At 45.9% G+C, this 55,045-nt stretch carries 67 protein-coding genes and 1 pseudogene (2 of these 68 only partly in view); 46 read left to right on the top strand and 22 right to left on the bottom strand.

What is annotated here, in order from left to right; all coding sequences use genetic code 11:
- From astA to AACQ21_RS08830, 3 genes are all read left to right on the top strand, one after another.
- Window positions 1–364 carry the end of an arginine N-succinyltransferase gene (astA, locus tag AACQ21_RS08840; protein ID WP_026028416.1) on the top strand. It extends 656 nt beyond the left edge of the window, so only the last 364 of its 1,020 coding nucleotides appear in the window; its start codon lies off the left edge, out of view; it ends in the stop codon at window positions 362–364.
- Window positions 365–395: 31 nt separating this feature from the next.
- Complete coding sequence (gene astD, locus AACQ21_RS08835) at window positions 396–1,853, top strand: succinylglutamate-semialdehyde dehydrogenase (protein ID WP_017046749.1); 1,458 nt, start codon at window positions 396–398, stop codon at window positions 1,851–1,853.
- Between the two features lie 68 nt (window positions 1,854–1,921).
- A complete protein-coding gene (locus AACQ21_RS08830; protein ID WP_105977618.1) occupies window positions 1,922–2,713 on the top strand; it encodes a DUF1338 domain-containing protein in 792 nt (263 codons plus the stop codon).
- A gap of 75 nt (window positions 2,714–2,788) precedes the next feature.
- Here the strand turns inward: AACQ21_RS08830 and AACQ21_RS08825 are convergent, their stop codons facing one another.
- From AACQ21_RS08825 to AACQ21_RS08785, 9 genes are all read right to left on the bottom strand, one after another.
- Window positions 2,789–3,202: a hypothetical protein gene (locus AACQ21_RS08825; RefSeq protein WP_017047285.1), complete on the bottom strand. Its 414-nt coding sequence runs from the start codon at window positions 3,200–3,202 to the stop codon at window positions 2,789–2,791.
- 10 nt (window positions 3,203–3,212) lie between these two features.
- A complete protein-coding gene (locus tag AACQ21_RS08820; protein WP_017047286.1) occupies window positions 3,213–4,394 on the bottom strand; it encodes a porin in 1,182 nt (393 codons plus the stop codon).
- 76 nt (window positions 4,395–4,470) lie between these two features.
- The gene (locus tag AACQ21_RS08815; RefSeq protein WP_105977616.1) at window positions 4,471–6,090 is read right to left on the bottom strand and encodes a methyl-accepting chemotaxis protein; all 1,620 of its coding nucleotides are present in this window, start codon (window positions 6,088–6,090) and stop codon (window positions 4,471–4,473) included.
- Window positions 6,091–6,296: 206 nt separating this feature from the next.
- A complete protein-coding gene (gene crp / locus AACQ21_RS08810) occupies window positions 6,297–6,929 on the bottom strand; it encodes a cAMP-activated global transcriptional regulator CRP (protein ID WP_010318741.1) in 633 nt (210 codons plus the stop codon).
- Between the two features lie 241 nt (window positions 6,930–7,170).
- Entirely contained in the window at window positions 7,171–8,040 is an 870-nt protein-coding gene (locus tag AACQ21_RS08805; RefSeq protein ID WP_010318742.1) for a phosphoribulokinase, read from the bottom strand.
- An 82-nt stretch (window positions 8,041–8,122) separates the two neighbouring features.
- Window positions 8,123–8,329 (bottom strand): YheU family protein, encoded by a 207-nt coding sequence (locus tag AACQ21_RS08800; protein ID WP_010318743.1) that lies wholly within the window; start codon window positions 8,327–8,329, stop codon window positions 8,123–8,125.
- 59 nt (window positions 8,330–8,388) lie between these two features.
- Complete coding sequence (locus AACQ21_RS08795) at window positions 8,389–9,396, bottom strand: hydrolase (RefSeq protein ID WP_105977615.1); 1,008 nt, start codon at window positions 9,394–9,396, stop codon at window positions 8,389–8,391.
- Window positions 9,397–9,452: 56 nt separating this feature from the next.
- On the bottom strand, window positions 9,453–9,932 hold the full coding sequence (locus AACQ21_RS08790; RefSeq protein WP_013855908.1) for a TIGR02444 family protein: 480 nt from the start codon (window positions 9,930–9,932) through the stop codon (window positions 9,453–9,455).
- Between the two features lies 1 nt (window position 9,933).
- Window positions 9,934–11,853: an ABC transporter ATP-binding protein gene (locus AACQ21_RS08785; RefSeq protein ID WP_013855909.1), complete on the bottom strand. Its 1,920-nt coding sequence runs from the start codon at window positions 11,851–11,853 to the stop codon at window positions 9,934–9,936.
- 132 nt (window positions 11,854–11,985) lie between these two features.
- On the opposite strand from AACQ21_RS08785, the gene kefG reads away from it, so the two are divergent.
- From kefG to rplQ, 37 genes and pseudogenes are all read left to right on the top strand, one after another.
- Window positions 11,986–12,573 (top strand): glutathione-regulated potassium-efflux system ancillary protein KefG, encoded by a 588-nt coding sequence (gene kefG, locus AACQ21_RS08780; protein WP_029190037.1) that lies wholly within the window; start codon window positions 11,986–11,988, stop codon window positions 12,571–12,573.
- On the top strand, window positions 12,557–14,356 hold the full coding sequence (gene kefB, locus AACQ21_RS08775) for a glutathione-regulated potassium-efflux system protein KefB (RefSeq protein ID WP_094124311.1): 1,800 nt from the start codon (window positions 12,557–12,559) through the stop codon (window positions 14,354–14,356). Before kefG ends, kefB begins: the two co-directional genes overlap by 17 nt.
- Before the next feature lie 31 nt (window positions 14,357–14,387).
- Window positions 14,388–14,588, top strand: coding sequence for a YheV family putative zinc ribbon protein (locus AACQ21_RS08770; protein WP_010318749.1), 201 nt, complete (start codon window positions 14,388–14,390; stop codon window positions 14,586–14,588).
- A 97-nt stretch (window positions 14,589–14,685) separates the two neighbouring features.
- Window positions 14,686–15,282 carry a peptidylprolyl isomerase gene (slyD, locus tag AACQ21_RS08765; protein ID WP_013855912.1) on the top strand — a complete coding sequence of 199 codons (597 nt, stop codon included), beginning with the start codon at window positions 14,686–14,688 and terminating at the stop codon, window positions 15,280–15,282.
- A gap of 216 nt (window positions 15,283–15,498) precedes the next feature.
- The gene (locus AACQ21_RS08760; RefSeq protein ID WP_013855914.1) at window positions 15,499–16,440 is read left to right on the top strand and encodes an isoaspartyl peptidase/L-asparaginase family protein; all 942 of its coding nucleotides are present in this window, start codon (window positions 15,499–15,501) and stop codon (window positions 16,438–16,440) included.
- Between the two features lie 129 nt (window positions 16,441–16,569).
- Window positions 16,570–17,868 carry an adenylosuccinate synthase gene (locus AACQ21_RS08755; RefSeq protein WP_013855915.1) on the top strand — a complete coding sequence of 433 codons (1,299 nt, stop codon included), beginning with the start codon at window positions 16,570–16,572 and terminating at the stop codon, window positions 17,866–17,868.
- 218 nt (window positions 17,869–18,086) lie between these two features.
- Window positions 18,087–18,722 carry a flagellar protein MotX gene (motX, locus tag AACQ21_RS08750; protein WP_013855917.1) on the top strand — a complete coding sequence of 212 codons (636 nt, stop codon included), beginning with the start codon at window positions 18,087–18,089 and terminating at the stop codon, window positions 18,720–18,722.
- Between the two features lie 161 nt (window positions 18,723–18,883).
- The gene (rnr, locus tag AACQ21_RS08745) at window positions 18,884–21,331 is read left to right on the top strand and encodes a ribonuclease R (RefSeq protein ID WP_105977614.1); all 2,448 of its coding nucleotides are present in this window, start codon (window positions 18,884–18,886) and stop codon (window positions 21,329–21,331) included.
- A gap of 17 nt (window positions 21,332–21,348) precedes the next feature.
- Window positions 21,349–22,088 (top strand): annotated as a pseudogene (rlmB, locus tag AACQ21_RS08740) (23S rRNA (guanosine(2251)-2'-O)-methyltransferase RlmB).
- Between the two features lie 423 nt (window positions 22,089–22,511).
- Window positions 22,512–22,823, top strand: coding sequence for a 30S ribosomal protein S10 (rpsJ, locus tag AACQ21_RS08735; protein WP_001181007.1), 312 nt, complete (start codon window positions 22,512–22,514; stop codon window positions 22,821–22,823).
- Window positions 22,824–22,837: 14 nt separating this feature from the next.
- Window positions 22,838–23,467 carry a 50S ribosomal protein L3 gene (gene rplC, locus AACQ21_RS08730; RefSeq protein ID WP_013855921.1) on the top strand — a complete coding sequence of 210 codons (630 nt, stop codon included), beginning with the start codon at window positions 22,838–22,840 and terminating at the stop codon, window positions 23,465–23,467.
- A 16-nt stretch (window positions 23,468–23,483) separates the two neighbouring features.
- On the top strand, window positions 23,484–24,086 hold the full coding sequence (gene rplD, locus AACQ21_RS08725) for a 50S ribosomal protein L4 (protein ID WP_010318759.1): 603 nt from the start codon (window positions 23,484–23,486) through the stop codon (window positions 24,084–24,086).
- The gene (gene rplW / locus AACQ21_RS08720) at window positions 24,083–24,385 is read left to right on the top strand and encodes a 50S ribosomal protein L23 (RefSeq protein ID WP_010318760.1); all 303 of its coding nucleotides are present in this window, start codon (window positions 24,083–24,085) and stop codon (window positions 24,383–24,385) included. Before rplD ends, rplW begins: the two co-directional genes overlap by 4 nt.
- Before the next feature lie 16 nt (window positions 24,386–24,401).
- Window positions 24,402–25,226 (top strand): 50S ribosomal protein L2, encoded by an 825-nt coding sequence (gene rplB / locus AACQ21_RS08715; RefSeq protein WP_013855922.1) that lies wholly within the window; start codon window positions 24,402–24,404, stop codon window positions 25,224–25,226.
- 20 nt (window positions 25,227–25,246) lie between these two features.
- A complete protein-coding gene (gene rpsS, locus AACQ21_RS08710) occupies window positions 25,247–25,525 on the top strand; it encodes a 30S ribosomal protein S19 (protein WP_010318762.1) in 279 nt (92 codons plus the stop codon).
- Between the two features lie 10 nt (window positions 25,526–25,535).
- Window positions 25,536–25,868, top strand: a complete 333-nt coding sequence (gene rplV / locus AACQ21_RS08705) for a 50S ribosomal protein L22 (RefSeq protein ID WP_026027327.1) — start codon at window positions 25,536–25,538, stop codon at window positions 25,866–25,868.
- Window positions 25,869–25,887: 19 nt separating this feature from the next.
- Window positions 25,888–26,586, top strand: a complete 699-nt coding sequence (gene rpsC, locus AACQ21_RS08700; protein ID WP_010318764.1) for a 30S ribosomal protein S3 — start codon at window positions 25,888–25,890, stop codon at window positions 26,584–26,586.
- A gap of 11 nt (window positions 26,587–26,597) precedes the next feature.
- Window positions 26,598–27,008 carry a 50S ribosomal protein L16 gene (gene rplP, locus AACQ21_RS08695; RefSeq protein ID WP_010318765.1) on the top strand — a complete coding sequence of 137 codons (411 nt, stop codon included), beginning with the start codon at window positions 26,598–26,600 and terminating at the stop codon, window positions 27,006–27,008.
- Window positions 27,008–27,199 carry a 50S ribosomal protein L29 gene (gene rpmC / locus AACQ21_RS08690; RefSeq protein WP_010318766.1) on the top strand — a complete coding sequence of 64 codons (192 nt, stop codon included), beginning with the start codon at window positions 27,008–27,010 and terminating at the stop codon, window positions 27,197–27,199. The genes rplP and rpmC overlap by 1 nt, the downstream gene beginning before the upstream one ends.
- Window positions 27,199–27,453, top strand: a complete 255-nt coding sequence (rpsQ, locus tag AACQ21_RS08685) for a 30S ribosomal protein S17 (RefSeq protein ID WP_013855925.1) — start codon at window positions 27,199–27,201, stop codon at window positions 27,451–27,453. The genes rpmC and rpsQ overlap by 1 nt, the downstream gene beginning before the upstream one ends.
- A gap of 160 nt (window positions 27,454–27,613) precedes the next feature.
- The gene (gene rplN, locus AACQ21_RS08680; RefSeq protein ID WP_010318768.1) at window positions 27,614–27,985 is read left to right on the top strand and encodes a 50S ribosomal protein L14; all 372 of its coding nucleotides are present in this window, start codon (window positions 27,614–27,616) and stop codon (window positions 27,983–27,985) included.
- A 12-nt stretch (window positions 27,986–27,997) separates the two neighbouring features.
- Entirely contained in the window at window positions 27,998–28,315 is a 318-nt protein-coding gene (rplX, locus tag AACQ21_RS08675; RefSeq protein WP_010318769.1) for a 50S ribosomal protein L24, read from the top strand.
- Window positions 28,316–28,339: 24 nt separating this feature from the next.
- Window positions 28,340–28,879, top strand: coding sequence for a 50S ribosomal protein L5 (gene rplE, locus AACQ21_RS08670; protein WP_010318770.1), 540 nt, complete (start codon window positions 28,340–28,342; stop codon window positions 28,877–28,879).
- Window positions 28,880–28,896: 17 nt separating this feature from the next.
- A complete protein-coding gene (rpsN, locus tag AACQ21_RS08665; RefSeq protein ID WP_010318771.1) occupies window positions 28,897–29,202 on the top strand; it encodes a 30S ribosomal protein S14 in 306 nt (101 codons plus the stop codon).
- Between the two features lie 29 nt (window positions 29,203–29,231).
- Window positions 29,232–29,624 (top strand): 30S ribosomal protein S8, encoded by a 393-nt coding sequence (gene rpsH, locus AACQ21_RS08660; RefSeq protein WP_010318772.1) that lies wholly within the window; start codon window positions 29,232–29,234, stop codon window positions 29,622–29,624.
- Window positions 29,625–29,634: 10 nt separating this feature from the next.
- Window positions 29,635–30,168, top strand: coding sequence for a 50S ribosomal protein L6 (rplF, locus tag AACQ21_RS08655; protein ID WP_010318773.1), 534 nt, complete (start codon window positions 29,635–29,637; stop codon window positions 30,166–30,168).
- Window positions 30,169–30,177: 9 nt separating this feature from the next.
- A complete protein-coding gene (gene rplR / locus AACQ21_RS08650; protein ID WP_013855926.1) occupies window positions 30,178–30,531 on the top strand; it encodes a 50S ribosomal protein L18 in 354 nt (117 codons plus the stop codon).
- 14 nt (window positions 30,532–30,545) lie between these two features.
- Window positions 30,546–31,046 (top strand): 30S ribosomal protein S5, encoded by a 501-nt coding sequence (rpsE, locus tag AACQ21_RS08645; RefSeq protein ID WP_010318775.1) that lies wholly within the window; start codon window positions 30,546–30,548, stop codon window positions 31,044–31,046.
- Window positions 31,047–31,051: 5 nt separating this feature from the next.
- Entirely contained in the window at window positions 31,052–31,228 is a 177-nt protein-coding gene (gene rpmD / locus AACQ21_RS08640; RefSeq protein ID WP_004398455.1) for a 50S ribosomal protein L30, read from the top strand.
- 5 nt (window positions 31,229–31,233) lie between these two features.
- Window positions 31,234–31,668: a 50S ribosomal protein L15 gene (gene rplO, locus AACQ21_RS08635; RefSeq protein ID WP_010318777.1), complete on the top strand. Its 435-nt coding sequence runs from the start codon at window positions 31,234–31,236 to the stop codon at window positions 31,666–31,668.
- A gap of 20 nt (window positions 31,669–31,688) precedes the next feature.
- Complete coding sequence (gene secY / locus AACQ21_RS08630) at window positions 31,689–33,023, top strand: preprotein translocase subunit SecY (RefSeq protein WP_017046739.1); 1,335 nt, start codon at window positions 31,689–31,691, stop codon at window positions 33,021–33,023.
- Between the two features lie 27 nt (window positions 33,024–33,050).
- Window positions 33,051–33,164, top strand: a complete 114-nt coding sequence (gene rpmJ, locus AACQ21_RS08625; RefSeq protein WP_000868186.1) for a 50S ribosomal protein L36 — start codon at window positions 33,051–33,053, stop codon at window positions 33,162–33,164.
- A 147-nt stretch (window positions 33,165–33,311) separates the two neighbouring features.
- Entirely contained in the window at window positions 33,312–33,668 is a 357-nt protein-coding gene (gene rpsM, locus AACQ21_RS08620; RefSeq protein WP_010318779.1) for a 30S ribosomal protein S13, read from the top strand.
- A gap of 20 nt (window positions 33,669–33,688) precedes the next feature.
- Entirely contained in the window at window positions 33,689–34,078 is a 390-nt protein-coding gene (gene rpsK, locus AACQ21_RS08615; protein ID WP_001118870.1) for a 30S ribosomal protein S11, read from the top strand.
- A 27-nt stretch (window positions 34,079–34,105) separates the two neighbouring features.
- Window positions 34,106–34,726, top strand: coding sequence for a 30S ribosomal protein S4 (gene rpsD / locus AACQ21_RS08610; RefSeq protein ID WP_013855928.1), 621 nt, complete (start codon window positions 34,106–34,108; stop codon window positions 34,724–34,726).
- Window positions 34,727–34,749: 23 nt separating this feature from the next.
- Window positions 34,750–35,742 (top strand): DNA-directed RNA polymerase subunit alpha, encoded by a 993-nt coding sequence (locus AACQ21_RS08605; RefSeq protein WP_010318781.1) that lies wholly within the window; start codon window positions 34,750–34,752, stop codon window positions 35,740–35,742.
- A 26-nt stretch (window positions 35,743–35,768) separates the two neighbouring features.
- Complete coding sequence (gene rplQ, locus AACQ21_RS08600) at window positions 35,769–36,155, top strand: 50S ribosomal protein L17 (protein ID WP_017042856.1); 387 nt, start codon at window positions 35,769–35,771, stop codon at window positions 36,153–36,155.
- A gap of 179 nt (window positions 36,156–36,334) precedes the next feature.
- Here the strand turns inward: rplQ and AACQ21_RS08595 are convergent, their stop codons facing one another.
- A complete protein-coding gene (locus AACQ21_RS08595) occupies window positions 36,335–36,955 on the bottom strand; it encodes an FKBP-type peptidyl-prolyl cis-trans isomerase (RefSeq protein WP_010318783.1) in 621 nt (206 codons plus the stop codon).
- A gap of 235 nt (window positions 36,956–37,190) precedes the next feature.
- Here AACQ21_RS08595 and AACQ21_RS08590 point away from each other — a divergent pair, with 235 nt between their 5' ends.
- Window positions 37,191–37,754: a LysM-like peptidoglycan-binding domain-containing protein gene (locus AACQ21_RS08590; RefSeq protein ID WP_026027801.1), complete on the top strand. Its 564-nt coding sequence runs from the start codon at window positions 37,191–37,193 to the stop codon at window positions 37,752–37,754.
- Window positions 37,755–37,777: 23 nt separating this feature from the next.
- Here the strand turns inward: AACQ21_RS08590 and AACQ21_RS08585 are convergent, their stop codons facing one another.
- Window positions 37,778–38,230: a GNAT family N-acetyltransferase gene (locus AACQ21_RS08585; protein WP_013855931.1), complete on the bottom strand. Its 453-nt coding sequence runs from the start codon at window positions 38,228–38,230 to the stop codon at window positions 37,778–37,780.
- Window positions 38,231–38,407: 177 nt separating this feature from the next.
- Between AACQ21_RS08585 and dbpA the strand changes: the two genes are divergently transcribed.
- Window positions 38,408–39,793 (top strand): ATP-dependent RNA helicase DbpA, encoded by a 1,386-nt coding sequence (gene dbpA / locus AACQ21_RS08580; protein ID WP_017042859.1) that lies wholly within the window; start codon window positions 38,408–38,410, stop codon window positions 39,791–39,793.
- A 50-nt stretch (window positions 39,794–39,843) separates the two neighbouring features.
- Here the strand turns inward: dbpA and AACQ21_RS08575 are convergent, their stop codons facing one another.
- The 8 genes from AACQ21_RS08575 to cpdB all read right to left on the bottom strand — a co-directional run bounded on the left by AACQ21_RS08575 (window position 39,844) and on the right by cpdB (window position 47,879).
- A complete protein-coding gene (locus AACQ21_RS08575) occupies window positions 39,844–41,613 on the bottom strand; it encodes a lysophospholipid acyltransferase family protein (protein WP_105977613.1) in 1,770 nt (589 codons plus the stop codon).
- Between the two features lie 4 nt (window positions 41,614–41,617).
- Window positions 41,618–42,070 (bottom strand): hypothetical protein, encoded by a 453-nt coding sequence (locus AACQ21_RS08570; protein WP_013855934.1) that lies wholly within the window; start codon window positions 42,068–42,070, stop codon window positions 41,618–41,620.
- 10 nt (window positions 42,071–42,080) lie between these two features.
- The gene (locus AACQ21_RS08565) at window positions 42,081–42,518 is read right to left on the bottom strand and encodes a YHS domain-containing (seleno)protein (protein WP_105977612.1); all 438 of its coding nucleotides are present in this window, start codon (window positions 42,516–42,518) and stop codon (window positions 42,081–42,083) included.
- 10 nt (window positions 42,519–42,528) lie between these two features.
- A complete protein-coding gene (locus tag AACQ21_RS08560; protein WP_105977611.1) occupies window positions 42,529–43,296 on the bottom strand; it encodes an NRDE family protein in 768 nt (255 codons plus the stop codon).
- A 1-nt stretch (window position 43,297) separates the two neighbouring features.
- Entirely contained in the window at window positions 43,298–43,846 is a 549-nt protein-coding gene (locus tag AACQ21_RS08555) for a hypothetical protein (protein ID WP_105977610.1), read from the bottom strand.
- Between the two features lie 34 nt (window positions 43,847–43,880).
- Window positions 43,881–45,014, bottom strand: coding sequence for a D-alanine--D-alanine ligase (locus AACQ21_RS08550; RefSeq protein ID WP_105977609.1), 1,134 nt, complete (start codon window positions 45,012–45,014; stop codon window positions 43,881–43,883).
- A complete protein-coding gene (locus tag AACQ21_RS08545) occupies window positions 45,011–45,598 on the bottom strand; it encodes a DedA family protein (protein WP_017049187.1) in 588 nt (195 codons plus the stop codon). The genes AACQ21_RS08550 and AACQ21_RS08545 overlap by 4 nt, the downstream gene beginning before the upstream one ends.
- Before the next feature lie 319 nt (window positions 45,599–45,917).
- Window positions 45,918–47,879: a 2',3'-cyclic-nucleotide 2'-phosphodiesterase gene (cpdB, locus tag AACQ21_RS08540; RefSeq protein ID WP_019281493.1), complete on the bottom strand. Its 1,962-nt coding sequence runs from the start codon at window positions 47,877–47,879 to the stop codon at window positions 45,918–45,920.
- 289 nt (window positions 47,880–48,168) lie between these two features.
- Between cpdB and cobA the strand changes: the two genes are divergently transcribed.
- The 4 genes from cobA (at window position 48,169) to cysC (ending at window position 52,191) form a co-directional block, all read left to right on the top strand.
- Complete coding sequence (cobA, locus tag AACQ21_RS08535) at window positions 48,169–49,047, top strand: uroporphyrinogen-III C-methyltransferase (protein ID WP_105977608.1); 879 nt, start codon at window positions 48,169–48,171, stop codon at window positions 49,045–49,047.
- 91 nt (window positions 49,048–49,138) lie between these two features.
- The gene (cysD, locus tag AACQ21_RS08530) at window positions 49,139–50,047 is read left to right on the top strand and encodes a sulfate adenylyltransferase subunit CysD (RefSeq protein ID WP_026029179.1); all 909 of its coding nucleotides are present in this window, start codon (window positions 49,139–49,141) and stop codon (window positions 50,045–50,047) included.
- A 17-nt stretch (window positions 50,048–50,064) separates the two neighbouring features.
- Entirely contained in the window at window positions 50,065–51,495 is a 1,431-nt protein-coding gene (gene cysN / locus AACQ21_RS08525) for a sulfate adenylyltransferase subunit CysN (protein WP_017049184.1), read from the top strand.
- Window positions 51,496–51,573: 78 nt separating this feature from the next.
- Entirely contained in the window at window positions 51,574–52,191 is a 618-nt protein-coding gene (gene cysC / locus AACQ21_RS08520; protein ID WP_013855944.1) for an adenylyl-sulfate kinase, read from the top strand.
- Between the two features lie 50 nt (window positions 52,192–52,241).
- Here the strand turns inward: cysC and AACQ21_RS08515 are convergent, their stop codons facing one another.
- The 3 genes from AACQ21_RS08515 to AACQ21_RS08505 form a co-directional block, all read right to left on the bottom strand.
- The gene (locus tag AACQ21_RS08515) at window positions 52,242–53,141 is read right to left on the bottom strand and encodes a TIGR03899 family protein (protein WP_013855945.1); all 900 of its coding nucleotides are present in this window, start codon (window positions 53,139–53,141) and stop codon (window positions 52,242–52,244) included.
- 295 nt (window positions 53,142–53,436) lie between these two features.
- The gene (locus AACQ21_RS08510; protein ID WP_013855946.1) at window positions 53,437–53,937 is read right to left on the bottom strand and encodes a DUF3299 domain-containing protein; all 501 of its coding nucleotides are present in this window, start codon (window positions 53,935–53,937) and stop codon (window positions 53,437–53,439) included.
- A 9-nt stretch (window positions 53,938–53,946) separates the two neighbouring features.
- Window positions 53,947–55,045: the 3' portion of an ABC transporter permease gene (locus AACQ21_RS08505; protein WP_017046979.1), read on the bottom strand. The gene runs 161 nt beyond the window's last position; only the last 1,099 of its 1,260 coding nucleotides appear in the window; its start codon lies beyond the right edge, outside the window; the stop codon is at window positions 53,947–53,949.

Below are 55,045 nucleotides of genomic sequence, written 5' to 3'. Positions count from 1 at the left end.
GAGTAAAGAGGCACAGGCGGTGATTGGTCAAGTGCATGACAATACCCGTCCAGCGTTAACGCTACTCGAGCGCGAAGGATTCACCTGCCGTAACTATGTAGACATTTTTGATGCAGGTCCAACGGTTGAGTGCGATTTGCGCAATATCGAATCCGTACGTCACTCGGTGCGAGCTAAAGTGGAAGTGGCCGAGCATTCAAGCTCGCAAGATTATCTTATCTGCAATAGCTCGTTTGAAAACTTTCGTGCTACTGCTGCAAAAGGTGCTTATAACCGCGAAACGGAAACGGTGATCATCTCACCTAAAGTGGCGCAAGCTCTATTGGTTGATAGTGGTGATTTTGTTCGAATTTTGGCGCAGTAAAATAGGTACATTGGAAGGTAAGGATTAACAGATGACTCAGTGGATTGCAGGTGAATGGTTAGCTGGACAAGGCGAGGCAATGCTTTCGCTTAGCCCCTATAACAATGAGACGATTTGGCAGGGCGATAGCGCCACACCCGCGCAAGTAGAAGCTGCGGTAACGGCGGCAAGAGTCGCATTTATAGAGTGGAAAAAACGTCCTTTTGTTGAGCGTGAGCAATATGTCTTAGCCTTCGCTGAAAAAGTGAAACAGCGCAGTGAAGAGCTTGCGCAGATCATCGCCAAAGAGACAGGAAAGCCACTCTGGGAAACGCGTACTGAAGCGGCAGCGGTGGCGGGTAAAATCGCTATATCCATTCGAGCTTATCATGATCGCACTGGTGAAAACACACGCGAAGCAGCGGGTAATCAACTGGTATTGCGTCATCGTCCATTGGGCGTTCTTGCGGTTTTTGGTCCGTATAATTTCCCTGCCCACCTGCCGAATGGTCATATTGTGCCTGCACTTTTAGCGGGTAATACGGTTGTGTTTAAACCTTCAGAGCAGACTCCGTGGACTGGTGAGTTTGTGATGAAGTTGTGGCAAGAAGCAGGCCTACCTGCGGGTGTACTTAACCTAGTGCAGGGCGCGAAGGAAACGGGTATTGCGCTTGCTCAGGCCAAAGGCATTGATGGCCTTCTTTTTACTGGCAGCGCCAATACAGGTCATTTACTCCATCGCCAGTTTGCTGGGCAGCCGGGGAAAATGCTGGCTTTAGAAATGGGCGGCAACAACCCAATGGTTATCTCCAAGCAGTATGGCGAGCTTGATGCGGCAGTGTATACCATTATTCAATCCGCATTTTTAAGTGCAGGCCAGCGGTGTACCTGTGCGCGGCGTCTTTATGTTCCAGAGGGAAATGAAGGCGATCGATTGCTTGAAAAGCTGGTCAGTGCCACTCAAAAATTGCGTATTGATCACCCCTTTGCTGAGCCAGCACCTTTTATGGGGCCACAAATATCACAAGCGGCGGCGCAGTTCATTCTTGCTGCTCAGGACAATTTACGCGCCTTGGGTGGCGTCAGCTTGCTGGCCGCGACGCCTTTGCAGGCGGCGTTTGTCACTCCGGGCATTATTGATGTCACCGCAGTTAGCCAATTGCCTGATGAAGAGTATTTCGGACCATTGTTACAAGTCGTGCGTTACCAAAGCTTAGAGCAAGCGGTACAACTGGCTAATGAAACTCGCTTTGGTTTATCGGCAGGCTTAGTGTCGACCAATGATGCCGAATGGGACTACTTTGTCGATCATATCCGCGCTGGCATTGTAAATCGTAATCGACAATTAACCGGAGCCAGTGGTGATGCACCGTTTGGTGGGCCGGGAGCGTCGGGAAATTTAAGACCAAGCGCCTATTACGCGGCCGATTACTGCGCATACCCAATGGCATCAATGGAAGGCCGTTCGACAGAACTGCCTGCCACGCTCAGCCCCGGGGTTGAGTTATAGCAGTAAACTTTATCTAAAACCCCATGCCTACTAGCATGGTTTAAACCGAACACAGACAAGGAGGCGTTATGACGCCAACCGTTTTATTTCAATCATTATGGAATGACTACATTCAGCGCCTTTGCCCTTCTGCCGACAAAGTCCATCACTTGCTTCAAGAAGAGGAAGCGTTGATTAATGACCATATTGCGTTGCGAACCTTCAATGTTGCACCATTAGGTATTGAAACGCTGGCTAAGCCTTTTCTTGCCTTAGGCTACGTTGCCTGTGGTGATTATGTGTTTGAAAGTAAGAAGCTGGTAGCGAAGCACTATGAACACCCTGATCCGACCCAGCCTAAAGTATTCATAAGCGAGCTGAAAGTGGAAGAGTGCTCACCTGCACTCCAAGCCATTGTGGAGAAGCTGGTACATCAAGTCGATAGCAATAAATTAAACAGCAGTGACTTTTTATATGGCGGTCGCCTGTGGCAACTAAGCTACAGCGATTATTTGCAGCTTACCAAGGAAAGTGAATACGCCGCTTGGTTGGCGGCGCATGGCTATGGCGCAAACCATTTCACTGTTAGTGTTAATCAACTGCAGGCGTTTAATGAAGTGAAAGCGGTCAATGATCACTTACGCCAAGCGGGTTTTACCATCAATGAAAATGGTGGAGAAGTGAAAGGTACACCTGATGTGCTGCTTGAGCAGTCGTCGACCATGGCCGATAAAGTACCGGTGCAATTTACGGAAGGGGTGGAGGTGATTCCCGGTGGATTCTATGAATTTGCCAAACGCTATCCAATGGCCAACGGTGAACTCTATAGCGGCTTTGTGGCGGCCTCTGCAGATAAGATATTTGAAAGCACAAATAGCTAACAATAAGGGCTGATAAAGACACAGGCCAGTGGCATTACCTCCACTGGCCTTTTTTACAACAAAAGTAGCTTAGATTTAAGGTGTGTAAACCACTTTGACTTGGTCTGTGACTTCGCTTGAGTCGATATAACCAATTGCTGCTGCATTTTGGCTCACTTCAGCGATAGCTGCGGCACTTGAAGCAACGGTTTTGGGTGGGTTAGCTTTGCCAGTAAAAACCAATTTTGCCCAATAAGCTTGTAGCTGAGACTCTGATTTATTCGTGACCTTTTCGTGAAACTCAATGCGTATCGGCGTACCATCAGCGTACTCAATCACAATCGGTTCAGTGCCATTCGGGAGCTGTTTTAATTTGCCTAAAAATAGCTTTTTCACATCACTATCGCTTAGTTGGTCAACACCACTCAGGTTACTTATCACAACAGGTGCAGAGAATGCAGACAATGACAAGGTCGATAAGCTCAAGAGCATTAAGATAGTTTTAATCATTCTGCACTCCTTAAAAAACGCCATCAAGGCGAATAGAGTAAATCAAAGAGTCATCTTCTAATGCTTTGCCTGTATTGCCAAAGTTAGTACTACCGATGAGGCCTGAGGTATCACCAAAATTATCGATCATAGTGACATCTGCTTTAATGGATAAGTTAGAGAGCAAGTCATAACGGACACCAGCGGAGTATGCATTACGCTCTGCATCGAACAACCAAGCGCTTGGAATATTGGCTGTGCCAGTATTGATCAACTTACCGATGCGCTCGTCGTCATCTTTGGTTCTAAGTGTTGCTACGCTAACATAAGGCACCCAAGACTGAATCCGATAACCTAAGGTTGCATACGCGGAGTCGACATCTGAATATTGTCCTTCGACTTCGGTACGAGTTAGCTCTGTGACAAAGAGCAGTGAGCCATTGTCATAGCTTAAGCCTGTACCATAGAATTTAGCGATAGTATCTGGAGCGACAACTTGTTTAAATACGCTGTGTCCTGATGTGATTTTTGTCGTGCCGTAGACGGCTCGTATGGTTAGATAATCGTAATTCCAACCTAGACTGGCGCCATACATATAGTTGTATTCTGTATTATTGTCAGACGTTTTACTTTGGCCTGCAAAGGCTTGTAAGTAGAGGGTTGACTCATCCATTTCCACGTCATAGGCGATATCACCGCCTAAGTAAGAGTTGAATGGCACATTGCCATAAACTTCAACGGGCGGTCGAGCCCAGGGCTGGGCAAAGCCTACATCAATATAATCAGAGTACATATAGAGAGGTACACGCAACTTACCCGCTCTGACGGTAACGTAGTTATCAAATGTGTGTTTGAGATAAGCCCATTCTATGTCGGGTGAGAAGTCATCACTGCCACGTGCGATTAACTGAGTGACGAAACTGGTTTTATCCGCCAAACTAAACTCGGCTTGAAGCCCAACTAAACTCAGTTCATCAAAGCTATAACTGTCTCTGGAACTTGCATAGCCTAGCTTGTTACTCGAACGAGTCACTCCCACACTAAAGAACCCATTGAATTTGATACTGTCTTGCCAGCTACTGCTGGATGAGCTTTTCAGTATCGCCAATTCATTTTCTAGCTGCGAAACTCGTGCTTCAACCGATTCATCGGCGATACTAAGCCCGGGTAATAGCATTAGGGCAGGGTAAAGGCTGTATTTTGCTTTTATCATGATTACTCCTATGTATCGAAAATGGCATCATGCCGTTCACTTTCACATACTGCAGAGAGTGAGTTTTACTGAGAATTTAAACTTTATATTGTCGAATAACCTCGCTGAGGTTTTGTGTGACGCTTTGGATGTCCGTACTGATCCCATCCAGTGCTCGAGAGCCGTCAGACACTGAGCGGGAGATTTCATCCATATCTTGTATGTTGTCGAAAATGATTTTTGAAGTGCGGTTTTGTTCTTCTGTCGCGGCGGCAATTTGTTGGTTGAGCTGAACAATACTTTTAACTTTCTCCGTGATATTGACCAAAGCCACTCCAGATTGCTCAGACTCAGATACTGTATTGGAGGCACTTTGTTGTCCTTTGGTCATGGCATCCACAACTAATGATGAGCCCTTTTGTATTTTTTCAAGAACTTGTTGAATTTCTTCAGTAGAGGATTGAGTGCGAGAGGCTAAAGTCCGAACTTCATCGGCAACCACGGCGAACCCTCGCCCTTGTTCACCAGCTCGAGCAGCTTCTATCGCGGCATTTAAGGCAAGTAAATTCGTTTGCTCGGCAATGCTGCGGATTGTGTTTAAGATCACTCCCGCATTATTGGTATAAGATTCGAGCTCATTTACCACTTGAGCGGCTTGGTTGACGTCTTTGGCTAAGTGTTCAATCGAGACAATCGTGCTTTCTACAACTGCGCTGCCAGTTTGCGCCGTATCATTTGCTGAAGTGGCTTCTGAAGAAGCGAATGCTGCATTTTCAGCAATAGAGGTCACGCTATCGGAAAGAGAGTTCACCGCAGAAGAGACCGATTGCATGATGTTTTCTTGAGAGCGAACTTGTTGTGACGTGTTGGAACTGGTACTAGAAAGCCGTGATGAAACACTTTCTAAAGTGGCAATGGTTTCACGAGTTGAATTTAAACTTTTATGTATTTTAGAAATGAATTGGTTAAACCAATATACTAAATCGGCTACTTCATCACGGCCATTATAATTAATACGAACCGTGAGGTCGCCTTCCCCTTCGGCTATTTCTCTTAGCGATCCGGTGACTTGTTCAATTGAGCTAACTACGCTTTTTATTACGACCAATGCCACGATAATTAAGACGAGAATAGTTACCGCCCCTAAACCTATGCCGATGTGAATGGAACGTTGAGCCGATGAAATCGTCTCCTCTACGGTTTGATTGAAATCGACATTACTGGCTTCAACTAACGCTTTAAATTCACTATTTAATTGTTCTAAAAATTCGTTCGACTGTTTTGCTCTGGCAGGTAAAGTCGCAAAATCTGTGCTGCCATCAATAAGTGATGCTGCAATATCAAACGCAATTTCTTGATAGCTATTGAGTAATCTCTTTAGGTTCTCAACGAGAGCCGCGTGTTGAGGTGACACTCTTTTTAAATTATTGAGCTCCTCATTGATTAAGTTTAAGTAGTTTTTAGCGCTGTCCATCAGTTCATCATCACCAGTGCTAACCGCAGTTTGCAGTGCTTGGTCTAGATTTTTTATAGTATTGCGAGCATTAGTTACTGAGCTTAATGCGGGGAAATATTCATCGCGTATCTGCTCAATACTGAGTTGAGTCTGGGTTTGAACTTGGTATTGTTGAAATAAAAATACGGCAAACCCGACAATGGCAATAATAGATAGAATTCCTACCTTATGCTTTATTTTTAATTTATGAGCAATATCCATATTTCCCACCATTCACATCGAGATTATTACGTACTATGTCAATACGTTAGGTATTTTTATCTGTGAAATTAGTATAGTTCAGATTTTTTTAAGTGATGAACGGATGAGAGATAATTTAAGCGAATGGAAATAATTCAAAGAGTTGGCGAAATAAAAAAAAGAGCCAGTAAAACTGGCTCTTTAATCAAGGTGTTTGCGTTTGAGAATTAACGAGTTCCGTACACCACGATAGTTTTACCGTGGGCAGAAATTAAATTCTGCTCTTCGAGCATCTTCAAAATACGTCCCACAGTTTCACGAGAACAGCCTACAATTTGGCCGATCTCTTGACGGGTGATTTTGATTTGCATGCCATCTGGGTGCGTCATTGCATCAGGTTGTTTCGCTAGGTTGAGTAGCGTTTGTGCAATACGACCCGTCACGTCTAGGAAGGCTAAATCACCCACTTTTTGACTGGTGACTTGCAGGCGTCGAGAAATTTGTGCAGACAGACGCATTAAGATGTCTGGGTTCACTTGGATAAGCTGACGGAATTTCTTAAATGAAATTTCCGCAACTTCACAAGGAGATTTTGCACGAACCCAAGCAGTACGCTCTTGGTCTTCTTCGAATAGACCAAGCTCACCGATAAAGTCACCTTGGTTGAGGTAAGAGAGGATCATCTCTTTACCTTCTTCGTCTTTAATCAATACCGCTACTGAGCCTTTGACGATGTAGTACAGCGTCTCTGCTTTTTCGCCCGCATGAATCAACGTGCTTTTCGATGGGTATTTATGAATATGACAGTGTGAAAGAAACCACTCTAGTGTTGGATCGGTTTGAGGTTTACCTAGAACCATAATATCTCACTTCCTCTGCAGGGTACGCTTGCCGCTTTCCATATTGTAGCTAAGCCTAAAATAAGCTTACTAGGATAAGAGCACTTTCCAAATGCTGCAAGCTAACTTGTGTTTCGGTTAAGGATAGTATCCTTTTTCAGAAACGATTTCTTGATTTTAATCGTGTCAGTGGCATGATTTTTTACGCAAAACTGTGCACATGATCACGGTATGAAAAGTAACCGTCAACTTGTCCGATCACTTAGCCAATTTTACCTGTTTCAATCAATTGTTGCAGGATCGGTCTGACGATCAATTCCATCGCAAAACTCATCTTGCCACCCGGCACCACAATGGTGTTGTGGCGCGACATAAAAGAGCCATCAATCATGGCGAGCAGATAGGGGAAATCAACATTCTTTATACCGCGCAGGCGTATCACGACGAAGCTTTCATCCAAACTAGGGATGCCCTTGGCGTTAAGTGGGTTTGAAGTATCAACCGTCGGTACCCGTTGGAAGTTGATGTGAGTTCGTGAGAATTGGGGGGTGATGTAATTGAGGTAATCATCCATCGAACGGACGATGGAATCCATCACCGCTTCACGTGAATGGCCTCGATCACGAGTATCACGCACGTACTTTTGTATCCACTCAAGGTTAACGATTGGCACCATGCCTATCAAAAAATCGACATGCTGCGCGACGTTTACATCGCCATCGACTACACCGCCATGCAGACCTTCGTAAAACATCACATCCGAGTTTTCTGGTAAATCTTGCCAAGGTGTAAAGGTGCCGGGCATTTGATTGTAGGGCACAGCTTCGTCAAAAGAGTGTAGATAGCGGCGAACTTGGCCTGTGCCTAATTTCCCATATTGGCGGAAAAATTCTTCCAATGCAGGAAAATCATTGGCTTGTGGACCAAAGTAACTGATGTGCTTCCCTTGTTCGCGCGCTTTACGAATTTCCACATCCATTTCTGGCCGTGTAAAACGATGGAAGCTATCCCCTTCAACCCATGCTGGTTTAATGTTCATCATATTGAACATTTTGCGAAAGGCTTCTGAGGTCGTAGTTGTACCGGCACCGGACGAGCCGGTGACAGCGATAATTGGATGTTTTGCTGACATGACAAACCCTGTCTGTATGTAACGTACTTGTTATCGATGGCTGCAATATAGCACGAAAAGAGTAGATTGTTTTGAGCTGAAATTATTTACGCAATTGAATATCCACACTTTCATGCAACTCAGAATAGACGATGATCGCCTCCCCTGTTGCGAGCTGTTTCTTTATTTGCTCGATTTTTTGCTGCAATGGTACTTCCTGCTCTCCGTAATCAGTACCTTCGCGTAATACAAACGTTTCAATCAAATTATCCAGTGTTTCAGGCGCAATGTGCTGCCAAGGAATAAGCATGACGACCTCTTAAACTGTCATGGAGAAAAGGGTATCGATTTAAAGCGATATGTGATTAATCATGCGTTGCATTGATGGTCAATAGGGTTGCCGTGACGCAGGTTTTCGTAATAGGTTGGAAGTGCTTCTTCGAGCCAAAATTTAGGCTTAAGCGCGCTACCGCTGAGAAAACCGACATGGCCACCTTGAGTAAATAAGCGGTAATGGATGTTCTCTGGTAAGGAAAATTTGGGGATCACGGCATCCGTCATAAAGGGATCATCTTGCGCTTGAATGATTTGTAGCGGCACGCGAATTTGTGTCAACTTTGAAAGGCCTGAGCACTGCAGGTAGTAATCCTGCGCATCTTGAAAACCATGCAAAGGCGCGGTGATGAGATCGTCAAATTCGTAAAGTTTTTTGATGTGTTTAATTTGATGGTTAGAAATACCTAACTCATTATGTAAAAGATGCTGTTTCTTTAGTGCATTTTTTTTCAATGATGTCAGTAAGTAAGCGTGATAAACCTTTGAAAATCCCTGTTCAATGCGTGTGGAACACGCTGCCAGATCGAGCGGAGCGGAGACAACGGTTGCTGCGCTAACGATCGGGTCGTGATTATATTGTGCTAAGTAATTAACCAACATATTGCCGCCAAGAGAAATGCCCACTGCCACGATAGGTCGATTCGGGCATTGCTTGCGTATGTATTCGAGCACAAAGCGTGCATCTTCAACTTCACCAGAATGGTAAGCACGTGCCAGATGGTTCGGTTTGCCGCTACAGCCGCGAAAATGCATCATGACCGATAACCACCCCTGCTGTGCGAAGGCGTACATTAAGCCATTGGCATACGGGCTATGAAAACTGCCTTCTAAGCCATGAAACAAGATAAATAGGGGTTTATTTTGTACTCGCTCTGAGCGCCAATCATCACTCCAAGCAAGGTCTAAAAAATCACCATCAGGTGTAAACAGCGTTTGCCACAGCGGCTCAAAACGTGCGCGTTTGCGCAACAAACGAGGAAGCAGAGTCTGAAGGTGTGGATTTGTTAGTCCAGTAGCAGCGATAAATGAAGTCATAACCATAGCGTATTATTTTTATGAATTGCGACCAGTATACACCGAGCGAGCAATTGATGTAGTTACGGTTTTTGAGAATGAGGCGCCGGGGTTTTAAAAGCGAGATGCAAATGCTCACAGCCAAGCTGGCGACAGTAACGCAGCGTTAATTGTTCATCATGGTTATTCTGCAATGCCAATGCGTTGATACATTCCACAAGGTCAGCTTGCTGCTGCTTTTCAAGCTGCAGCTCAAATTGCAGCGCCTCGCGGTACAGCGTATCTGGCACCATGCTTTTCAAACGTCGTCTTAACTCTCGGTAACTGTGCAGCAGCGCTTCTGAACGACCGATACATTGAGTGACATTTTGCCAGTCAGCATCGGCAACCGTCACTTGTTGCTCATCAAGCCATTTGAGTAGCAGCAATAAGTTGACGTTGCCGTGGAAGTTATTTTGTAAACTTAAGCACGCCTCTTTCACTTCTCGCACGCTGTAGTATTGCAAACTGAATTGCCATAAGCGTTCTAAGGTCAGTGATAATCGTACGTGCTCTTGGCTCATCTTAGCGACTGAATTCCTGCTCTAGTTGTTCGAGTGTCTCTTGTTCCGACATCCATTCCATTTCGATCGCTTCAAGTGCCGATTTACTGCGAGCTTGAAGCGCAATCACTTCGGTAAGTTTAGCTTTGTTTTCGGCTTCATACAGCGAAGTATCAGACAATTGCGCTTCAGTTTGCGCCAGTGCCGCGTTCAATGTGTCCATTTTCGCTTCGAGTTGTGTCAGTTTTTTGCGAATTGGTGCGGTTTGGATGCGAAATTCCGCTTCTCGGCGCTTTTGATCTTTTTTGGCTGCGGCACTGTTGCTGCTGTCTTTGGCAGGTTGCTGAGATTGAACTTCTCTACGTTCCGCTTTCTGCTGTTCTGTCAGCCACTTGTAGTAGTCGGTCAAATCCCCATCGAAAGGCGCGACTTGACGATCGTGCACCAAGTACAAGTCATCGGTGGTTGCGCGCAGTAGATAGCGATCATGGCTGACGATGACCATCGCGCCTTCAAAGGTTTGCAGGGCAAACGTTAGGGCTTGACGCATATCCAAGTCTAAGTGGTTGGTGGGTTCATCAAGCAGCAGCAAGTTCGGTTTTTGCCACACAATTAGCGCAAGCACTAAGCGAGCCTTTTCACCCCCGGAAAACGGAGCGATTTTCTCTAGCGCTTTGTCGCCTTGGAAACCAAAACTACCCAGATAATTACGTAGCTCAAGTTCGTTTTTATCTGGGGCGATTTGCATCATGTGCTGCAGAGGGGTCTCTTCTGGATGCAGTGTTTCTAACTGATGCTGGGCAAAGTAACCAATTTTTACACCTTGCGAATAAGTGAGATCGCCGCCTTGCGGTTTTAACTCACCGGAGAGCAATTTAATTAATGTTGATTTACCCGCACCGTTACGCCCGAGTAATCCAATACGGCTTCCCGGTACAAGGTTGAGGCGAATTTTTTCTAAAATTAAACGTTCACCATACCCGGCGTAGACTTCGTCCATCATCATGATTGGGTTAGGCAGTGCTGAAGGCTCTCGAAATTCGAAATTAAATGGGTTATCAAATTGAGCTGGCAGCACTTTTTCCATTCGTTCCAACGCTTTGATACGACTTTGTGCTTGGCGAGCTTTGGAGGCCTTGTAGCGGAAACGGTCGATGTAGCTTTGCATGTGCACCATCTGCTTTTGCTGCTTCTGGTACATGGCTTGCTGCAAGATCAGTTTTTGCGCCCGTTGATTTTCAAACGATGAGTAGTTTCCGGTGTATTCATTCATGGTTTGATTTTCGATATGGATGATGCGTCCGACGATCGGATCAAGAAAATCGCGGTCATGGGAAATCAAGATCAAGGTGCCGGGATAGTTTTGTAACCAACGTTCAAGCCACATGACGGCGTCCAAATCCAAGTGGTTGGTTGGTTCATCAAGCAGCAGTAAATCCGATCGGCACAACAGCGCTTGCGCTAAGTTTAAGCGCATCCGCCAACCACCCGAAAATTGCGTTAAACTCCATCCCATCTGTTCTTGGCTAAACCCCAAACCATCAAGCAGTTCAGAAGCGCGGGCGCGAATACTGTATCCGCCGATGGTTTCAATTTTTCCATGCAGCTCTGCAACCAAGGTTCCTTGGTCTGCCTCTTCAGCAACGCTGAGGCGTCGTTCTAATTCACGATATTCACGATCGCCATCGATGACATATTCAATCGCATTACGATCAAGAGCCGGAGTTTCTTGGGCAACCCAAGCCAGTTCCCAGTGAGCTGGTTTACTGAAGGAGCCAGCGTCAATAGATAGCTCATCTTTGAGTAGGGCAAAGAGCGTTGATTTGCCACAGCCATTTTTGCCTACTAGGCCAACTTTATCGCCCGGCTGGATAGTTGCAGAGGCCTTTTCAAGGAGCGGTTTACCGCCGCGCAGTAATTGAATATCAGAGAAGGTAATCATAAAAATCTATTTTTCATATCGAGACGTTATCGCGTGGAATAGTAGGGGCAATAAGGATAAATGTCGATCATTATGCAAATTGCGTTATTATGCTTAATAACATATTGATAACTATTGGGAGCGCAGACAAAAATGTCCACCACCGTCATGCCTGACCAAACTACACCTAAAATATTGGTGATTTATGCGCATCCTGAGCCATTAAACTCCATCGCCAATCAAACCATGCTGCTCAATATTGCGTCACTTCCCCACGTCACAGTGCATGACTTGTATGCAACCTATCCCGATTTTTTTATCGATGTGCACGCAGAGCAGCAAAAACTACTTGAGCATGATGTGATTGTGTTTCAACACCCTCTTTATATGTATTCCTGCCCAGCGCTACTCAAAGAGTGGTTTGATCGCGTGCTTGCCAAAGGGTTTGCCTTCGGCGGACAGACGGCGTTGCATGGTAAATACTGGCGTAGCGTCATCACCACGGGCGGAAAAAAAGAAGCGTTTGATGAGCGGGGCTACAACAAATACCCACTGGATCAAATTCTCCAACCATTTGAATTAACCGCGGCTCTGTGTTGTATGAACTGGATGGAACCGTTAGTTCTCTACTGGTCACGTAATGTGAGTGATATGGAGCGCTATCAACACGCTGAGCATTATCGACACTGGTTGCAACACCCACTGGCCACACAAGGAGAGCTTGATGGCGTTAAGCGGTGATTTTTTACAAAGCAGCGTGGTGTTTTTAACCGCGGCTGTGGTGGCCGTACCGATTGCTCAGCGTGCAGGGTTGGGTTCGGTGCTCGGCTATTTGTTAGCGGGTGTAGCCATAGGCCCTTGGGGGCTGGGTTTAATCAGTGATGTGCAAGCCATATTACACTTTGCTGAATTTGGCGTGGTGCTGCTGTTGTTTCTGATTGGGCTGGAATTAAATCCCAAAAAATTGTGGCAGATGCGTGGGCCGATCCTTGGTTTGGGTGGCGCGCAGGTAGTGGTAAGTACCTTAGTCATCGCTAGTATTGCTTATCTATTAGGCGTTAACTGGCAGAGTAGTTTAGTGATTGGTATGGGCCTTGCGCTCTCTTCGACAGCAATCGCATTACGCGTAATTGAAGAGCAAGGGCTAACGCGCAGTGAGGCAGGCCAGTCTGGCTTTGCGGTACTGCTTTTTCAAGATATCGCTGTCATCCCAATGTTGGCCTTTTTGCCTTTGCTGGCAGGCAACGCGGGTGGAAGCTGGTTAGATGTGATTTGGATGTTGGGTGGCATTACCGCTTTGCTGGTCGGGGGGCATTTCCTCTTGAGCCCGCTGTTTCGTTATATTGTGACCAGTGGTGTGCGTGAACTTTTTACCGTTGCCGCCTTATTGTTGGTGATTGGGATTGCACTGTTAATGCAGCAGCTTGGCTTGTCAATGGCGCTCGGTACTTTCCTTGCTGGCGTGTTGCTGGCAGAAAGTGAATTTCGCCATGAACTTGAGATCGCGATTGAACCGTTTAAAGGGTTATTGCTCGGGCTATTTTTTATTGCCGTTGGAATGGCGGTTAATTTGGGCTTATTGGCGCAAGCGCCGCTGCAAGTGTTGGCGGCTGTATTAGGTTTAGTGGTGCTGAAAGGAGGAATCCTTTATCTCCTCGCACGTTTATCGGGTACACGTTCTAAAGCACGCAGCAAAATGGCGGCGATCCTCAGCCAAGGTGGCGAGTTCGCGTTCGTGATTTTCACTGCTGCAAGCGCACAGGGTGTGCTATCACAGGATCAAGTGGCCTTTTTGCTCGTTGTGGTCAGCCTGTCGATGGTCACCACACCTTTATTACTGACGATTCAGGACAAATGGTTTGCGCGAAAATTGAACCTCAGCAGTGACGATGAGATGCATTCCGATGTCGTCAATAAACAGCCGCAAATTATCATTGCGGGTTTTGGCCGTTTTGGGCAAATTGTAGGGCGTTTGATGTACGCCAATAAGATTAAAATTACCGTATTAGAAAGCGATGCCAGTCAAATTAAATTATTGAGAGAGTACGGTTATAACGTTTTTTATGGTGATGCGACTCAACTTGAACTGTTGCGCGCCGCGGGTGCAGAAGAAGCTGAGGCGATTGTCATCTGTACTGATGCGCCCGATGAAGTGATGAAAATTGTCGAGCTTTGTCAGCACCATTTCCCGCAGTTAAAGATCTTAGCTCGCGCTCGTAGCCGGGTAGAGGCGTATCAGTTACTCAGCCATGGGGTCGATAAATACTCGCGGGAAACTTTCTTAGGCGCTTTGGACCTCGGCCGACAAGTACTGGTCGAATTGGGCATGCACCCTTACCAAGCCAAGCGCGCCGAAGCACATTTTAGAAAACTCGATAATGCGATGCTCAAAGAGCTGCTACCGCAACATAACCAAGACAAACAACTCGCACTGCGCGCCAAAGAGGCACGTAAAGAGCTGGAAGAAATATTTGGGCGTGAAATGGATAATGATCGCCAATCTCGTCATTATTGGGAAAAATAACGCCAATCAATATTCAGTTGTAGGATGTAACGTGAAACAGAAAAAACGCTTTATTGCCGGTGCAAAGTGCCCAAGTTGTCAGTCACAAGATACTCTGCGCTGGTGGGTTGAAAACAACATAGAGCTCGTTGAGTGTGTCGAGTGCGACTACCATGAACAGCGAAAGCCCAAATCTGTAGAAAAAAGTGAACATGCTCGGCAAGAGATGATCGGGATTTTTAAACCAGAATAATTGAGTTTCTGGAATAGATCTTCATAATACGCCTCATACTGATCGATTTCTTAGGTTTGAAGATGACAACCTAGGAACAAACCTCCTTGGAGTTGTTATGAAAATTGAAAAGAACGTGGTTGTAAGCCTAGCCTACCAATTAGTATTGGAAGATGGTGCAGTCGTAGACCAATCAACAGTTGATGCACCACTAGATTACCTTCACGGTCACAACAATCTAATTACTGGCCTTGAAAATGAGTTGGAAGGAAAAGTTGTGGGCGATAAGTTCACAGCAACTATCGCTCCTGAAGAAGCGTACGGTGAATACAACGATGAGCTTGTACAGCGTGTACCTGCTGAAGTTTTCCAAGGCGTTGATGAAATTGAAGTGGGTATGCGTTTTCTAGCGGATACTGACCAAGGCCAAATTCCAGTTGAAATCACGGAAGTGGATGGTGACGAAGTAGTAGTTGATGGTAATCACATGTTGGCTGGCCAAACATTAACGTTTGATGTAGAAGTCGTTGCGATTCGCGCTGCAACTGAAGAAGAGATCCAACATGGTCACATTCACCAAGCTGGTGGCTGTGGACATGGCCACGACCATGACCACGATCATGATCATGAAGGTGGTTGCTGTGGTGGTGAAGGCCATGACCATGGTGAGAAAAAAGAAGGTTGTTGTGGTGGCGGCAGCTGCGGTTCACATTAATCATTTTTTGGTTGGTAGTGCCAAAGTAGGCAGTAATAACCGACTGATACAATGAAATGGAAAGCGTTAATCGTCATGCGATTAGCGCTTTTTTGTTGCTTGTTAATTATTACAGTACTCACTTGCCGCCTACCTGCAACTTCAAGTTATTTGGGTATAGTTAATGTGTAGAACAGAAGTGTATTGCCTCTCAATTTATTAAGTTAAGGAATTCTCATGTCACAACCTTTTGCTATAGCAATTCATGGCGGCGCTGGAACCATCATTCGTCAACAAATGAGCGAATCATTAAAGCGCGATATTTTGAACACGCTAGAAAGTGCTGTCCGAGCGGGGCATCAAGTACTGGCACAAGGTGGTGATGCACTGGATGCGGTGGTTGAGGCTGTGAAAATACTTGAGGACTCTCCGTTGTTTAACGCAGGAAAAGGTTCGGTGTTAACGCATCAAGAGATGGTGGAGATGGACGCTTCTGTCATGCATGGCAAAATGATGGACGCAGGTGCGGTCGCTGGGGTACGGCACATTAAAAACCCAGTGCAGCTCGCGCGTGATGTAATGAAGCACAGTGATCATGTGTTGTTGATTGGTGAGGGCGCAGAAGCGTTTGCTTTTACTCAAGGGCATCAATATACAGAACAAGATTACTTTTTTACTGAGCGTCGTTATGAACAGTTGCTGGCGATGAAAAGCAACAATCAATTTGCTTTGTCGGAATCAAAATTCCCAGATGACAAGAAATTTGGCACTGTTGGCGCAGTTGCATTGGATAAACAAGGCAACCTTGCGTCTGCTACTAGTACCGGTGGCATCACGAATAAAAAATTTGGTCGCGTCGGCGATTCTCCCATCATAGGTGCAGGAACGGTGGCTGAAAATGGTAATGTGGCGGTATCGACAACGGGCATGGGGGAATATTTCATTCGTAAAATGGTTGCCAGTGACGTTGCCGCTCGCATGCGTTATTTAAAAGAAGATGTTCATACCGCATGTGAAACCATTATTCAGGGTGAACTTAAAACGCTCGGTGGTGAGGGTGGATTGATCGCCATTGATGCGCAAGGCGACATTCATTTTGCAATGAACAGTTCTGGTATGTACCGTGCTTGTGTTGATCGTCAAGGAGAGCTAATCGTAAAAATATATTCGGATGAGTAACTTACGTGCCTAATAACTGAATCATTTATTAAGTTATATTTTTATGACATTTTCGTGTTTAAAAAAGGACTGCAAGGAAAAGGATTCGGTGCTAGAATCCTTTTTTAACTAGCAATCAGACTTGGAAAGATGGGAAATAACGTAGTCGTTCTAGGCACCCAATGGGGTGACGAAGGCAAAGGTAAAATCGTAGACCTTTTAACTGAAGATGCAAAATACGTGGTTCGCTACCAAGGCGGCCATAATGCAGGCCACACTTTGGTCATTGACGGTGAAAAAACCGTTCTTCATTTAATTCCATCCGGCATTCTTCGCAATAAAGTGAAATGCATCATCGGCAACGGTGTTGTGCTTTCACCTGACGCACTAATCAATGAAATGAAGCCTCTAGAAGAGCGTGGTATTCCAGTCCGCGAACGTCTTTTCATTTCTGAAGCTTGCCCACTTATTCTTCCTTACCACATTGCGCTTGACCAAGCTCGTGAAACGGCTCGTGGTAAAAAAGCAATTGGTACGACAGGTCGTGGTATCGGTCCTGCTTATGAAGACAAAGTGGCTCGTCGTGGTTTACGCGTTGGTGACTTGTTCGATATGGCTTCATTTGCAGAAAAGCTAAAAGAAGTGATGGAGTTCCATAACTTCCAACTTGAGCATTTCTACAAAGCTGAACCAGTAAGCTACGAATCTGTACTTGAGCAAGCACAAGGCTATGCTGATTTGCTGACTTCGATGGTGATCGACGTGACCGATGAACTTGATGCAGCGCGTAAGCGTGGCGACAAAATCATGTTCGAAGGTGCGCAAGGTACTATGCTTGATATCGACCACGGTACATACCCATACGTAACGTCTTCTAACACGACTGCTGGTGGTGTTGCTGCAGGTTCTGGTTTCGGCCCTCGTCATCTAGGTTATATTCTGGGTATCGCGAAAGCTTACTGTACTCGCGTTGGTGCAGGTCCATTCCCAACCGAATTGGATGATGAAATCGGTAATCACCTAGGCACGAAAGGCCATGAGTTTGGTGCTACAACAGGCCGTAAGCGCCGTTGTGGTTGGTTTGATGCGGTAGCGATGCGTCGCGCCATTCAAATTAACTCAGTCACAGGCTTCTGCTTGACTAAACTTGACGTACTTGATGGTCTAGAAGAGCTAAAAATCTGTACGGGTTACCAAATGCCAGATGGCTCAATTGCTCAAGTATCACCAATGGCAGCTGACGCTTTTGAAGCGGTAACACCTATTTACGAAACTATGCCTGGTTGGTCTGAAAATACTTTCGGTGCTAAATCAATTGATGCCCTGCCACAAGCGGCGCTTGATTACATCAAACGTATTGAAGAGTTGACTGGTGTACCTGTTGACATCGTTTCTACAGGTCCAGATCGTAACGAAACCATTATCAAGGTTCACCCATTTTCAGTTTAATGGTTGATTGATAAACGTTTTTAAAACCGGCTTTCAGAGCCGGTTTTTTTATACCTGTATTGATGATATTTTGTCCTTGGTGTGGCAATAAATGGCCGAATAACGGCAAATTTTGTCTAAAGAGTTTGCCGCACTGGTCGATAAAGTTATCAAGCCCAGCCCTAGATGAAACTGAGGCTATAATTTTAAGGCTATCGATAGACATAAAGAGTGCAGGTATGAAGCTACGAACGGTAGCAGCTTCATTGTTTTTAGCGCTGACCTCATCCTTGAGTCATGCCAACGTGGCGGAAGTGGGTGAGCCAGTCCCTATTTACACCGAAGCTGAACTAATCAAGTTAATTGAGCAAAATAAACATTTAGAGCAAGTCAAGGCCGATAACTGCCAATTGGTAGAAGATATTGTTGCGCGTGCTACTCGCATCAGCCTGCCTTCCTACGAGTTTTTGTATGGAGATATGCTAGCGTGGGGGGTCTGTGTAGATCAAGATGTCGAACTTGGCTTGTACTATATGGAAAATGCAGCTCATCAAGGTTTACCCGCTGCGTTAGAGCAGCTTGGGCGTTATTATTCGCGTGGTACTTTAGTACAGCAGGATAAAGAGCGAGCTATTCCCTATCTGCGTGAAGCCGCTGCGATGGGCAATATTAATGCTCGTATCCATCTAGCTGAGCTTTTGCTGCGTGATTATGGCAGCCCGCTTGATTATGAAGATGCTTATCGCTGGCTTTATAATTCGGTGACTATCGATCAAAGAATACATTCTCGGATCTCTATGCTCCGGCAGGGGTTAGAGCAGAGAATGCCACAAAATGTGGTTGCGCGAGCTAAGCGCAGAGATACGTTTTGGTAGCCTTCATTATTGCTTTTTTTATTTCGCCCACACGGTTGGGCGAAGTCATTTCTACGCTTTTCCTCTAACGCATTAGCCTATAATAATCAATACGCTGCTGTAGCTTCTGCCGTGAGTCAGTTATACTCTGGCTATCTCTCCTTGCTTTAGCAGGTCTGCCTATGTCTGAAATTATCAATAACGATCCTTTTGCGGATCGAGAATCTAGCAATTACGAAAATCCAATTCCAAGCCGAGAATTCATCCTCGAATTTCTAACCGAAGCCAATGTACCGATGAATCGTAATGATCTTTTTGAGGCATTGGGTTTATCTGGTGAAGAGCAATACGAAGGGCTACGCCGTCGTTTGCGTGCGATGGAGCGAGATGGCCAATTGGTATTTACTCGTCGCCAATGCTATGCATTGCCAGAAAAACTGGAAATGATCAAAGGTCACGTAATCGGACATAAAGATGGTCATGGGTGGGTTCGTCCTGATGGCAGCGTTGGCAAAGATAACGATGTTTTGCTACCTCATCACCAAATGCGTACCATTATTCATGGCGACTACGTGTTGGTACAACCGACAGGCACGGATAAAAGAGGCCGTAAAGAAGGGCGTTTGGTTCGAGTGTTGGAAGAACGTAAAACCCAACTGGTTGGGCGTTTCTTTCTCGAAAATGGCTACTCTTATGTCGTGCCCGATGATTCACGCATCACTCAAGACATCTTGATCCCTAATGAGCACAAAGGCGGAGCTCGCATGGGGAACGTGGTGGTGATTGAAATTACCGATCGTGGTGCCAGAGCAAGAGGAATGACAGGCAGAGTTGTTGAGGTACTTGGGGAAAATATGGCTCCCGGTATGGAGACACAAATAGCGATTCGCACTCACCAGATCCCTCATGAGTGGCCGCAAGAAGTATTAAAGCAAGTCGAAAACCTGAGAGAAGAAGTTCCAGAAGAGGCGAAGCAAGGGCGCGTGGATTTGCGTCAATTACCTTTAGTGACTATTGATGGTGAAGACGCGCGTGACTTTGATGACGCGGTTTATTGCGAAGCCAAAAAAGGTGGTGGCTGGCGTCTCTGGGTTGCGATTGCTGACGTAAGTTATTATGTACGCCCCGATACGGCTCTTGATAAAGAAGCGATCAACCGTGGTAACTCAGTTTACTTCCCATCGCAAGTCGTCCCTATGCTACCGGAAGTACTGTCGAACGGTCTTTGTTCACTTAATCCACAAGTCGACCGTCTATGCATGGTGTGCGAGATGACAGTCTCTGCAACGGGCAAAATTTCGGGTTACAAACATTACGAAGCCGTGATGAACTCTCATGCCCGTTTAACTTACAACAAAGTACACGCCATTCTTGAAGGGGATGAAGAGCTACGCGAACGTTATCAAGCTGTGGTTCCTCATCTTGAAGAACTCTATTCGATGTATAAGGTGCTAAAAGCAGCGCGTGATGAGCGTGGCGGTATCGAATTTGAAACGATTGAAACTAAGTTTATTTTTAATGCTGAGCGTAAAATCGACAGCATTGAACCTGTTGTCCGTAATGATGCGCATAAAATAATCGAAGAGTGCATGATCCTCGCTAATATTGCTTCAGCCTCGCTGGTGGAAAAAGCGAAAGAGCCCGCTCTGTACCGTATCCATGAATCACCGGGAGAAGAGCGTTTGACCGGCTTTAGGGATTTCTTAGGCGAGCTTGGCTTGAACTTAGCGGGTGGGCTAGAGCCTTCGCCAACCGATTACGCTAACTTAATGAAACAGATTGGTGAGCGCCAAGACAAAGAGTTGATCCAAACCATGTTACTGCGTTCCATGAAGCAGGCTGTGTATAACGCGGATAACTGTGGTCACTTTGGTTTAGCGCTCAAACGCTATGCGCACTTTACTTCACCTATTCGTCGCTACCCTGATCTCCTATTGCACCGCGCAATTAAATATTTGATTGCCAAAGAATCGGGCAATCACACCGACCGTTGGACAACCACAGGTGGTTATCACTACTCTTTTGATGACATGGACTTCTATGGTCAGCAATGTTCAATGACAGAACGCCGTGCTGATGATGCGACGCGTGAAGTATCTGATTGGCTCAAGTGTGAATACATGCAAGATCATGTAGGCGAAGAGCTTGATGGAGTCATAGCCAACGTGACAGGTTTCGGTTTCTTCGTTCGTTTAACTGAGTTGCACATTGATGGATTGGTCCATATTTCAACGCTAGCGAATGACTACTATCAATTTGATCCCGTGGGACAACGATTGATCGGCGAAAGTTTTGGCAACATCTATCGCTTAGGTGACGCCGTTAAAGTCAAAGTGTTATCCGTCAACTTGGATGATCGTCAAATTGACTTTGAAATCGTGGGCACTAGCCGTAAGCTGCGCGGAGAAGGCAAGACAGCGAAGAAACGTGCAACGGATGCACGAGAGAAAGCACGTGGCAAGAAGGTGACGTCAAGTAAAGGAAAGGCAACTCCTTTAGTTGAAGCGACTAAACGCCTAGATGAAAAAAGTAGTGAAGGCTCAAAACCTGAACGAAAAAAAAGCAAAACAACAAAAGCACGCAAAAAGAAACCCGCGGCCAAAGCAAATAAAGCGCGTGCTAGTAAATAACGATCAATGGGTAAATCATGAGTAACGAATGTATTTATGGTATTCACGCGGTCAGCGCTGTACTTGAAAAAGATCCAGCGCGATTGATAGAAGCGTTTGTACTAAAAGGGCGACAAGATGATCGTCTGCTTCCACTGTTAAATGAACTGCAACATTGCGGTGTCTCTATTCAACAGATGGGACGTAAAACATTGGATGACAAGGCTCAAGGGGCGAATCATCAGGGCATCATTGCTCGTGTAAAACCAGCAAAACAGCTTAATGAGCATGATTTAGAAGCAATCATCGCACAGCATGAACAACCGCTATTACTTGTTTTGGATGGTGTTACCGATCCGCATAATCTCGGCGCATGCTTACGTAACGCCGATGCTGCCGGGGTCGCTGCAGTGATCGTACCAAAGATAAGTCAGCACCAATGACGGCAACGGTCAGCAAAGTCGCTTGTGGCGCTGCTGAAACTGTGCCTTTAGTACGAGTGACGAATCTTGCACGTACCATGCGCGCCCTTCAAGAACAAGGCGTATGGTTTGTTGGCACTGCCGGTGAGGCGACGCATGACATTTACCAAGCCAAACTGACAGGGCCCCTTGCGATTGTTATGGGCGCTGAAGGGGATGGTATGCGCCGCTTAACGCGCGAAACCTGCGATGATCTGATTAAAATACCGATGGCGGGCACCGTTTCTAGCTTAAATGTATCAGTAGCGGCTGGGATCTGTCTGTTTGAAGCAGTGAGACAGCGCCAAGCTGTATAATTGTGCATCAGGGATAAAAGGATAGGGTAGTGAGTGCTCACCTCATCCTTCTATCCCTTCTATTACTTCCTCAGTGAAAGAAGAAATAGATAGTTTATAAGTTTAATTTCTACACAGCGCTTGCATGTGTAATGGTGATCTGTATAATGCACCGCACTGGTTAAATCCAGTTGTGAACCAATGAGCAGTGAGGAGTAAACTGACCTAGCTGTTAGTTTAGTAACGTATACTCAGCTTATGTTCGCAGTTAATACAATTAGCTCTGTTGCGTTTAGTAATAGATTAAAGTTAATCGAAAATTAACTGACAATGTGCCTAATCTTGGCACTACGGTTTCACATAAATCAATCGGCATTCTCTCGTTTTAACGAGTTTGAGTGGCGATATTGTTTGTGTAATTTTTAATTATTGGAGCTCTGTCTCATGCAGAACCAACGTATCCGTATCCGCCTAAAAGCGTTCGATTACAAACTAATCGATGCTTCTACAGCGGAAATCGTTGAAACAGCTAAGCGTACCGGCGCACAGGTTCGTGGTCCTATTCCACTTCCTACTCGTAAAGAGCGTTTCACTGTTCTTATCTCTCCACACGTCAACAAAGATGCTCGTGATCAGTACGAAATTCGTACTCACAAACGTCTAATCGACATCGTTGAGCCAACAGATAAAACTGTTGATGCACTGATGCGCCTAGATCTAGCTGCTGGCGTTGACGTACAAATCAGCCTAGGTTAAGGGAGATTAGAAGAATGATTGGTCTAGTCGGACGTAAAGTGGGTATGACCCGCGTATTTACTGAAGAAGGCGTTTCTATCCCAGTAACTGTTGTTGAGGTTGAAGCAAACCGTATTTCTCAAGTGAAAACTCTTGAGACTGACGGCTATGCAGCAATCCAGGTAACTACTGGTACTAAGAAAGCCAACCGTGTAACTAAACCAGAAGCTGGTCACTTTGCGAAAGCAGGTGTAGAAGCTGGTCGCGGTCTTTGGGAATTCCGTTTAGAAAACGGCGAAGAGTTTGAAGTTGGCACTGAGCTAAATGTAGAACTTTTCAACGAAGTTAAAAAAGTAGACGTTACTGGTACATCTAAAGGTAAAGGTTTCCAAGGTGCTGTTAAGCGCTGGAATTTCCGTACCCAAGATATGACTCACGGTAACTCTTTGTCTCACCGTGCACCGGGTTCAATTGGCCAATGTCAAACTCCAGGTCGCGTGTTCAAAGGCAAAAAAATGGCAGGTCACATGGGTGCTGAGCGTGTAACGACTCAAAACCTAGAGATCGTACGTGTTGACGCTGAGCGCAATCTGCTTCTTATTAAAGGTGCAGTACCAGGTGCAACTGGCGCTAACGTGATCGTCAAACCAGCTATTAAAGCATAACGTCTAGGAGTAAGTAATGGAATTGATGGTTAAAGGTGCTAACGCACTAACTGTTTCCGAAACTACTTTCGGACGTGAGTTCAACGAAGCCCTTGTACATCAAGTAGTTGTTGCGTATGCAGCAGGTGCTCGTCAAGGTACTCGTGCTCAAAAGACACGTTCAGAAGTTTCTGGCGGTGGCGCTAAGCCATGGCGTCAAAAAGGTACTGGCCGTGCACGTGCTGGTACAATTCGTAGCCCAATCTGGCGTACAGGTGGTGTTACTTTTGCTGCAAAACCACAAGATCACAGCCAAAAAGTAAACAAAAAAATGTACCGCGGTGCTATGAAGAGCATTCTTTCTGAATTAGTTCGTCAAGAGCGTTTAATCGTTGTTGATAACTTCTCAGTAGAAGCACCAAAAACTAAAGAGCTATTAGCTAAGCTTAAAGAACTTGAGCTTAACGATGTACTCATCGTTACTGGCGAAGTAGACGAGAATCTATTCTTAGCTGCTCGCAACCTATATAAAGTTGACGCACGTGACGTAGCGGGTCTTGACCCAGTTAGCCTAATTGCGTTTGACAAGGTTCTAATGACTGCAGAAGCAGTTAAGCAAGTTGAGGAGATGCTGGCATGATCAGTGAAGAGCGTCTACTAAAAGTTCTACGTGCACCGCACATCTCTGAAAAAGCAACTATGACTGCTGAGAAAGCGAACACTATCGTTTTCAAAGTAGCAAAAGATGCAACTAAGAAAGAGATCAAAGCAGCTGTAGAAAAGCTATTTGAAGTTGAAGTTAAGTCTGTAAATACTCTTATCACTAAGGGTAAGACCAAACGTCAAGGTCTACGCCAAGGTCGCCGCAGCGACGTTAAAAAAGCGTATGTGACTTTGAAAGAAGGTCAAGATCTTGACTTTGTTGGCGGCGCGGAATAACAGGAGTAGTTGAATAATGGCTATTGTTAAATGTAAGCCGACTTCCCCTGGTCGTCGTCACGTCGTTAAAGTTGTTAACGCTGACCTACACAAGGGTAAGCCATACGCACCTCTTCTAGAGAAAAACTCTAAGAATGGTGGTCGTAACAACAACGGTCGTATCACAGTACGTCATATCGGTGGTGGTCATAAGCAACACTATCGTTTGGTTGACTTCAAACGTACTAAAGATGGCATCCCAGCGAAAGTTGAGCGTCTAGAATACGATCCAAACCGTAGCGCAAATATCGCTCTAGTTCTGTACGCAGACGGCGAGCGTCGTTACATTATCGCACCTAAAGGTGTTCAAGCTGGTGATACAATCCAGTCTGGTGTTGATGCGCCAATTAAAGCAGGTAACACTCTGCCAATGCGCAACATCCCAGTGGGTTCTACTATTCACTGTGTTGAACTTAAGCCTGGCAAAGGTGCACAGCTAGCTCGTTCGGCTGGTGCATATGCTCAACTTGTCGCTCGCGACGGTACTTATGCAACTATCCGCCTACGTTCTGGTGAAATGCGCAAAGTACTTTCTGAAGGCCGTGCAACAATCGGTGAAGTTGGTAACTCTGAGCACATGCTACGTGAACTAGGTAAAGCTGGTGCTTCACGCTGGCGCGGCGTACGTCCAACTGTACGTGGTGTAGTAATGAACCCGGTTGACCACCCACACGGTGGTGGTGAAGGCCGCACATCTGGTGGTCGTCACCCAGTATCTCCTTGGGGTATGCCTACTAAGGGCTTCAAGACTCGTAGCAACAAACGCACCGACAAGTACATCGTACGTCGTCGTAATAAGTAATCTATATAAGAGGATAAGCCATGCCACGTTCTCTCAAGAAAGGTCCATTTATTGACCTACACTTGCTGAAGAAGGTAGAGAAAGCGGTGGAAAGCGGAGACAAAAAGCCTATTAAGACTTGGTCCCGTCGTTCAATGATCATTCCATCAATGATTGGTTTGACCATCGCTGTCCATAATGGTCGTCAGCACGTTCCAGTATTTGTCACTGATGAAATGATCGGTCACAAACTGGGCGAATTCGCACCAACTCGTACTTACCGTGGTCACGCTGCGGATAAGAAAGCTAAGAAGCGCTAAGGAGTAAATGATGGAAGCTATTGCTAAACATAACTTTGCTCGCATTTCTCCTCAGAAAGCTCGCTTAGTTGCAGATCTAATCCGTGGTAAATCTGTGGATCAGGCTCTTGAAATCCTAACTTTCAGCAACAAAAAAGCGGCTGTATTAGTTAAGAAAGTTCTAGAGTCAGCTATCGCTAACGCAGAACACAACGAAGGTGCAGATATCGACGATCTTAATGTCGCTAAAATCTTCGTAGATGAGGGCCCGGTCATGAAGCGTATTATGCCTCGTGCAAAAGGCCGTGCGGATCGTATCTTGAAGCGTTCAAGCCACATCACTGTTGTTGTAGCAGACCGCTAAGAGACTAGGAGAGTAAGCAATGGGTCAGAAAGTACATCCTAATGGTATTCGTCTTGGCATCGTTAAGCCTTGGAATGCTACATGGTTTGCTAACACCAAAGATTTCGCTGACAACCTAGACGGCGACTTCAAGGTACGTCAGTTCCTTACTAAGGAACTTTCAAAAGCGTCTCTATCACGCATCGTTATCGAGCGTCCTGCTAAGAGCATTCGTGTGACTATCCACACTGCTCGCCCAGGCGTTGTTATCGGTAAGAAAGGTGAAGACGTTGAGAAGCTACGCGCAGCTGTAGCTAAAATTGCAGGTGTACCAGCGCAAATTAACATCGCTGAAGTACGTAAGCCTGAGCTAGACGGCCAATTAGTGGCTGATAGCATCGCGTCTCAACTAGAGCGTCGCGTTATGTTCCGTCGTGCTATGAAGCGTGCGGTACAAAATGCTATGCGTCTAGGCGCTAAAGGTATCAAAGTGGAAGTAAGCGGTCGTCTTGGCGGCGCTGAAATTGCACGTTCTGAGTGGTACCGTGAAGGCCGTGTGCCTCTACACACTCTACGTGCTGACATTGATTACGCAACTTCTTCGGCTCACACTCAATACGGTGTGATCGGCGTTAAAGTTTGGATCTTCAAGGGTGAAATCCTTGGTGGTATGCCAGCTGCAAACGCTGTTGAGCCAAAGGCTGACAAGCCTAAGAAGCAGCGTAAAGGCCGTAAGTAAGGAGTCGACTGATGCTACAACCTAAACGCACTAAGTTCCGTAAGGTTCATACTGGTCGCAACCGCGGTCTAGCTAAAGGTACTGACGTAAGCTTCGGTACATTTGGTCTTAAAGCCGTTGGACGTGGTCGTCTAACTGCTCGTCAGATCGAAGCGGCACGTCGTGCAATGACACGTCACGTTAAGCGTCAAGGTAAAATCTGGATCCGTGTGTTCCCAGATAAGCCAATCACTGAAAAACCACTAGAAGTTCGTCAAGGTAAGGGTAAAGGTAACGTTGAGTACTGGGTAGCCCAAATCCAACCTGGTAAGGTTATGTACGAAATGGACGGTGTACCTGAAGAATTGGCACGTGAAGCGTTCCGCCTAGCGGCTCGTAAACTGCCATTCAAAACTACATTCGTAATTAAACAGGTGATGTGATGAAAGCACTAGATCTACGCGCAAAAAGCGCTGAAGAGCTTAACGCTGAGCTACTGAATTTGCTACGTGAACAGTTCAACTTGCGCATGCAAGCTGCAACTGGTCAACTACAGCAAACTCATACTTTGAAAGCTGTACGCCGTGATATCGCACGCGTTAAAACTGTTTTGACTGAGAAGGCAGGCGAATAATGAGCGACAAAATTCGTACTCAACTAGGTCGTGTTATTAGTGACAAGATGGATAAATCTATCACTGTTGCTATCGAGCGCATGGTGAAACACCCAATTTACGGTAAATTCGTAAAGCGTACGACTAAAGTACACGCACATGACGAAAACAACGAGTGTGGCCTAGGCGATACCGTTGAGATTCGTGAGTGTCGTCCTCTGTCTAAGACTAAGTCTTGGACATTGGTTAAAGTTATAGAAAAAGCGAAGATGTAATCATCGTTATTCTATGATTTTAAACGGCTCCAAAGTTTTTTTGGAGCCGTTTATTTTTTGTCTACCCAATCTTAGGAAAGGGTGGTACAATTCGCGTCCCTTTTAAAGAGGCAGCCCGACCCGAGAGGGTCTAGTTTTAATATTTAGCGGAGCACTAACAATGATCCAAATGCAAAGTACACTTGATGCAGCTGATAACTCAGGCGCGCGCAAGGTAATGTGTATTAAGGTTCTGGGTGGCTCTCACCGCCGTTATGCACATATCGGTGACATCATCAAAGTTACAGTGAAGGAAGCAATTCCTCGCGGTAAAGTTAAAAAAGGTGATGTACTGAAGGCGGTGGTAGTTCGCACCCGTAAAGGCGTACGTCGTCCAGACGGTTCTGTCATTCGCTTCGACCGTAATGCTTGCGTATTGTTGAACAATAATACAGAGCAACCTATCGGTACACGTATCTTTGGTCCAGTGACTCGTGAACTTCGCAATGCGAAATTTATGAAAATCGTGTCACTAGCACCTGAAGTTCTGTAAGGAGCGGCACACATGGCAGCTAAAATCCGTCGTAATGACGAAGTAATCGTTCTTGCTGGTAAAGATAAAGGCAAGAAAGGTAAAGTAACTAAGGTTCTCGTAACTGGTAAAGTTATCGTTGAAGGTATCAACCTTGTTAAGAAACACCAAAAGCCGGTTCCGGCTCTAGGTCAACAAGGTGGCATCGTTGAGCAAGAAGCAGCTATTGATGCTTCTAACGTTGCAATCTTTAACGCAGCAACTGGTAAAGCGGACCGTATCGGTTTCCGTTTTGAAGACGGCAAAAAAGTTCGTTTCTTCAAATCTAACGGTGAAATCGTTTCTAACTAATTAGAAGTAATTTGGAGTTCTACTATGGCGAAACTGCATGATTACTACAAGTCGTCTGTAGTGACTGAACTGACCAAACAGTTCGGTTACACAAGCGTCATGCAAGTCCCTAGGATTGATAAAATCACCCTAAACATGGGCGTTGGTGAAGCTATCAACGATAAGAAACTATTAGAAAATGCAGCAGCTGATATGGCTACGATCTCTGGTCAAAAACCACTGATCACTAAAGCTCGTAAATCTGTTGCAGGTTTCAAAATTCGTGAAGGCTACCCAATTGGTTGTAAAGTAACCTTGCGTGGCGAACGTATGTGGGATTTTTTAGAGCGTTTAATCTCTATTGCACTTCCACGTGTACGTGACTTCCGTGGTGTTAGCGCTAAGTCTTTTGACGGACGCGGTAACTACAGCATGGGCGTTCGCGAGCAAATCATCTTCCCAGAAATCGACTACGATAAAGTCGATCGTGTACGCGGTCTTGATATCACTATCACGACTTCTGCTGGTACCGATGAGGAAGGCCGTGCTCTGCTGGCTGCCTTTAACTTCCCATTCCGTAAGTAAGGTGAAGGGTTACTGTTATGGCTAAACAATCAATGAAAGCACGTGAAGTAAAACGTGCAAAGCTAGTAGCTAAGTTCGCAGAAAAGCGTGCAATGCTAAAAGCTACCATCAGCGATGTAAACGCATCTGAAGAAGATCGTTGGAACGCAGTTCTTAAACTGCAAGCTCTTCCACGTGATTCAAGTGCTTCACGTCAGCGCAACCGTTGCAACCAAACTGGTCGTCCACACGGTTTCCTACGTAAGTTCGGTCTAAGCCGCATCAAAGTTCGCGAAGCTTGCATGAAAGGCGAGATTCCTGGACTTCGTAAGGCTAGCTGGTAATTGCCACTTAATCATTTGGAGTAAATCTTATGAGCATGCAAGATCCGATTTCGGATATGCTGACCCGCATTCGTAACGGTCAGGCAGCAAATAAAGTTGCTGTAAAAATGCCTTCTTCAAAGCTTAAAGTTGCAATTGCTGCACTGCTAAAAGCTGAAGGTTATATCGCAGATTTCGCTGTTGAAGGCGAAGTAAAACCTGAGCTAGAAGTTACTCTTAAGTACTTCCAAGCTAAACCAGTAATCGAGCAAATCCAACGTGTTTCACGTCCTGGTCTACGCGTTTATAAGAAAAAAGACGCGTTACCAACAGTGATGGGCGGTATGGGTGTTGCTGTGGTGTCCACTTCCAAGGGTCTGATGTCTGACCGTGCTGCTCGCAAAGCAGGTCTTGGCGGTGAAATCATTTGCTACGTAGCGTAAGGAGTAGGATATGTCTCGTGTTGCTAAAGCACCTGTCGCTATTCCAGCTGGCGTAGAGGTGAAACTAAACGGCCAAGAAATCACTGTAAAAGGTGGTAAAGGTGAGCTGACTCGCGTCCTGAATAAAGGCGTAGTTATTGCACAGGAAGAAAACAACCTTACTTTCGGTCCTCGTGAAGGTGTTGCTAACGCTTGGGCACAAGCAGGTACTGCTCGTGCACTAGTAAACAACATGGTTGTTGGTGTTACTGCAGGCTTTACTAAGAAGCTTGTTCTTAAAGGTGTTGGTTACCGTGCTGCTATTAAAGGCAACTCAGTAAGTCTTACTTTAGGCTTCTCACACCCTGTAGAGCATGAACTACCAGCGGGTATCAATGCTGAATGTCCTAGCCAAACTGAAATTGTCCTAACTGGTTGCGATAAGCAAGTAGTGGGTCAAGTTGCGGCTGACATCCGTTCTTACCGTGAGCCAGAACCTTATAAAGGTAAAGGCGTCCGTTACGCAGATGAAAATGTGCGTAGTAAAGAAGCTAAGAAGAAGTAAGGTAACACTATGGATAAGAAAGCATCTCGCATCCGTCGTGCTACACGCGCACGTCGTAAGATTGCTGAACTGGGTGCAACTCGCCTAGTAGTACACCGTACTCCTCGTCACGTGTACGCTCAGGTTATCGCATCAAACGGCTCTGAGGTTATCGCAGCAGCTTCTACTGTAGAAAAAGCGATCCGTGAGCTAGTTAAGAACACCGGTAACGTAGACGCAGCTAAAGCGGTAGGTAAAGCTATTGCAGAACGCGCTCTTGAAAAAGGCGTATCAGCTGTTGCGTTTGATCGTTCTGGTTTCCAATACCACGGTCGAGTAGCGGCGCTAGCAGAATCTGCTCGCGAAGCTGGTCTGAAATTCTAAGGTAGGGTTGGAAGATGGCTAAAGAACAACAACAAGCTAGTGATTTGCAAGAAAAATTAATCGCAGTTAACCGTGTTTCTAAAACGGTTAAAGGTGGTCGAATCATGAGCTTTACTGCACTAACTGTAGTTGGTGACGGTAATGGTCGCGTAGGTTTCGGATACGGCAAAGCTCGTGAAGTACCTGCAGCGATTCAAAAAGCAATGGAAAAAGCGCGTCGTAACATGGTTACTATCGCTCTTAACGAAGGCACTCTTCACCACGCGGTGAAAGGTCGTCACTCGGGCTCTAAAGTTTACATGCAGCCAGCTGCAGAAGGTACAGGTGTTATCGCCGGTGGTGCGATGCGTGCTGTACTAGAAGTTGCCGGTGTACATAACGTACTTGCGAAAGCGTACGGTTCTACTAACCCAATCAACGTTGTTCGTGCAACAGTTGCTGGTCTAGTAGATGTGAAGTCACCAGAAATGGTTGCAGCTAAACGTGGTCTCACTGTTGAAGCGATTTCGGAGTAAGCACCATGGCAACTATTAAAGTAACTCAAACTAAAAGCTCAATTGGTCGTCTACCAAAGCACAAAGCTACTTTGCGTGGTCTAGGCCTTCGTCGTATCAACCATACAGTAGAACTTGAAGATACACCGTGTGTACGCGGTATGATCAACAAGGTTTACTACATGGTTAAAGTTGAGGAGTAATCAGAATGCGTTTGAATACTCTATCACCGGCTGCTGGTTCTAAGCACGCTCCTAAGCGTCTAGGCCGTGGTATCGGTTCTGGCCTTGGTAAAACAGGTGGCCGCGGTCACAAAGGTCAAAAGTCACGTTCTGGCGGTACAGTTCGTCCAGGTTTTGAAGGCGGTCAAATGCCTCTAAAACAACGTCTACCTAAATTCGGTTTCACTTCTCGTAAGAGCCTAGTGTCTGCTGAAATTCGTCTAGCTGAGCTAGCGAAAGTTACGGGTGACGTGGTCGATCTAAACAGCTTGAAAGCAGCTAACCTAATCACTAAGAACATCGAAAATGTTAAAGTTGTTCTTTCTGGTGAGATTAGCAAAGCAGTGACTGTGAAAGGTCTTCGCGTGACTAAAGGCGCTAAAGCTGCAATCGAAGCTGCAGGCGGTAAAATCGAGGAATAATCTCGAGGAACGAGGTACAGATGGCTAAGAAACCAGGACAAGATTTTCGTAGTGCTCAGAGCGGCTTAAGTGAGCTAAAGTCGCGCTTATTATTCGTAATTGGTGCACTTTTAGTATTCCGAGCCGGTTCTTTTGTGCCGATTCCTGGTATTGACGCAGCTGTACTTGCCGATTTGTTCGAACAGCAAAAAGGTACCATCGTTGAAATGTTTAACATGTTCTCCGGTGGTGCTCTTTCGCGTGCATCTATCTTAGCATTGGGCATCATGCCGTATATTTCGGCGTCAATTGTTGTCCAATTGCTAACTGTAGTTCATCCAGCGTTAGCCGAACTCAAGAAAGAGGGTGAGGCAGGGCGTCGTAAGATTAGCCAATATACGCGTTATGGCACGCTTGTACTTGCAATATTCCAAGCTATTGGTATCGCAACAGGCTTACCAAACATGGTCAACAATCTGGTTGTTATCGACCAAACCATGTTTACCCTGATTGCTACCGTGAGTTTAGTAACTGGCACCATGTTCTTAATGTGGTTAGGTGAACAAATTACTGAGCGTGGAATAGGAAATGGTATTTCCATTTTGATTTTTGCAGGTATTGTTGCTGGATTGCCTTCGGCAATCGGACAAACGATTGAGCAAGCGCGTCAAGGTGAATTGCATGTGCTTCTTCTGTTGTTAATTGCGGTGCTTTCTTTTGCTGTAATTTATTTCGTTGTTTTCATGGAGCGTGGTCAGCGTCGTATTGTCGTTAACTATGCAAAGCGTCAACAAGGTCGTAAAGTGTTTGCAGCGCAAAGTACTCACTTGCCATTGAAAATTAATATGGCGGGTGTAATACCTGCAATTTTTGCATCGAGTATTATTTTGTTCCCAGGAACATTAGCTCAGTGGTTTGGTCAAAATGGTGAGAGCAGCACATTCGGTTGGTTAACTGATGTGTCTTTGGCTCTTAGCCCTGGTCAACCTCTGTACGTTATGCTTTATGCAGCAGCGATTATTTTCTTCTGTTTCTTTTACACAGCGTTGGTGTTTAACCCTCGTGAAACAGCGGATAACTTGAAGAAGTCCGGTGCGTTCGTACCCGGCATCCGCCCAGGTGAGCAGACAGCGAGATACATTGATAAAGTAATGACTAGACTAACCTTAGCGGGTGCTCTCTACATTACCTTTATCTGTCTGATTCCCGAGTTCATGATGGTCGCGTGGAACGTACGTTTCTACTTCGGCGGCACATCACTACTTATCGTAGTGGTTGTGATTATGGACTTTATGGCACAGGTACAGACTCATATGATGTCCCAACAGTATGATTCTGTGTTGAAAAAAGCAAATCTGAAGGGCTACGGCCGTTAATTCAGATTTCACTTACGGAGTTTAGCAATGAAAGTTCGTGCTTCCGTTAAAAAAATCTGTCGTAACTGTAAAGTAATCAAGCGTAACGGCGTCGTTCGCGTGATTTGCAGTGAGCCAAAGCACAAGCAGCGCCAAGGCTAATTAGCAGAAATTTTTACTTGAAATATAAAGGTCGGTCGAGTATATTCCTCGGCCTACCTTTTGTGTGCAAAAGAAGTAGTATGCCGCAGCGTATCCTCGACGGGCTTTGCTGCGGATAATTTCTTATATAAGTACTAGGAGTGAATAGTGGCCCGTATAGCAGGCATTAACATTCCTGATCAGAAGCATGCTGTAATTGCATTAACTGCAATCTACGGCATCGGCAAGACCCGTTCGAAAGCTATCTTAGCTGATTTGGGTATTGCTGAAAGTGTTAAGATCAGTGAACTAACTGAAGAGCAGATCGATCTACTGCGTGATGGTGTAGCTAAATACACTGTAGAGGGTGATCTTCGTCGTGAAGTTTCCATGAACATCAAGCGTCTTATGGACCTTGGCTGTTACCGTGGTCTTCGTCATCGTCGCAGTCTACCACTACGTGGACAGCGTACTAAAACCAACGCTCGTACCCGTAAGGGTCCGCGTAAACCGATCAAGAAATAGTCGGAAGGGTATAGAGTACAATGGCAAAACAACCAACTCGCGCACGTAAGCGTGTACGCAAGCAAGTTGCTGATGGCGTAGCGCACATCCATGCATCTTTCAATAACACAATCGTAACTATCACAGACCGTCAAGGTAATGCTCTAGCTTGGGCAACTGCTGGTGGTTCTGGTTTCCGCGGTTCTCGTAAGTCTACTCCGTTCGCTGCACAGGTTGCTGCTGAGCGTTGTGCTGAAATGGCTAAAGAATACGGCCTTAAGAACCTAGAGGTTATGGTTAAGGGTCCAGGTCCAGGTCGTGAATCAACTGTTCGCGCACTGAACGCTGCTGGTTTCCGTATCACTAACATTGTTGATGCGACACCAATCCCTCATAACGGTTGTCGTCCACCTAAGAAACGCCGCGTATAACGTTTCTAGGAAGATTGGAGAAAGATCATGGCAAGATATTTGGGTCCTAAGCTGAAGCTTAGCCGCCGCGAAGGTACTGACTTGTTCCTTAAGTCAGGCATTCGTGCGATTGATACCAAGTGTAAAATTGACAACGCACCAGGTGTACACGGCGCTCGTCGCGGTCGTCTATCTGAGTACGGTGTTCAGCTTCGTGAGAAGCAAAAAGTTCGTCGTATTTATGGCGTTCTAGAAAAACAATTCCGTAACTACTACAAAGAAGCTGCACGTCTTAAAGGCAATACTGGTGAAAACCTACTTCAGCTTCTTGAAGGTCGTCTTGATAACGTAGTTTACCGCATGGGCTTTGGCGCTACTCGCGCAGAAGCACGTCAGCTAGTAAGCCACAAAGCTATCCTAGTTAACGGTAAAGTTGTAAACGTTCCTTCTTTCAATGTTGCGGTTAACGACGTTGTTGCAATCCGTGAGAAAGCTAAAAAGCAATCTCGCATTAAAGCAGCTCTAGAAGTTGCTGAACAACGCGAAAAACCAACTTGGATTGAAGTAGATGGCGGCCAAATGGAAGGTACATTCAAGCGTATGCCTGAGCGTTCTGACCTGTCAGCTGACATCAACGAACAATTGATCGTCGAGCTTTACTCTAAGTAAGGTTAAACTAAAGAGAGGACACAATGCAGGGTTCTGTAACAGAATTTCTTAAGCCACGTCTTGTTGATATCGAACAGATTAGCACGACACACGCAAAAGTAACTCTTGAGCCGTTAGAGCGTGGTTTCGGCCATACTCTGGGTAATGCACTTCGCCGTATTCTTCTATCTTCAATGCCAGGTTGTGCTGTAACTGAAGTGGAGATTGAAGGCGTACTACACGAGTACAGCACCAAAGAAGGCATTCAAGAAGATATCCTTGAGATCCTTCTGAACCTAAAAGGTTTGGCTGTTCGCGTTGCCGAAGGCAAAGATGAAGTGTTCATTACGCTAAACAAATCAGGCTCGGGCCCTGTTGTTGCAGGTGACATCACCCATGATGGTGATGTAGAGATCACTAACCCTGAGCACGTGATTTGTCATCTAACGGATGACAACGCTGAGATCGCTATGCGTATCAAAGTAGAACGTGGTCGTGGTTATGTTCCAGCTTCAGCTCGTATCCATACTGAAGAAGATGAGCGTCCAATCGGTCGTCTACTTGTAGATGCTACTTACAGCCCAGTAGACAAAATTGCCTACTCTGTGGAAGCCGCTCGCGTAGAACAACGTACTGATTTAGATAAGCTCGTTATCGATATGGAAACGAACGGTACTCTAGAACCTGAGGAAGCAATCCGTCGTGCAGCAACTATTCTTGCTGAACAATTGGATGCGTTCGTAGATCTTCGTGATGTACGTGTACCTGAGGAGAAGGAAGAGAAGCCAGAATTCGATCCAATCCTACTGCGTCCTGTAGACGATCTTGAACTAACAGTTCGCTCTGCTAACTGTTTGAAAGCAGAAGCGATTCACTACATCGGTGATCTAGTACAGCGCACTGAGGTTGAGCTACTTAAAACGCCAAACCTTGGTAAGAAATCTCTTACAGAGATTAAAGACGTGCTTGCATCACGTGGTCTATCTTTGGGCATGCGCCTAGAGAACTGGCCGCCAGCGTCTATCGCTGAAGATTAATCGATACTAGTTAGAAGGATTAGGTCATGCGCCATCGTAAGAGTGGTCGTCAACTCAACCGCAACAGCAGTCATCGCAAAGCGATGTTCAGCAACATGGCTAGCTCTCTAGTACGTCATGAAGTTATCAAGACTACTTTGCCAAAAGCAAAAGAGCTACGTCGCGTCGTTGAGCCTTTGATTACACTAGCTAAGACTGACAGTGTTGCAAACCGTCGTCTAGCATTTGCTCGCACTCGTGATAACGAAGTTGTGGCAAAACTATTTAACGAACTAGGTCCACGTTTTGCAGCTCGCCAAGGCGGCTACACACGTATCCTAAAGTGCGGTTTCCGTACTGGTGATAAAGCTCCAATGGCATACATTGAGCTTGTCGATCGCCCAGAAGTAGCTGTAGAAGCTGCTGCTGAGTAATCAGTTCGTATAATTAAAAAAGCCGAGTAGTAATACTCGGCTTTTTTGTATGCGTAGATTTTATCTTTGAACACGGGCTAACCAGATAAGTATGCGTAGTGTCGTTTTGATAGATGCTAAGTAAGAAATACTAATAAAAAAAGGTCAGCGAATGCCAACCTTCTCACTATCAATTCTATTTATAGAATGTCGAGTAGCTCTACTTCAAATACTAGAGCTGCAAAAGGAGGAATTGCAGCGCCAGCGCCACGCTCACCGTAGGCAAGATCTTGTGGAATATAGAGTTTCCATTTTGAACCCACAGGCATCAGTTGTAGTGCTTCTACCCAACCTTTGATTACACCTGTTACTGGGAATTCAGCTGGTTGACCGCGAGATACAGAGCTATCAAATACTGTACCATCAGTCAATTCACCGTGGTAATGAACACGTACTTGCTTGTCAGATGTCGGGATATCCCCCGTACCTTCTGTAAGAATTTCGTACTGTAGACCAGATTCAAGAACGGTCACTTCAGGGCGTAGTGCGTTATCTGTTAAGAATACTTCACCGTCGGCTGCGGCTGCTTTGGCAGCTTCTTGGCGTAGAGATTCTGCACGCATGTGCAACTCTTGCAGTGCATTATTGATTTCATCAATTTCAATTGATGGCATGTCGCCTACTAATGCGGTTGCGATACCTGCGGCGATGGCGTCAACGTTAAGTCCTTCTAGACCACTACCCGCAAGTTGTTGGCCCATTTGTAGACCGATACCGTAGCTTGCTTTTTGCTCTACAGTGTCAAATTTTACTTCAGACATAAACAGTCACTCTTTTTATGTAAATAAACAAGTGCCAAAGGATATCAGTTTCAAGCATGGGATGAAATGCTAATGGGAAATATCCAATATTGAACCTTCAGGTTGTGACAAATCGCAGATCCCAAAGAAAAATGTTCAAGATTGTGTCAACGTTTACGTTATCGCCACCTTGGCTCTATACTGATCCCTCTTGAGTTTTTATACTGTAGCTCGACAGAAAAGGAGACGGGTTAAGATGAATCGTCGTCACAAGAAGAAACCGCAAACTGATTATTTAGCGTTTATCCAACAGAAGTGGCATGCATTCGATTGGCGTGGCCTTATTTTACGTGTTCGCACAGTTTGGCTGGCGCTGCCTAAGCTTCACCAGCGCGCTTTATTAGCGATCGTTCCAGTAGTGTGTTTGCTCATTATTATTCCTTTTCCTGAGCGAACAGAGCAGGCCGCTCTACCGAAAAGTAGTGAGCGTGTGGAAATCAGCATTAATACGGTTGGGTTGAGTGAACAAAAAACGCCTCAACAAACCGATCGTAAATCTGAGTTCTGGCGAGAGTACACGGTTAAAAACGGGGACACTTTGTCGCAGGTTTTTCGGGCAAATGATTTACCGATGTCTGATCTTAATGCCTTAGTCAAAATTGAAGGCAGTGACAAACCGCTCAGCCAAATTACCCAAGGCCAATTAGTTCGCTTCAAACTCGCGGCTGATGGGCAACTCGATATCCTGCAACTTGAGAAAAATGATCAATCAGTGATGTTTTTCAGGCGCTCAGATGGCGGATTTGGCCGTAGTAAATAACACGCTTTGATCAAGGGGGCTATTTACTTGCTGAGCTGCATGTCGATATGCGGGATATCATCTTCTAGATACATCGCCGACGTTTGTTGAAAACCATAACTTTGATAGAAGCTAGCAAGATAGTGCTGTGCACCAATTTCAATATCTTGATTGGGCCACAGCTTCTGGCATTCGGCTAATGCTTGCTGCATTAATTGGTGGCCAAGGCCATTTCCTCTCGCTTCTTTTTGGGTTGCAATGCGACCAATACTGACACTTGGGTAGCTAATCCCCGCAGGGAGTAAGCGCGCGCAGGCAACAATCTGCTGATCCTGTTCACCAATTAAATGAAAAACACCCGGCTGAATATCTTTATTATCCAATTCAGGGTAAGGACAGGTTTGTTCGACCACAAAGACATCGACGCGCAGTTTAAGTAGCGCATAAAGTTGATGAGTGGTTAATTGTGAGAATGAAAGACAGTGCCAAGTAATCATCGTAGTGCCCCTTTAAAAATGGATGTCGTTACTCTATCAAGCTTAAGTGCATGATTCATTAACAAAGGTTAAGAGTAAGCTACAAACTTGATGAATGATAAATAAAGATTCACTAGCCACACGAGGTTAAATAACGATAATAGGCGTTTAATTTTCGTCTAACGAAAGGACGGTCTCTTGAGTAATCTCTCTTTTTCAACGGTAAATCTACAACCAGAACTTCTTTCTAACCTCGATACTTTGGGATACACCAAGATGACGCCGATTCAGGCGTTAAGCTTGCCAACCATTTTGGCGGGTAAGGATGTGATTGGCCAAGGAAAAACAGGCTCAGGAAAAACAGCAGCGTTTGGTTTAGGCGTATTATCTAACCTCAACGTTAAGCGTTTTCGCGTTCAAGCTTTGGTGCTATGCCCAACGCGGGAGTTAGCCGATCAAGTCGCAACGGATATTCGCACACTCGGCCGCGCCATTCATAATATTAAAGTGCTCACCTTGTGTGGCGGCATGCCAATGGGGCCACAAATTGGTTCGTTAGAGCACGGTGCACATATTTTGGTTGGTACTCCGGGGCGTATTCTTGACCATTTAGACAAAGGTCGTATCGATCTCTCTGAACTCAATACGTTAGTGCTTGATGAAGCGGACCGAATGCTTGAAATGGGTTTCCAAGAAGCGCTGGATGCGATCATCAATGAAACGCCAACCAGCCGTCAAACATTGCTGTTTAGTGCTACGTTCCCCAATCAAATCAAACAAATTGCGCAGCGGATTATGCGTGAGCCTGAAATGGTCAAAGTTGAATCCACCCATGATACGTCCAGCATTCAGCAATATTTTTATAAAGTAGAGGGTACAGAGGCGCGTGATCGCGCGTTAGAACTACTGCTTTTACACCATCAGCCTGAATCTGCCGTGGTGTTCTGTAATACAAAGAAAGAAGTACAAAGTGTTGCTGAAGATCTACATCACAAGGGCTTTAGTGTGGTGGAACTGCATGGTGATTTAGAGCAGCGTGACCGTGACCAAGCTTTGGTGCAGTTTGCTAATAAAAGTATCTCCATTTTAGTTGCAACCGATGTGGCGGCACGTGGCCTTGATGTCGATAACTTAGATGCGGTATTTAACTTTGAGTTATCACGTGATCCTGAAGTGCACGTGCACCGCATTGGGCGTACTGGCCGAGCGGGCAGTAAAGGTTTAGCCTTTAGCTTCTTCAGTGACAGTGAAATGCACCGAGTGGCGATGATTGATGAATATATGGATATGCCCATCGAACCCGCTAAATTGCCTGATGCTAGTGCGCTAAACAACGCGCCTTATCAAGCCAATATGGTCACTATCCAGATTGATGGCGGTAAAAAGCAGAAAGTGCGCCCGGGAGATATTCTAGGGGCGTTGACCAGTAACGACGGTATTGACGGTCAATATGTCGGTAAAATTAACATGTTACCGATGCGCAGCTACGTTGCAGTCCATAAATCGGTGGCGAAAAAAGCACTGAAGAAAATGGAAAGCGGTAAGATGAAAGGACGCCAATTTAGAGCACGCCTTCTAAAATAAGCCCCTTCATTTAGAATTAAAGCCAGCGAATAACTCGCTGGCTTTTGCGTTTATGAGGGCTTTGAACTGACGGGTGTCGAATCCAAATAAGCGCTGGCTTGCTCCTTACCCATGTATTTTGCCAGTGTATGCAGCGGAACTTGTTTCAAGTTCACCACAATTAAGCCATCTAACGCATTGTTAAACGCGGGGTCGACATTAAAACAGACGAGCTTGCCATTCATCCCTAAATATTGGCGCAGCAATACAGGAAGGCCCTTGCCATTTTCCATTTTTGCTAACACTTTCGACAGCAGAGAAATGCTTGCCAAAGAGGAGAGCAAGTTGGTTTGCCAAAATGTGTTCCCATTGCTCCGTAGTGGAGTGGAAGGTGAAACCAAGGTTGCCTTTTCATGATCATAATGATGAATAGAGAGTGTTGCGGCCATTAATTGTCGTGCGGTGTGGCTGTAATCGTTGCTAATGCTTACTGGGCCAAACAAGTGCGTGTATTGTGGATGACGCGCGACAAACGCAGCAATACCTTTCCACAGCATTAACAGTGAGTTGAGGTTGCGCTGGTATTTCGAGGAAACCACCGAGCGACCTAGCTCAATACTGATATCGAGTGTGTTGATGAAGGCTTCATCATACTGAAATAAGCTACGGGAATAGAGCCCTGCTAACCCTTGCTTCGCTATCAGTTCATCCACTAACCCCAATCGATAAGCTCCAACAATTTGACGGTCTTTCTTGTGCCAAACAAAGAGTTGGTAGTAATGACGATCATACTCATCAAGATCACAAGCTAAGCCGCTTCCTTCACCTACGGCGCGAAAACTCTCTTCACGAATTCGACCAATCTCTTGCAGTATGTGGGGTAACTGCTTGCTTGCGGCGCAATAGACAATCCAATCACCTTGCTCTAAGAGCTTGCTTTCGCTTGGCAGCGCGGCGAGATCTTGCTCAAGCTTCTCTACAATAAGTGCATCGATAATAGGAAGGGGCGATGTCACTAACTCTGGTGAGGATGGCGTTGCGGAAGGTGCTGCACTCATTAAATAGGTATTGAGACGCAGATAATGAACAATGTCTCGTTCCTGTTCAAATGCTTTTACTTCGGAATAGGGGATGGGATTGCCGATGGAAATTTCAATGTTGTGCGCCTGCTTATTCAGTAGCTCGCGGCCGAGCAATGCCGTTCGCAGTAGTGGATGAATTCGCCCCGCTTGATAAAACAGAGTGCTATTTTTACCATTAATAAAGATCGGGACGGTGGTGGCTTGGGCGCGTTTAACAAATTTGGCGACGGATTGACTCCATTCGATATCCGACAGTGTTTGCGATCCTTTGGGGTAAGTAGATACCTCACCAGCGGGGAAGATAATCAATAAGCCACCTTGAGCCAAATGAAGGTTCGCATCTCGAATGGCTTGCGCATTGGTGCTGCGAGCACTTTTGCTATTGAACACATCGACACCGATAAAGAGTTCACTAATTTCAGGCAGGCGCTTTAGCAACTGATTCGCCAGCACTTTAATATCGGTGCGTACTGAACCAATTAAATCGGCTAATATCACCCCTTCAATTGCGCCCAGCGGGTGGTTAGCGACGATCACCACTGGGCCTGTTTGTGGAATGTTATCGATGCAGCCCAAAGCAAGGCGATATTCGATATTGAGTGCCGCTAGCGTGTAGCGCATAAACTCAAAGCAAGAGGGTTTGGCAGGACGCTGCTGATACAGTTTATCCAGTGTTGCAAGCCCAGAGGCCCATTCAACAATCGATTCTGCGACGCCAAATGGAGTGTGTCGTGGTAAACGAAAAGGACTGGCTAGCATATAATTACACTCCTTTATTCAACCACTGGTGCAATAAACCATCACCGTTTTTGAGATCACGTCGCACCAAAAAAGCCGCACACAACCAAACAAGACAAGCCATCGCAAATAGCAGGCCGCTATCATTGCCGACCACTTCTCCTACCTGGTTAAACTCTGGCATCACAATGCCAAGAGGCGTAAATAAATGAAAGAAAATCGCACCACTCATAATGCCGACGCTCATCAGTGCACCAAGGCCATGCCAGCGGCTAAACAGCAAAATAGAGGCTATCAGTTCAGCCGTTCCGATTAAATACCCGCCATACACAGCAAACCAACCGAGGCCAGACCACGCACCTAAGGTGCCAAAAATATAGTTGGTTTCGTAAGAGCCGGAAAATTTAAAGACAAGCGATTGAATAAAAACAAACGCAATCAAGAGTGAGGGAAGATGTTGGCTAGCTTTAAACGTCATGGTGTAGCTCCTACTTAATTAAATTGGGCCAATTTTTATCGGCTTGTTGGATGTGCACCGCTTGGTTGGCATCCCATAATGTTTTGATCTTTTTGTCGTAATTGAGATAGAGCTTGCCGTCGACAATCGCCCATTGATTGGGATCTCCCGGAGCAAAATCATTCTTTTCAGAGACGGCCCAAGCGCAGTAGCCGCCATATTGCGGCGCATATTGGTTAGGGTTATTCAGAAACAGTTCAAGGTTCTCTTTTGAAGAAAAATACCACTGCGCATTTTTATAAAGGGTCGAAAAATCGGAGGAGCCTTTTACTGGCTCTCCTCTGGTGAAGTAGGCGACGGTGTCATAGCCACTCAGCGCTTTATTGCTCAGAAAGCTGGTGTAAATTTCATCCTCAGCGAGGCTCACGCTGCTGACAAACAGCAGTAATAGTCCTAGTAAACGTTTCATTGTTGATTCCTCATAAATTGGCGACCCAAGGCGTGGTTTTGTCGATCTCATCGCGCTGCTGGTGGAGTGATGTCTCACTGAGCTGTAAGCAAGGTGAACCTGAGATATAGGTCATATACTGCTGCTGTTGTGTGACGCGTAAATAGGTAAAGCTAACGGTGTGCGCATCTTGACGATACATACAGGGTGCCCAATGTGGATGGGCCTCATGGTGGTGGGCGTGAAATTTTAGTCGCTGTTGCACACTATCTTCCTCGGCGATTAAAGCTTGATAGAGCTGCGAGCGGTAGTGTTGCACCTGTTCTAAATCGACACTGGATGAAAATAGAGGCGATTGCGTCACCGCGATTTGGCTCTGTTCACCATTCCACGCCAGAGCCATTACATTGCCTTGTACATCAGTTAAATTAGGGTCGAAAGCAAGCAAAGTGAATGGTGCAAATTGCTGAAGATTAAGCTGTGTAAACGCTTGGATAACCTTCTCGACACTGACTTGACTGGATAAATGCTTCAGCAATTGACCGCGGCTGACTAAGCGTTCGGCATCGGTTCCTTGGGGGATTTTACCTTGGTAATTATTGAGCAAGCACAAAGCCAAACCGCATTCATTAAGACTGATCCAACTGCCTCCACCAGCAGGATCAATCGGCATCAACACTTCAACACCAGCTTGCGTGTATTGTTTAGGTGGCAACGCTAATGGGCGGTTTTTTTGTTCATCACGGTTAAAAAACAGATGATAGCCGTGTTTGTCGAGTAACCAAGAAACTGAGCACATGTTATTGCCCCCGAATGAAGGAGGCCGTGGCTGGCGCTAAGCCGAAAGCGGCATCAGTTTCTACATGCAGCAAATGAGCAACCACTTTAGCCATCGCAAAATGGTGCTGTGCATGCAAAGTGGCGAAGCTTAACTCTCGCTCCCATGTTGATGATAAAGAGCACACTTGCGTTTCCTGCAATGAGGTTTCAACAAGTACCGTAACGGATTTTTGGAGTGAGGCCGAGCACTGCGTTAACCATTGAATTAAATACTCAATTTCGACCAAGGCCGCAGCGCGGGACGTCTCAACGAGGTGGCCCCGGCGGCGTTGGTTGTAATCAATAGTGCTAGTTGAGTTAGCCAGCGCATGAAACAGATCCAACCAATGACGAAAATGTTGCCCCACTGAACTGGCGACAATTGGCGTGGCTAAGTGGGTGTAGTGCCTATCTTCTAACTGTTCGAGAAACTGGTGCGCTTGTTCCAGTGTTTCAATGCCGCCTTGGATCACGGGGGCATGATTAGGCTGTGGTGCACTTTGTTGTGAACTTGTGGTGATTGCAAACATATTTCTATCCCTATGATTGTTCTTATGGATAAGGTTAATCCGTGCTTGGGTATTGTTCGGTTAAGGCCTTTTCTTTGCGCCAAGCGTTCAGCAGTTCAGCCATTTTGGGTGTTTGATAGCCTAACTTTCGCTGCTGCGCGCCAATGTCGAATAAGATTCGGTACTGTCTGAGTAAGGTTGAGAAGATCTCACGCAGCGGTGTTTCTCTATCCCAAATATGAGCGGCTTCACTGCTTGCGCCATTGATTTCCAAAATCGTGAACTGTTCTCCAGCCATCAATTGGTGAATATTGGCAAACTTGATATCGAGCCGCCCATAGTGAAACCCGTCAACATTGTTAAAAATCTCATCCAGCTTGTTGGTGAGAGCGCGAGTAATGTAACGGTTACCATTGCGGAAAATCGATCCGCGACTATGGCTGCCCGCAAAGGCGAGTTGAAACTCCTGCCCTGCTTCAAGAACCCAATCGAGCTTCTCAAGGTGGCGAGGAAAATAGAGATGAGGGAGTTGCCCTGCGCGTGGGCAGCGTTCAATTAACTGCTTTAAAGTGTGAATGCCATCCCCAGTGACAAACGGGGCATACTTAAGTGTGATGGAAATAATGTTGCCTTGAGCCTCACCGGGATAGCGCACATAAAACACGCCAGCTTCAGCTTGATACGGCGCTTTTTGTTGCAGTAAAAAACGGGCGTTAATCGGGAATGATTGGATGTAGTCACTCAGTTGCTGTTCATTTTGCAGCAGTTTGACGCCAACGCCGCGGCAGCCTAAATCTGGTTTAGCGACAAGAGGGAAATCCAACGATGCTTGTTGCATTGCAGACAGAGCCTGTGCTGTTTGCTGCTGAGCGGTTTGATGGCTTTTCGTTCGGGTGATAAAGGGCGATATCCACTGCTGAGCGTATTCACCGGCTAGATTAAGAATGTCGTGTTTTGACTCTCCAACCATGCCGCTGAGCTTGATGCCGGGGTTTGCAATTAAAGGTAAGCCCCAGTTGCCATAACGCAGCCCTTGCAGCAGGCTTTGAATCACCACCGGAGTGTAGAAAAACCAACTGGGCAGAAATTCATAAGGAGAAATGCTGCGTTTGGCGTCTTGCTCTAAAAGCGGCATACCCGCGTTGATTTTGCCATGTGCAATGCAAGGTATTTCTAATTTGGCGTTCATGACAATCCTTTAGAAAATGATTTGTTGAGAAGACGATTAGTGAGCATTAATAGCCCAATCGCGATAGGAATAATGATCCATTGATAATGAGAGGGCTGTTGCCAAACCTGACTCCCTAGGTAATAAAGCGTTGAAAAAACGATCAGTGTCCACAGTGCTGTGGCCGTCAGTACGGAGCACAGAAATAGCGCCAATGGAATAGAAAAAAAGCCGCTCAAAGTAAAACCCACCGTTCTTAGGCCGGGGACAAAGCGAATAATAAACAGATTTAAAAAAGTATGATGGTGCAGCTTGCGACGGACGGTTCGAAAATGTTTATTGGTCAGCGCTTGATAACGAAGCGGACGAACGCGTTGTGCCACTTGGCCTAAGTAATACAAACCGAGATCGCCACTGACAATGCCGACAAAAATAGCCAACAACGCCAAGCCGGGGGGCATGAGATTTTGCAAAGCTAGTGTGGCGGCGGTGACAATAGCGACATCCTCTAACAAATAGGAAAGCAAAATTACGCCGATGAATAGTAAAGTCAGTGAATGACTTTCGGCTGTTAGAAAGGTTTGAATGTCGATAGCAAGCGCCACACTTCCTCCTTAGCAAATTATGATCAAGTATAGAATAAGGCGCTGATTGCGCTTTTATTCTCATTACGAGGACAAAGACCTGCCAAAGAATAGAAAAATTGCATATTTGATGATTTTTTATAATTAAATTTAATCAAACTAATGTTTGAAAATTAAACAGAGGTTGTAACGAGCCTTAAATGAAGCGTGGATAGTCAAGAACCATCAAGATCAGAATTAGGGTTGTCGAGCGGGAAATAAAAAACGCAGCGAAAGGCTGCGTTTGTGGGGTGAAAGCGCCTTAATTCATTGGCCTCTTTCAATCTATTTGAGTGGTGGTTTATTGGGTAAGATCAATCTTGTAAACCGCAAAACCAACCTCATCGTTTTCCACCAAAGTCATTGGGTATTGGCCTTTCTCTTTGATGAACTGTGCTGCTTTCTCGCTTGGAGAGGTTTCAAAACGAATATCTAACGCGGTATTAGTTTTAATCGGAGCAAACGACCAGTTGTTATCAGCACTTGGCGTAACTTGACCTTTTTCTTTACTCACGCGCGAAATGTAGTTGGCGACGGCCGTGCGGTTTTCGTCGGGTGAGTCAAAGGCAACAAATTGTGCGCCCGTGCCTGCAAATTTATTACTATAAGCGCGGTAGTTATTGGTGGCGACAATAAAGGTCTGTTTTACATCGATAGGTTTACCTTGATAAGTTAAGCCTACAATGCGCTCAGCATCTTTATTCGCCACTTTACAATCACCATCGTATTTGGCGGGTTGAGTCACATCGATTTGGTAATTCACCCCATCCATCACATCAAAGTTATACGTGCGGAAATCAGCCCAATTGATCAAGGATTGTGGTTGAGTGCTGTGCGGATCAATCTGATTAAACTGCCCCGCGCTGCATTCCAACCACTCCTTCACTTCTTTACCCGTCATTTTCAGCGCGACTAATGTATTAGGGTAAAGATAGAGATCTGCTGCGTTACGAAATGTCAGTTGGCCAGCTTCGACTTCGGTGAAACCGGCTGGGTCATCTTTACGGCCACCAACTTTGAAAGGGGCTGCGGCCGATAACACCGGCAAACCATCAAGATCAGGGTCGCCTTGAATAAAGCGTTCCACATAATCTTTTTGTGCAAGATTAACGATTTGCACGGTTGGGTCATCTTGTACCAAGGCTAAAAAGCTGTACATCACATCATTCGCTTGGCCAATCGGTTGATTCACAAAATCTCGCGTGCCTTTGTGGTCTGACTCTAAGGCTTTCACTATGCCTGTATCGGCTGCTGCCAATGATTTCTTATTGGCTTTATCGAAAATTGGGCGAGCTTGGGATTGACCATTCACGACTGACCATTGGCCATCTTTGCTTTGCAAAGTCAGATCCATCACACCAACATGGCTACCCCAGCGCCCCGGCATGACAGCGGTTACGCCATTAATGGTGCCTTTAGTTACATCTGCTCCTGGCAGTTTGGCAAAATCTTGGCTAGGGAATACCGCGTGAGAGTGACCAAAAGCAATTGCGTCAATGCCTTCTACTTGGGTGAGGTAGTAAACCGAGTTTTCTGCACCAACGGAATATGGGTTAGCTGAGACACCAGAGTGCGGGATTGCCACGATCACATCGGCACCCTCTTTTTTCATCTGCGGGATCAGCTCCTCGGCTGTTTGCTTGATGTCTTTGGCAAACACTTTGCCATCCAGGTTTTTCTTATCCCACACCATGATTTGTGGTGGGACAAAACCAATGTAACCCACTTTAATTTGGTGCTCTTTGCCATCGGTATCTTTGAACGTGTGCGTTTTAATGAGATAGGGATTGAAGAGGTGTTTGCCCGTTTGTTGGTCATAGACGTTGGCATTGACATACGGGAATGCGGCGTCGTTAATACTCTCCTTTAAAAAGGACAAACCGTAGTTAAATTCATGGTTACCAATGTTACCTACATCGTAGCCGAGCTGATTCATCGCTTTGTAAACTGGGTGAACCTCACCAACTTTGATGCCTTTGGCGGCCATATAGTCACCCATTGGGCTACCTTGGAGTAAATCACCGTTATCGACCAAAATGCTGTTTTCGACTTCGCTGCGCGCTTGCTTCACTAACGTCGCCGCACGGGATAAACCAATCTGGTTCGATGGCTTGTCTTTGTAGTAATCGTAATCCATCACATTGGTGTGAATATCGGTCGTTTCGACGATACGCAGTTTAATGGTGTCCGCCATTGCTGGGCCAGCCATTGCTAACATACCGCTCAAAATCGCGATGGAGAGAGGTTTCACTGCCACTTTCATTGTGTACTCCAGTTAGGGGTAGGGAACAAATAACTCGTCTAATGTAACAAAATCTTATGAAACGATGATTTCAATGAATATCAATTTGTGATGTTACGCGTTAACTCACCGGCATTCTGTCGACAAGATCTCATCATTGATTGGCTTTTAATCAGAGAGATAGTCACTTCTTATTCGGAATTATCCATTCCCTTATCAGCTTTTGATATAAAAAATGAAATTTTAGAATTTCAGGTAATATGAAGAGCCCGCCATAATGCATCCATGAATTAAGTTATGGATAACAACAATGAGTACGACGGAAACCATTTCTCAGTTGCCAATCAAAGGGCCGCGCTTAGTCGCGGTCAACAATGATGCTTTGGCAAGTAGCGCTCCATCGTACGTCAAAAGCCAATTGACCTGCGGTGAAGTGGCTTTGATTGGTGCAGGGCCGGGCGACCCAGAACTGCTGACGCTCAAAGCGTTGAGCTTTCTACAACAAGCCGACGTGGTGTTGTACGACTACCTAGTGTCTGATGAAATTATGGCGCTGGTGCCGAGCGATACCATCTTAGTCTGCGTGGGTAAGCGCGCTGGACACCACAGTGTTCCTCAAGAAAAAACCAATCAATTGCTGATCGATTTTGCGCAGCAAGGTTACAAAGTCGTGCGCATTAAAGGCGGCGATCCGTTTATGTTTGGCCGCGGTGGTGAAGAGTTGGAAGTGCTGTTTGATGCGGGAGTGAAATTTCAGGTGATCCCCGGTATTACAGCGGCGGCAGGCGCAACAGCCTATGCGGGAATTCCACTGACTCATCGCGATTATGCGCAATCCGCTCTGTTTGTCACCGGTCACCTTAAAGCGGAAAACGATGACATGGATTGGTCAACATTGGCGCGAGCTAATCAAACCTTAGTCATTTACATGGGCTTGATGAAGTCGAGTTATATCCAGCAGCAGTTGATTGAACATGGACGCCAAGCCAACACACCAATCGCGATTATTGAACGCGGTACTCAGCGTTCACAAAAAGTCTTCAAAGGGCAGCTCAGTGACTTATCACAACTGGCGGCGCGGGCGCAGGCTCCGGCCTTGATTGTGGTGGGCGAAGTGGTGGCGCTGTCGGAAAAACTGCATTGGTTTGGTGAACAACCCGCGCAGCAAAACCAAGTGAATTACGCCTGATTGCAAGGCTAGTCAGTTAGTTCCAACTCAATACTCAAACCAATTTCTCATTGCACAAGACTCGCAATGCGAGCGAAAAGGAAGCATGCAGATGGATCAACAACGCTTAACCCATTTACAACAGCTCGAAGCCGAAAGTATTCATATTTTACGTGAAGTGGCCGCTGAATTTGATAACCCAGTAATGATGTATTCGATTGGTAAAGACTCTTCGGTGATGCTGCATTTAGCGCGCAAGGCTTTTTATCCGGGGAAAATTCCCTTCCCACTACTGCATGTGGACACCGATTGGAAATTTCGTGAGATGATCGAATTTCGTGATCGTATGGCGCACAAGTATGGTTTTGAGCTTTTGGTACACAAAAACCCAGAAGGGATTGCGATGGGGATCAGCCCTTTTGAGCATGGATCTTCAAAGCATACTGACATCATGAAAACCCAAGGTTTAAAACAAGCGTTGAACCAATATGGTTTTGATGCTGCTTTTGGTGGTGCGCGTCGTGATGAAGAGAAATCACGCGCGAAAGAGCGTGTTTATTCTTTTCGTGACAAGAACCACACGTGGGATCCGAAGAACCAGCGTCCGGAGCTATGGAAAACCTACAACGGCCAAATCAATAAAGGTGAGAGCATTCGTGTTTTCCCATTGTCGAACTGGACTGAATTGGATATTTGGCAATACATCTATTTGGAAAACATCGAGATCGTACCGCTGTATTTATCGGACATTCGCCCAGTTGTCGAACGCGATGGGATGCTGATCATGGTCGATGACGAGCGGATGAAGCTGCAACCTGGAGAAGAAGTACAGCACAAGAGTGTGCGTTTTCGCACGTTAGGTTGTTATCCACTCACTGGCGCAATTGAATCAGAGGCCAATACGCTAACGGGCATCATTGAAGAGATGCTGGTGGCCACTTCCAGTGAACGACAAGGCCGCGCGATCGACCACGATCAATCAGGATCGATGGAATTGAAAAAACGCCAAGGTTATTTCTAAGCCTCTAAGGAAAGATTATGAATAGTGCAGTTCAGGCTCAGCTTTCTGAGATCGGTATTGAAGCTTATCTCACGCAACACCAGCACAAATCGTTACTGAGATTTCTGACTTGTGGCTCAGTTGATGATGGAAAAAGTACCTTGATTGGTCGTTTGCTTCATGACACAAAACAGATTTATGAAGATCAACTGGCCGCCGTCCATTCCGATAGCCAGCGTGTTGGCACGACGGGCGAGCGCCCCGATTTAGCTCTGTTAGTTGATGGCCTGCAAGCGGAACGTGAGCAAGGGATCACCATTGACGTGGCGTATCGCTATTTCTCTACTCAAAAGCGCAAATTCATCATTGCCGATACTCCGGGGCATGAGCAGTACACGCGCAATATGGCGACGGGCGCATCCACTTGCGATCTCGCGGTGATTTTGATCGATGCCCGTAAAGGCATTTTGGATCAAACGCGTCGCCACTCATTCATTGCCAATCTGTTAGGTTTGAAGCATTTTGTGGTGGCGGTGAATAAGATGGATCTGGTCGATTACTCACAAGATCGTTTTGAGCAGATCCGTCAAGACTACGTGGAATTTTCAAAGCATCTGCAAGGTGATACTGATATTCAGATCATCCCGCTTTCTGCTCTGGAAGGGGACAACGTGGTCGAAGCAAGCCAACATATGCGTTGGTATCAAGGCCCATCACTGCTGGAGCTGCTTGAAACGGTGGACGTTGATCAGCAAAAAGGAGCCGGTGAGTTTCGTTTTCCAGTGCAGTATGTGAACCGACCGAATCTCGATTTTCGCGGTTTTGCTGGCACGATTGCAGCGGGCAGCATCAGCGTTGGAGATGCAATCACTGCACTTCCGTCCGGAAAAACATCCACCGTGGCACGTATTGTTACTTTCGATGGAGATTTGCCGCAAGCGCAAGCCGGCCAAGCGGTGACGTTAACGCTCAGCGATGAAATTGACATCAGCCGTGGTGATCTTATTGTGCTGCAAGGAGCGCAGGTTGAATCAACTAACCATCTATTAGCCGATGTGGTCTGGATGACAGAACAACCGCTCAAAGCCGGGCGTGAATACAACATCAAAATTGCAGGTAAGAAAACCGTCGGCCAGTTGCAAGCGGTGCGTCACCAGTACGATATTAATAATTTATCGACTTATCACAGTGAAGAGTTGCCGCTCAATGGCATTGGCTTGTGTGAATGGTCGCTAACAGAGTCGATCGCGCTGGATAAATACTTAGACAGTGCCAATACTGGTGGTTTTATCATCATCGATCGCCTGACGAATGTGACGGTGGGAGCGGGCTTAGTTCGAGATAGTTTGCAAAACATCGCTCATGCTCAAAGCGCCCACTCTGCATTTGAAGTGGAATTGAATGCCTTGATCCGCAAGCACTTTCCACACTGGGAAGCCAAAGATCTTCGTCAGTTACTCAAGGCTTAACTGTGGTGATTCGCTGGGAGGGATTGCCGCTTACAGCGTCCCTCTATTGGCTAGTTTGAGGCAACAAAGGATTGAGTAATGAGTACGAATTTGGCCAATAAAGATGAAAATGTTGTCTGGCATCAGCATACGGTGGATAAGTCGTTCCGCGCCAACTTAAAACAACAACAGCCAGCAGTATTGTGGTTTACGGGGCTGTCAGGGGCGGGAAAATCAACCATTGCTGGTGCGTTGGAACAGCGTTTAGCTCAACTCGGGTATCACACCTATTTACTCGATGGGGATAATGTACGCCACGGCTTGTGCAGCGACCTTGGGTTCTCAGAGCAAGATCGGCGAGAAAATATTCGCCGTATTGGTGAACTCGCGAAGCTGATGGCCGATGCTGGGTTAATCGTGTTATCAGCCTTCATTTCACCGCATCGCGCTGAGCGTCAATTAGTGCGCGATATGCTGCCACAAGGTGAATTCATCGAAGTGTTTGTCAATACCAAGTTGGACGTGTGCGAGCAGCGCGACCCGAAGGGGCTGTATAAAAAAGCGCGCGCTGGTGAAATCAGTAATTTTACGGGTATTGACTCTGAGTATGAGTCGCCGCAAAGCCCTGAGATCGATCTTGCGGCTGGCGAAAAAAGCATTGATGAGCTAGTGGAAATTTGCCTAACAGCGCTGCAAGTGCGAGCGATTATCGCCTAATCGCCTAATGTAGAAGAGGGCTCATCAGCTTGAGCCCTTTATTTTTGAGGCTAGACGGCGTGATGAAAAGAGCTGCTGGCAACTTCGGTGTGGACAGTGAATTTCTGGCTAAGCACCGCCAACATCTGATCGTAGTACTGCATATTCGGTTTATTACCCAGTAGCTTACACAGCTCATTGCCAGTGGGACTGAAACGGTAATAGAGCAGCCTGACTCCTTTACTCATCGATTGCAGTGACAGATTCTTGCCTTGATAGGTCAACAGCAGCGCCGGTTCAAGTTCAATTTCTCCCGACTCCAGTTCAGTGGCATGCAGTAAGCCAAGCTCGATCAGTACCAACAGGCTCGAATAGGGTAATTGGAAACTACCCATATTGATGACAAATGTGCTGATGCGTTTTCCTAAACTAAAAATGCCGTTAGTAGCACGAATGCCGACCAACAGCTTGCGGCTATTATCGCTACCAAAACAGCAGGCTAACGCTGAGGCTTTTTGGAGTATCTGCGCCTCTTTCGGTGTCATGTCTTGTAATACTTGCAGTGCTTTCATTGAGGTTGAACCGGGGTTGGTCACCTCGCGTTTGAGTACTTGCGCCCAAAGTCGCTGCATTGAAGAGTTGTGGATGTCTTGCGCCATATCGAAAAAGCGGTGTAACCAATCTTGATCAGGCTCTCCCGCGGTCTCATTTTTACAAGAGATATGCGCCAGTTTGACGATTTGCTCTAGGTTTTTTTGTCGCTGCTCTTTACGTTGCTGTTCTCTAAATAAGGCGCGATCAAGCGAGGTTTTTTCTGGCGGATCCGTTTGTAGCAGCGCATCTAAGCCGTGATATTGAGCAATATTCAAAATGCGACTACCACTGTCTTTGATGTAGCTCGATTTTTTTTCGTGGCTTTGACCTGAGTTGGCTTGATGTTCAATCACTACAGGGTTGTTGGTATCTGCCATTTTATGTCCGCTTCAATCACCCATTTCATTCATGGATTAAAATGTAACGTGTAACGCATTTTCCATCTAGGAAAAACATTCGTTCTAGATCATAAATTTGCGCTATCCCTAATGATAATAACTTGTTAAAATTGTTATCGGAATTTGTGGGGCGCTTATGAAGTGTTGGAAAGAAAATAGACTGAAAAAGCACCTATCGATTACTTTACTATTGTTGATATATGTCGCTTTGCTAGCGTATTTATCTAAATATATCGTTTAGTTTAGATGAATCAATAGGTTGCCATTTTGTTAACTACATGTCGTCGTATTCTTCGATCGCAGTGCCTTCGATCACATACGCTGTTTCGGCCAGATCGTGGCTAACACTTTCGGTTTTCAGTGTCCCAATTAGATAAATTACATCCCAGAGCTGCTGGATTGGAGCACCTTGCGGATATTTCACATAAATAATTTGGTTTGGTGGCGGTGGCGGCACGTGAATGCATGCGCCAAAGTAGGGCACCAGTAGAAACTCAGTAACGTTATTGGCGTCACCTTCCAGTGGGATCACAAAGCCGGGTATTTTGACCACGCTGCCATTGAGCTCTTTTCTAACCCCGCCGATTTTTGATTGTGCAGCCGTCATTTCACCATCATGGTTCAATGCTGGCATGCCATCGGCGTTGAATTGGTTACGTTCATTCTCGGGGATCAGATCGATCCAATCGAGCGTCAGTACTTGTTCATTACTCTGTGCGTACATCGGTAACAAGCCTGATAGCAGCAGCGTGCTGATAAGCAGTAGTTTTTTCATCGTTAAGTCCTAAATTCGAATGGTCATTCCATCGCTAAGTGATTGTCTATAGGCGCGTAGAGCCGGGATAACACCAATAATAATGCCAGCCAGCTGTACATAAGCTAATAATTGCCACTCATAGCCGCTTAAGGTGCTGAGTGTGATTTGAATGCCATAATGCTGCGCAATAAAAGGTTGCGCCAGTGCGAGCAGTGAATATAACCCCGCTAATCCAACGCAGATGCCAATGAAGGTCAGCGTCGTCGCTTCGCTGATAAGCAGAGCAAAAATATGTTTAGGTTGTGCGCCCATGGCGCGCAGAATCGCCATTTCACGGCGTCTTTCCTGCAAGCTTGTCAGTAAGCTGCTGAGCATACCAAGTAACCCTGCCGCCACCACAAATACCGACACCGCCATTAAAGCTTGTTCTGCTATCGACATCATACCCCACAGTTCTTGCAGAGCGACGCCGGGCATAATGGCGCTCAAGGGTTCTTGGCGATAGTTATTGATTTCACGTTGCAGTGCAAAGGTTTGAATTCTCGATTTTAAACCGATCAACATGGCGGTGATCTGCTTGGGTTGAAAGTTGTGTTGTTCAAGCTGCTCTTTGGATGGCGAATTGCCTAAATGCGCACCCGATTCCCAACCCACGTGAATGGCTTCAATTGCTTCTAATGAGACATGCACTGTTTTGTCTACGGGCGTTCCCGTTGGCGCTAAAATCCCCACTACTTTGAAAGGGAGGTTGTCGTGGCGGCTAAAACCCACATCGCTGATCCCATGCGCAATAATGATGTCACTGCCAATATGGTAACCTAAGGTTTCGGCGACATCTGAACCCAATACCGTTTCAAATAAACCATGAAACTCAGTGCCTTGAGAGAAGGTGAGTGGTTGCTTACTTCCATATTTGAAATGCTCGAAATAATGGTGATTAGTGCCCATAACGCGAAACCCTTGGTGTGAGTCACCCAAGGAAATGGGGATCGCCCACTTGACGCTGCGATGCTCACTGAAGGCTTGGTAGCTTTTCCAGTCGATATTATTGGTGGCATTGCCAATTCTAAATACCGAATAGAGCAGCAAGTTGACTTGTCCAGAGCGGCCGCCGACGATTAGATCC

The organism is Vibrio sp. V01_P9A10T6 (assembly GCF_963877065.1).
In the GTDB taxonomy this organism is placed as follows: Bacteria; Pseudomonadota; Gammaproteobacteria; order Enterobacterales; family Vibrionaceae; genus Vibrio; species Vibrio anguillarum.
Note: the sequence above shows the minus strand (reverse complement) of the source record. Positions and strands in the feature narration are given on the sequence as shown.

Bases quoted from the DNA above. Each gene is read 5' to 3' on its own strand.
- astD (WP_017046749.1), top strand. From the start codon at position 396: ATGACTCAGTGGATTGCAGGTGAATGGTTAGCTGGACAAGGCGAGGCA.
- AACQ21_RS08830 (WP_105977618.1), top strand. From the start codon at position 1,922: ATGACGCCAACCGTTTTATTTCAATCATTATGGAATGACTACATTCAG.
- AACQ21_RS08825 (WP_017047285.1), bottom strand. From the start codon at position 3,202: ATGATTAAAACTATCTTAATGCTCTTGAGCTTATCGACCTTGTCATTG.
- AACQ21_RS08820 (WP_017047286.1), bottom strand. From the start codon at position 4,394: ATGATAAAAGCAAAATACAGCCTTTACCCTGCCCTAATGCTATTACCC.
- AACQ21_RS08815 (WP_105977616.1), bottom strand. From the start codon at position 6,090: ATGGATATTGCTCATAAATTAAAAATAAAGCATAAGGTAGGAATTCTA.
- crp (WP_010318741.1), bottom strand. From the start codon at position 6,929: ATGGTTCTAGGTAAACCTCAAACCGATCCAACACTAGAGTGGTTTCTT.
- AACQ21_RS08805 (WP_010318742.1), bottom strand. From the start codon at position 8,040: ATGTCAGCAAAACATCCAATTATCGCTGTCACCGGCTCGTCCGGTGCC.
- AACQ21_RS08800 (WP_010318743.1), bottom strand. From the start codon at position 8,329: ATGCTTATTCCTTGGCAGCACATTGCGCCTGAAACACTGGATAATTTG.
- AACQ21_RS08795 (WP_105977615.1), bottom strand. From the start codon at position 9,396: ATGGTTATGACTTCATTTATCGCTGCTACTGGACTAACAAATCCACAC.
- AACQ21_RS08790 (WP_013855908.1), bottom strand. From the start codon at position 9,932: ATGAGCCAAGAGCACGTACGATTATCACTGACCTTAGAACGCTTATGG.
- AACQ21_RS08785 (WP_013855909.1), bottom strand. From the start codon at position 11,853: ATGATTACCTTCTCTGATATTCAATTACTGCGCGGCGGTAAACCGCTC.
- kefG (WP_029190037.1), top strand. From the start codon at position 11,986: ATGTCCACCACCGTCATGCCTGACCAAACTACACCTAAAATATTGGTG.
- kefB (WP_094124311.1), top strand. From the start codon at position 12,557: ATGGCGTTAAGCGGTGATTTTTTACAAAGCAGCGTGGTGTTTTTAACC.
- slyD (WP_013855912.1), top strand. From the start codon at position 14,686: ATGAAAATTGAAAAGAACGTGGTTGTAAGCCTAGCCTACCAATTAGTA.
- AACQ21_RS08760 (WP_013855914.1), top strand. From the start codon at position 15,499: ATGTCACAACCTTTTGCTATAGCAATTCATGGCGGCGCTGGAACCATC.
- AACQ21_RS08755 (WP_013855915.1), top strand. From the start codon at position 16,570: ATGGGAAATAACGTAGTCGTTCTAGGCACCCAATGGGGTGACGAAGGC.
- motX (WP_013855917.1), top strand. From the start codon at position 18,087: ATGAAGCTACGAACGGTAGCAGCTTCATTGTTTTTAGCGCTGACCTCA.
- rnr (WP_105977614.1), top strand. From the start codon at position 18,884: ATGTCTGAAATTATCAATAACGATCCTTTTGCGGATCGAGAATCTAGC.
- rpsJ (WP_001181007.1), top strand. From the start codon at position 22,512: ATGCAGAACCAACGTATCCGTATCCGCCTAAAAGCGTTCGATTACAAA.
- rplC (WP_013855921.1), top strand. From the start codon at position 22,838: ATGATTGGTCTAGTCGGACGTAAAGTGGGTATGACCCGCGTATTTACT.
- rplD (WP_010318759.1), top strand. From the start codon at position 23,484: ATGGAATTGATGGTTAAAGGTGCTAACGCACTAACTGTTTCCGAAACT.
- rplW (WP_010318760.1), top strand. From the start codon at position 24,083: ATGATCAGTGAAGAGCGTCTACTAAAAGTTCTACGTGCACCGCACATC.
- rplB (WP_013855922.1), top strand. From the start codon at position 24,402: ATGGCTATTGTTAAATGTAAGCCGACTTCCCCTGGTCGTCGTCACGTC.
- rpsS (WP_010318762.1), top strand. From the start codon at position 25,247: ATGCCACGTTCTCTCAAGAAAGGTCCATTTATTGACCTACACTTGCTG.
- rplV (WP_026027327.1), top strand. From the start codon at position 25,536: ATGGAAGCTATTGCTAAACATAACTTTGCTCGCATTTCTCCTCAGAAA.
- rpsC (WP_010318764.1), top strand. From the start codon at position 25,888: ATGGGTCAGAAAGTACATCCTAATGGTATTCGTCTTGGCATCGTTAAG.
- rplP (WP_010318765.1), top strand. From the start codon at position 26,598: ATGCTACAACCTAAACGCACTAAGTTCCGTAAGGTTCATACTGGTCGC.
- rpmC (WP_010318766.1), top strand. From the start codon at position 27,008: ATGAAAGCACTAGATCTACGCGCAAAAAGCGCTGAAGAGCTTAACGCT.
- rpsQ (WP_013855925.1), top strand. From the start codon at position 27,199: ATGAGCGACAAAATTCGTACTCAACTAGGTCGTGTTATTAGTGACAAG.
- rplN (WP_010318768.1), top strand. From the start codon at position 27,614: ATGATCCAAATGCAAAGTACACTTGATGCAGCTGATAACTCAGGCGCG.
- rplX (WP_010318769.1), top strand. From the start codon at position 27,998: ATGGCAGCTAAAATCCGTCGTAATGACGAAGTAATCGTTCTTGCTGGT.
- rplE (WP_010318770.1), top strand. From the start codon at position 28,340: ATGGCGAAACTGCATGATTACTACAAGTCGTCTGTAGTGACTGAACTG.
- rpsN (WP_010318771.1), top strand. From the start codon at position 28,897: ATGGCTAAACAATCAATGAAAGCACGTGAAGTAAAACGTGCAAAGCTA.
- rpsH (WP_010318772.1), top strand. From the start codon at position 29,232: ATGAGCATGCAAGATCCGATTTCGGATATGCTGACCCGCATTCGTAAC.
- rplF (WP_010318773.1), top strand. From the start codon at position 29,635: ATGTCTCGTGTTGCTAAAGCACCTGTCGCTATTCCAGCTGGCGTAGAG.
- rplR (WP_013855926.1), top strand. From the start codon at position 30,178: ATGGATAAGAAAGCATCTCGCATCCGTCGTGCTACACGCGCACGTCGT.
- rpsE (WP_010318775.1), top strand. From the start codon at position 30,546: ATGGCTAAAGAACAACAACAAGCTAGTGATTTGCAAGAAAAATTAATC.
- rpmD (WP_004398455.1), top strand. From the start codon at position 31,052: ATGGCAACTATTAAAGTAACTCAAACTAAAAGCTCAATTGGTCGTCTA.
- rplO (WP_010318777.1), top strand. From the start codon at position 31,234: ATGCGTTTGAATACTCTATCACCGGCTGCTGGTTCTAAGCACGCTCCT.
- secY (WP_017046739.1), top strand. From the start codon at position 31,689: ATGGCTAAGAAACCAGGACAAGATTTTCGTAGTGCTCAGAGCGGCTTA.
- rpmJ (WP_000868186.1), top strand. From the start codon at position 33,051: ATGAAAGTTCGTGCTTCCGTTAAAAAAATCTGTCGTAACTGTAAAGTA.
- rpsK (WP_001118870.1), top strand. From the start codon at position 33,689: ATGGCAAAACAACCAACTCGCGCACGTAAGCGTGTACGCAAGCAAGTT.
- rpsD (WP_013855928.1), top strand. From the start codon at position 34,106: ATGGCAAGATATTTGGGTCCTAAGCTGAAGCTTAGCCGCCGCGAAGGT.
- AACQ21_RS08605 (WP_010318781.1), top strand. From the start codon at position 34,750: ATGCAGGGTTCTGTAACAGAATTTCTTAAGCCACGTCTTGTTGATATC.
- rplQ (WP_017042856.1), top strand. From the start codon at position 35,769: ATGCGCCATCGTAAGAGTGGTCGTCAACTCAACCGCAACAGCAGTCAT.
- AACQ21_RS08595 (WP_010318783.1), bottom strand. From the start codon at position 36,955: ATGTCTGAAGTAAAATTTGACACTGTAGAGCAAAAAGCAAGCTACGGT.
- AACQ21_RS08590 (WP_026027801.1), top strand. From the start codon at position 37,191: ATGAATCGTCGTCACAAGAAGAAACCGCAAACTGATTATTTAGCGTTT.
- AACQ21_RS08585 (WP_013855931.1), bottom strand. From the start codon at position 38,230: ATGATTACTTGGCACTGTCTTTCATTCTCACAATTAACCACTCATCAA.
- AACQ21_RS08575 (WP_105977613.1), bottom strand. From the start codon at position 41,613: ATGCTAGCCAGTCCTTTTCGTTTACCACGACACACTCCATTTGGCGTC.
- AACQ21_RS08570 (WP_013855934.1), bottom strand. From the start codon at position 42,070: ATGACGTTTAAAGCTAGCCAACATCTTCCCTCACTCTTGATTGCGTTT.
- AACQ21_RS08565 (WP_105977612.1), bottom strand. From the start codon at position 42,518: ATGAAACGTTTACTAGGACTATTACTGCTGTTTGTCAGCAGCGTGAGC.
- AACQ21_RS08560 (WP_105977611.1), bottom strand. From the start codon at position 43,296: ATGTGCTCAGTTTCTTGGTTACTCGACAAACACGGCTATCATCTGTTT.
- AACQ21_RS08555 (WP_105977610.1), bottom strand. From the start codon at position 43,846: ATGTTTGCAATCACCACAAGTTCACAACAAAGTGCACCACAGCCTAAT.
- AACQ21_RS08550 (WP_105977609.1), bottom strand. From the start codon at position 45,014: ATGAACGCCAAATTAGAAATACCTTGCATTGCACATGGCAAAATCAAC.
- cpdB (WP_019281493.1), bottom strand. From the start codon at position 47,879: ATGAAAGTGGCAGTGAAACCTCTCTCCATCGCGATTTTGAGCGGTATG.
- cobA (WP_105977608.1), top strand. From the start codon at position 48,169: ATGAGTACGACGGAAACCATTTCTCAGTTGCCAATCAAAGGGCCGCGC.
- cysD (WP_026029179.1), top strand. From the start codon at position 49,139: ATGGATCAACAACGCTTAACCCATTTACAACAGCTCGAAGCCGAAAGT.
- cysN (WP_017049184.1), top strand. From the start codon at position 50,065: ATGAATAGTGCAGTTCAGGCTCAGCTTTCTGAGATCGGTATTGAAGCT.
- cysC (WP_013855944.1), top strand. From the start codon at position 51,574: ATGAGTACGAATTTGGCCAATAAAGATGAAAATGTTGTCTGGCATCAG.
- AACQ21_RS08515 (WP_013855945.1), bottom strand. From the start codon at position 53,141: ATGGCAGATACCAACAACCCTGTAGTGATTGAACATCAAGCCAACTCA.
- AACQ21_RS08510 (WP_013855946.1), bottom strand. From the start codon at position 53,937: ATGAAAAAACTACTGCTTATCAGCACGCTGCTGCTATCAGGCTTGTTA.